50 protein-coding genes, 3 tRNA genes and 4 pseudogenes are annotated in these 44,569 nt (G+C 70.7%); 30 read left to right on the forward strand and 27 right to left on the reverse strand.

The genetic code is table 11. From position 1 onward, the window contains the following. From ACFVYA_RS33345 to ACFVYA_RS33360, 4 genes and pseudogenes are all read right to left on the reverse strand, one after another. A pseudogene (locus ACFVYA_RS33345) lies at positions 1-207 on the reverse strand (hypothetical protein); the annotation flags it as partial. 5 nt (positions 208-212) lie between these two features. Beyond that, positions 213-764, reverse strand: coding sequence for a SigE family RNA polymerase sigma factor (locus tag ACFVYA_RS33350; RefSeq protein WP_387050692.1), 552 nt, complete (start codon positions 762-764; stop codon positions 213-215). 4 nt (positions 765-768) lie between these two features. Further along, positions 769-1,083, reverse strand: coding sequence for a hypothetical protein (locus ACFVYA_RS33355; protein ID WP_387050694.1), 315 nt, complete (start codon positions 1,081-1,083; stop codon positions 769-771). A 185-nt stretch (positions 1,084-1,268) separates the two neighbouring features. Continuing rightward, positions 1,269-2,480, reverse strand: coding sequence for an Ig-like domain-containing protein (locus ACFVYA_RS33360; protein WP_387050696.1), 1,212 nt, complete (start codon positions 2,478-2,480; stop codon positions 1,269-1,271). A gap of 457 nt (positions 2,481-2,937) precedes the next feature. Between ACFVYA_RS33360 and ACFVYA_RS33365 the strand changes: the two genes are divergently transcribed. Then, complete coding sequence (locus ACFVYA_RS33365) at positions 2,938-3,141, forward strand: cold-shock protein (RefSeq protein ID WP_003097368.1); 204 nt, start codon at positions 2,938-2,940, stop codon at positions 3,139-3,141. A 110-nt stretch (positions 3,142-3,251) separates the two neighbouring features. Here ACFVYA_RS33365 and ACFVYA_RS33370 read toward each other — a convergent pair whose 3' ends face one another. Then, positions 3,252-3,695, reverse strand: a complete 444-nt coding sequence (locus tag ACFVYA_RS33370; protein WP_285987823.1) for a hypothetical protein — start codon at positions 3,693-3,695, stop codon at positions 3,252-3,254. A 650-nt stretch (positions 3,696-4,345) separates the two neighbouring features. Here ACFVYA_RS33370 and ACFVYA_RS33375 point away from each other — a divergent pair. The 5 genes from ACFVYA_RS33375 (at position 4,346) to ACFVYA_RS33395 (ending at position 5,942) form a co-directional block, all read left to right on the forward strand. After that, entirely contained in the window at positions 4,346-4,600 is a 255-nt protein-coding gene (locus tag ACFVYA_RS33375) for a hypothetical protein (protein ID WP_387050698.1), read from the forward strand. 159 nt (positions 4,601-4,759) lie between these two features. Beyond that, positions 4,760-5,536, forward strand: coding sequence for a hypothetical protein (locus tag ACFVYA_RS33380; RefSeq protein WP_387050700.1), 777 nt, complete (start codon positions 4,760-4,762; stop codon positions 5,534-5,536). Positions 5,537-5,653: 117 nt separating this feature from the next. Continuing rightward, a tRNA-Glu gene (locus ACFVYA_RS33385) sits at positions 5,654-5,726 on the forward strand. A 37-nt stretch (positions 5,727-5,763) separates the two neighbouring features. Next, a tRNA-Asp gene (locus tag ACFVYA_RS33390) sits at positions 5,764-5,837 on the forward strand. A 31-nt stretch (positions 5,838-5,868) separates the two neighbouring features. After that, positions 5,869-5,942, forward strand: a tRNA-Phe gene (locus ACFVYA_RS33395). 75 nt (positions 5,943-6,017) lie between these two features. On the opposite strand, the pseudogene ACFVYA_RS33400 reads toward ACFVYA_RS33395, so the two are convergent. Beyond that, positions 6,018-6,513, reverse strand: a pseudogene (locus ACFVYA_RS33400) (tyrosine-type recombinase/integrase); the annotation flags it as partial. Positions 6,514-6,586: 73 nt separating this feature from the next. Between ACFVYA_RS33400 and ACFVYA_RS33405 the strand changes: the two are divergent. Beyond that, complete coding sequence (locus ACFVYA_RS33405) at positions 6,587-6,772, forward strand: hypothetical protein (RefSeq protein ID WP_387050701.1); 186 nt, start codon at positions 6,587-6,589, stop codon at positions 6,770-6,772. A gap of 77 nt (positions 6,773-6,849) precedes the next feature. On the opposite strand, the gene ACFVYA_RS33410 is transcribed toward ACFVYA_RS33405, so the two are convergent. Then, positions 6,850-6,993 (reverse strand): hypothetical protein, encoded by a 144-nt coding sequence (locus ACFVYA_RS33410; protein WP_387050702.1) that lies wholly within the window; start codon positions 6,991-6,993, stop codon positions 6,850-6,852. A 140-nt stretch (positions 6,994-7,133) separates the two neighbouring features. Between ACFVYA_RS33410 and ACFVYA_RS33415 the strand changes: the two genes are divergently transcribed. From ACFVYA_RS33415 to ACFVYA_RS33430, 4 genes and pseudogenes are all read left to right on the forward strand, one after another. Next, a complete protein-coding gene (locus tag ACFVYA_RS33415; protein WP_387050757.1) occupies positions 7,134-7,469 on the forward strand; it encodes a PASTA domain-containing protein in 336 nt (111 codons plus the stop codon). Positions 7,470-8,471: 1,002 nt separating this feature from the next. Beyond that, positions 8,472-9,050: a class I SAM-dependent methyltransferase gene (locus ACFVYA_RS33420; protein WP_387050704.1), complete on the forward strand. Its 579-nt coding sequence runs from the start codon at positions 8,472-8,474 to the stop codon at positions 9,048-9,050. Positions 9,051-9,178: 128 nt separating this feature from the next. Continuing rightward, positions 9,179-9,529, forward strand: a complete 351-nt coding sequence (locus ACFVYA_RS33425; protein WP_387050706.1) for a YciI family protein — start codon at positions 9,179-9,181, stop codon at positions 9,527-9,529. A 33-nt stretch (positions 9,530-9,562) separates the two neighbouring features. Continuing rightward, positions 9,563-10,345: pseudogene (locus ACFVYA_RS33430) on the forward strand (arylamine N-acetyltransferase); the annotation flags it as partial. Here the strand turns inward: ACFVYA_RS33430 and ACFVYA_RS33435 are convergent. Beyond that, positions 10,345-12,669 carry an EAL domain-containing protein gene (locus tag ACFVYA_RS33435; protein WP_387050708.1) on the reverse strand — a complete coding sequence of 775 codons (2,325 nt, stop codon included), beginning with the start codon at positions 12,667-12,669 and terminating at the stop codon, positions 10,345-10,347. The pseudogene ACFVYA_RS33430 and the gene ACFVYA_RS33435 sit on opposite strands and share 1 nt — an antisense overlap. A 65-nt stretch (positions 12,670-12,734) precedes the next feature. After that, a complete protein-coding gene (locus tag ACFVYA_RS33440; RefSeq protein WP_387050710.1) occupies positions 12,735-13,463 on the reverse strand; it encodes a rhomboid-like protein in 729 nt (242 codons plus the stop codon). Positions 13,464-13,632: 169 nt separating this feature from the next. Between ACFVYA_RS33440 and ACFVYA_RS33445 the strand changes: the two genes are divergently transcribed. Beyond that, positions 13,633-14,187 (forward strand): hypothetical protein, encoded by a 555-nt coding sequence (locus ACFVYA_RS33445; protein ID WP_387050711.1) that lies wholly within the window; start codon positions 13,633-13,635, stop codon positions 14,185-14,187. Here the strand turns inward: ACFVYA_RS33445 and ACFVYA_RS33450 are convergent, their stop codons facing one another. Continuing rightward, on the reverse strand, positions 14,188-14,634 hold the full coding sequence (locus ACFVYA_RS33450; RefSeq protein WP_387050713.1) for a pyridoxamine 5'-phosphate oxidase family protein: 447 nt from the start codon (positions 14,632-14,634) through the stop codon (positions 14,188-14,190). Between the two features lie 86 nt (positions 14,635-14,720). On the opposite strand from ACFVYA_RS33450, the gene ACFVYA_RS33455 reads away from it, so the two are divergent. After that, positions 14,721-15,296 (forward strand): TetR/AcrR family transcriptional regulator, encoded by a 576-nt coding sequence (locus ACFVYA_RS33455; RefSeq protein ID WP_285987833.1) that lies wholly within the window; start codon positions 14,721-14,723, stop codon positions 15,294-15,296. Here ACFVYA_RS33455 and ACFVYA_RS33460 read toward each other — a convergent pair. Beyond that, positions 15,247-16,578, reverse strand: coding sequence for a nucleobase:cation symporter-2 family protein (locus tag ACFVYA_RS33460; RefSeq protein WP_387050715.1), 1,332 nt, complete (start codon positions 16,576-16,578; stop codon positions 15,247-15,249). The genes ACFVYA_RS33455 and ACFVYA_RS33460 overlap by 50 nt on opposite strands. A gap of 129 nt (positions 16,579-16,707) precedes the next feature. Here ACFVYA_RS33460 and ACFVYA_RS33465 point away from each other — a divergent pair, with 129 nt between their 5' ends. Continuing rightward, positions 16,708-17,847 (forward strand): 5-methyltetrahydropteroyltriglutamate--homocysteine S-methyltransferase, encoded by a 1,140-nt coding sequence (locus tag ACFVYA_RS33465; protein ID WP_285987835.1) that lies wholly within the window; start codon positions 16,708-16,710, stop codon positions 17,845-17,847. Continuing rightward, positions 17,847-18,164 carry an NIPSNAP family protein gene (locus ACFVYA_RS33470; protein WP_285987836.1) on the forward strand — a complete coding sequence of 106 codons (318 nt, stop codon included), beginning with the start codon at positions 17,847-17,849 and terminating at the stop codon, positions 18,162-18,164. The genes ACFVYA_RS33465 and ACFVYA_RS33470 overlap by 1 nt, the downstream gene beginning before the upstream one ends. Positions 18,165-18,206: 42 nt before the next feature. Here ACFVYA_RS33470 and ACFVYA_RS33475 read toward each other — a convergent pair whose 3' ends face one another. Next, complete coding sequence (locus tag ACFVYA_RS33475; RefSeq protein ID WP_387050718.1) at positions 18,207-18,656, reverse strand: hypothetical protein; 450 nt, start codon at positions 18,654-18,656, stop codon at positions 18,207-18,209. A 114-nt stretch (positions 18,657-18,770) separates the two neighbouring features. Here ACFVYA_RS33475 and ACFVYA_RS33480 point away from each other — a divergent pair, with 114 nt between their 5' ends. Genes ACFVYA_RS33480 through ACFVYA_RS33495 form a run of 4 tightly spaced genes read left to right on the forward strand, consistent with a single transcriptional unit; the run spans position 18,771 to position 22,792 of the window. Further along, the gene (locus ACFVYA_RS33480) at positions 18,771-19,562 is read left to right on the forward strand and encodes an IclR family transcriptional regulator (RefSeq protein ID WP_285987838.1); all 792 of its coding nucleotides are present in this window, start codon (positions 18,771-18,773) and stop codon (positions 19,560-19,562) included. Between the two features lie 53 nt (positions 19,563-19,615). Next, positions 19,616-20,830 (forward strand): NAD(P)/FAD-dependent oxidoreductase, encoded by a 1,215-nt coding sequence (locus tag ACFVYA_RS33485; RefSeq protein WP_387050720.1) that lies wholly within the window; start codon positions 19,616-19,618, stop codon positions 20,828-20,830. Continuing rightward, complete coding sequence (locus tag ACFVYA_RS33490; protein ID WP_387050722.1) at positions 20,830-22,002, forward strand: 4-hydroxybenzoate 3-monooxygenase; 1,173 nt, start codon at positions 20,830-20,832, stop codon at positions 22,000-22,002. The genes ACFVYA_RS33485 and ACFVYA_RS33490 overlap by 1 nt, the downstream gene beginning before the upstream one ends. 52 nt (positions 22,003-22,054) lie before the next feature. Then, a complete protein-coding gene (locus ACFVYA_RS33495; RefSeq protein ID WP_387050724.1) occupies positions 22,055-22,792 on the forward strand; it encodes a Clp protease N-terminal domain-containing protein in 738 nt (245 codons plus the stop codon). 121 nt (positions 22,793-22,913) lie between these two features. On the opposite strand, the gene gndA is transcribed toward ACFVYA_RS33495, so the two are convergent. Beyond that, positions 22,914-24,353, reverse strand: a complete 1,440-nt coding sequence (gndA, locus tag ACFVYA_RS33500; RefSeq protein ID WP_285987842.1) for an NADP-dependent phosphogluconate dehydrogenase — start codon at positions 24,351-24,353, stop codon at positions 22,914-22,916. Positions 24,354-24,438: 85 nt separating this feature from the next. Continuing rightward, positions 24,439-25,359 (reverse strand): MBL fold metallo-hydrolase, encoded by a 921-nt coding sequence (locus ACFVYA_RS33505; protein ID WP_387050727.1) that lies wholly within the window; start codon positions 25,357-25,359, stop codon positions 24,439-24,441. Between the two features lie 234 nt (positions 25,360-25,593). Between ACFVYA_RS33505 and ACFVYA_RS33510 the strand changes: the two genes are divergently transcribed. From ACFVYA_RS33510 to ACFVYA_RS33525, 4 genes are all read left to right on the forward strand, one after another. After that, positions 25,594-26,457 (forward strand): helix-turn-helix transcriptional regulator, encoded by an 864-nt coding sequence (locus tag ACFVYA_RS33510; RefSeq protein WP_013222333.1) that lies wholly within the window; start codon positions 25,594-25,596, stop codon positions 26,455-26,457. Positions 26,458-26,557: 100 nt separating this feature from the next. After that, a complete protein-coding gene (locus ACFVYA_RS33515; protein ID WP_387050729.1) occupies positions 26,558-27,409 on the forward strand; it encodes an SAM-dependent methyltransferase in 852 nt (283 codons plus the stop codon). Next, positions 27,381-28,229, forward strand: coding sequence for an SAM-dependent methyltransferase (locus tag ACFVYA_RS33520; RefSeq protein ID WP_387050731.1), 849 nt, complete (start codon positions 27,381-27,383; stop codon positions 28,227-28,229). The genes ACFVYA_RS33515 and ACFVYA_RS33520 overlap by 29 nt, the downstream gene beginning before the upstream one ends. Beyond that, the gene (locus ACFVYA_RS33525; protein ID WP_387050733.1) at positions 28,226-28,834 is read left to right on the forward strand and encodes a class I SAM-dependent methyltransferase; all 609 of its coding nucleotides are present in this window, start codon (positions 28,226-28,228) and stop codon (positions 28,832-28,834) included. The genes ACFVYA_RS33520 and ACFVYA_RS33525 overlap by 4 nt, the downstream gene beginning before the upstream one ends. A 64-nt stretch (positions 28,835-28,898) precedes the next feature. Here the strand turns inward: ACFVYA_RS33525 and ACFVYA_RS33530 are convergent, their stop codons facing one another. Both ACFVYA_RS33530 and ACFVYA_RS33535 read right to left on the reverse strand, forming a co-directional pair. Beyond that, the gene (locus ACFVYA_RS33530) at positions 28,899-29,153 is read right to left on the reverse strand and encodes a hypothetical protein (RefSeq protein ID WP_285987847.1); all 255 of its coding nucleotides are present in this window, start codon (positions 29,151-29,153) and stop codon (positions 28,899-28,901) included. Between the two features lie 4 nt (positions 29,154-29,157). Further along, entirely contained in the window at positions 29,158-29,322 is a 165-nt protein-coding gene (locus ACFVYA_RS33535; RefSeq protein WP_285987848.1) for a hypothetical protein, read from the reverse strand. A gap of 301 nt (positions 29,323-29,623) precedes the next feature. On the opposite strand from ACFVYA_RS33535, the gene ACFVYA_RS33540 reads away from it, so the two are divergent. After that, positions 29,624-29,878, forward strand: coding sequence for a DUF397 domain-containing protein (locus ACFVYA_RS33540; RefSeq protein WP_103341780.1), 255 nt, complete (start codon positions 29,624-29,626; stop codon positions 29,876-29,878). 111 nt (positions 29,879-29,989) lie between these two features. Here the strand turns inward: ACFVYA_RS33540 and ACFVYA_RS33545 are convergent, their stop codons facing one another. The 5 genes from ACFVYA_RS33545 to ACFVYA_RS33565 form a co-directional block, all read right to left on the reverse strand. Then, positions 29,990-30,535, reverse strand: coding sequence for a hypothetical protein (locus ACFVYA_RS33545; protein ID WP_285987849.1), 546 nt, complete (start codon positions 30,533-30,535; stop codon positions 29,990-29,992). After that, entirely contained in the window at positions 30,528-31,670 is a 1,143-nt protein-coding gene (locus tag ACFVYA_RS33550) for a hypothetical protein (protein ID WP_285987850.1), read from the reverse strand. The genes ACFVYA_RS33545 and ACFVYA_RS33550 overlap by 8 nt, the downstream gene beginning before the upstream one ends. 11 nt (positions 31,671-31,681) lie before the next feature. Next, positions 31,682-32,074 carry a FixH family protein gene (locus tag ACFVYA_RS33555; protein ID WP_285987851.1) on the reverse strand — a complete coding sequence of 131 codons (393 nt, stop codon included), beginning with the start codon at positions 32,072-32,074 and terminating at the stop codon, positions 31,682-31,684. Continuing rightward, positions 32,071-33,468, reverse strand: coding sequence for a hypothetical protein (locus ACFVYA_RS33560; protein ID WP_387050737.1), 1,398 nt, complete (start codon positions 33,466-33,468; stop codon positions 32,071-32,073). Before ACFVYA_RS33560 ends, ACFVYA_RS33555 begins: the two co-directional genes overlap by 4 nt. A 95-nt stretch (positions 33,469-33,563) precedes the next feature. Continuing rightward, entirely contained in the window at positions 33,564-34,397 is an 834-nt protein-coding gene (locus tag ACFVYA_RS33565) for an alpha/beta fold hydrolase (RefSeq protein WP_387050739.1), read from the reverse strand. 72 nt (positions 34,398-34,469) lie between these two features. On the opposite strand from ACFVYA_RS33565, the gene ACFVYA_RS33570 reads away from it, so the two are divergent. Continuing rightward, a complete protein-coding gene (locus tag ACFVYA_RS33570; RefSeq protein ID WP_387050758.1) occupies positions 34,470-35,021 on the forward strand; it encodes a CGNR zinc finger domain-containing protein in 552 nt (183 codons plus the stop codon). Positions 35,022-35,275: 254 nt separating this feature from the next. Here the strand turns inward: ACFVYA_RS33570 and ACFVYA_RS33575 are convergent, their stop codons facing one another. From ACFVYA_RS33575 to ACFVYA_RS33585, 3 genes are read right to left on the reverse strand one after another with little or no spacing between them, the layout of a single operon-like run. Further along, positions 35,276-36,142: an oxygenase MpaB family protein gene (locus tag ACFVYA_RS33575; RefSeq protein ID WP_387050741.1), complete on the reverse strand. Its 867-nt coding sequence runs from the start codon at positions 36,140-36,142 to the stop codon at positions 35,276-35,278. Beyond that, complete coding sequence (locus tag ACFVYA_RS33580; protein WP_387050743.1) at positions 36,142-36,717, reverse strand: TetR/AcrR family transcriptional regulator; 576 nt, start codon at positions 36,715-36,717, stop codon at positions 36,142-36,144. The genes ACFVYA_RS33575 and ACFVYA_RS33580 overlap by 1 nt, the downstream gene beginning before the upstream one ends. Beyond that, positions 36,684-38,060, reverse strand: coding sequence for an amidase (locus ACFVYA_RS33585; protein ID WP_387050745.1), 1,377 nt, complete (start codon positions 38,058-38,060; stop codon positions 36,684-36,686). Before ACFVYA_RS33585 ends, ACFVYA_RS33580 begins: the two co-directional genes overlap by 34 nt. A gap of 126 nt (positions 38,061-38,186) precedes the next feature. On the opposite strand from ACFVYA_RS33585, the gene ACFVYA_RS33590 reads away from it, so the two are divergent. Together ACFVYA_RS33590 and ACFVYA_RS33595 are read left to right on the forward strand one after the other, a co-directional pair. Further along, a complete protein-coding gene (locus ACFVYA_RS33590; protein ID WP_285987857.1) occupies positions 38,187-38,744 on the forward strand; it encodes a dihydrofolate reductase family protein in 558 nt (185 codons plus the stop codon). 27 nt (positions 38,745-38,771) lie between these two features. Beyond that, positions 38,772-39,800: a D-cysteine desulfhydrase family protein gene (locus ACFVYA_RS33595; RefSeq protein WP_387050747.1), complete on the forward strand. Its 1,029-nt coding sequence runs from the start codon at positions 38,772-38,774 to the stop codon at positions 39,798-39,800. A 78-nt stretch (positions 39,801-39,878) separates the two neighbouring features. Here the strand turns inward: ACFVYA_RS33595 and ACFVYA_RS33600 are convergent. Together ACFVYA_RS33600 and ACFVYA_RS33605 are read right to left on the reverse strand one after the other, a co-directional pair. Beyond that, positions 39,879-40,445 (reverse strand): annotated as a pseudogene (locus ACFVYA_RS33600) (DUF998 domain-containing protein); the annotation flags it as partial. 34 nt (positions 40,446-40,479) lie between these two features. After that, entirely contained in the window at positions 40,480-41,265 is a 786-nt protein-coding gene (locus tag ACFVYA_RS33605) for a protein phosphatase 2C domain-containing protein (protein ID WP_387050749.1), read from the reverse strand. A 91-nt stretch (positions 41,266-41,356) separates the two neighbouring features. On the opposite strand from ACFVYA_RS33605, the gene ACFVYA_RS33610 reads away from it, so the two are divergent. Beyond that, on the forward strand, positions 41,357-41,566 hold the full coding sequence (locus ACFVYA_RS33610; protein WP_004559389.1) for a sigma factor-like helix-turn-helix DNA-binding protein: 210 nt from the start codon (positions 41,357-41,359) through the stop codon (positions 41,564-41,566). Next, entirely contained in the window at positions 41,566-42,093 is a 528-nt protein-coding gene (locus tag ACFVYA_RS33615) for a Clp protease N-terminal domain-containing protein (RefSeq protein ID WP_387050751.1), read from the forward strand. Before ACFVYA_RS33610 ends, ACFVYA_RS33615 begins: the two co-directional genes overlap by 1 nt. Here the strand turns inward: ACFVYA_RS33615 and ACFVYA_RS33620 are convergent. Beyond that, positions 42,090-42,731 (reverse strand): YitT family protein, encoded by a 642-nt coding sequence (locus tag ACFVYA_RS33620; RefSeq protein WP_387050753.1) that lies wholly within the window; start codon positions 42,729-42,731, stop codon positions 42,090-42,092. The genes ACFVYA_RS33615 and ACFVYA_RS33620 overlap by 4 nt on opposite strands. 61 nt (positions 42,732-42,792) lie before the next feature. Between ACFVYA_RS33620 and ACFVYA_RS33625 the strand changes: the two genes are divergently transcribed. Further along, positions 42,793-44,241 carry a PLP-dependent aminotransferase family protein gene (locus tag ACFVYA_RS33625; RefSeq protein ID WP_387050755.1) on the forward strand — a complete coding sequence of 483 codons (1,449 nt, stop codon included), beginning with the start codon at positions 42,793-42,795 and terminating at the stop codon, positions 44,239-44,241. The last annotated feature ends 328 nt before the right edge of the window (positions 44,242-44,569 follow it).

The following is a 44,569-nucleotide window of genomic DNA, read 5'->3' on the forward strand; positions in this document are numbered from 1 at the left end:
CGGGCCGGCGCGGTGGCCGGCCAGGAAACCGGCCACCGCGAGGACGACCGCCGTCGCGGTCGAAGTGCCCGCGACGGCGAAACGCTTGCGTCGTCGCCGGACCCGGCCGCCGCGCTCGATCACGTCGGCGGCTTCGAGGCGCATCGGCGGCTGCGGGCCGCCGGCCGCGCCGGTCAGGATCGCGCGGACGTCGTCTTCCTGGTCCATGTTCGTCACCTCCTCTCCGTGGGTGCGCTGAAGGTCAGCGCACCGTAGTGCGGACCGAGCCGGTTCCGCAGCGTGGCCAGGCCGCGGGAAGCCTGGCTCTTCACCGTGCCAGTGCTGCAGCCGAGCGCCTGAGCCGTCTCTTCGACGCTCAGGTCTTCGAAGTACCGCAGCACCAGCACGGCGCGCTGCTTGGGGGCCAGGACGGCCAGTGCCTGCCGGACCAGCATGTCCTGGTCGCTCGCGGGTTCCGCCGGGAGTTCCGGCGGGGTGTCGGTGAGCCGCTCCCGTTTCCACCTGCTGCGCCGGTGCTCGGCGAGGAACGTGCGCAGGACGACCTTGCGCGCGTAGGCGTCCAGCGCGTCGTGCCGCGACAGCCTCGGCCAGGCGAGGTAGATCTTGAGCAGCGCGGCCTGCGTGAGGTCTTCGGCCTGGTGCCAGTCCCCGCAGAGCAGGAAGGCGGTCGATCGCAGGCTGTGCGCGCGCTCGCCGAAGTACCGGGCGAACTCGCCGTCCCACGGCGAGCCCGGCCCGGTCGACGGACGGGAGCGGGAGATCACCTGGTTACCGGGTCTCCCACACGGCCGGCAGGTGCAGGTCACCGGTCGGCCCGGCCGGGACGGCGCGGGGGACGCGCGGAGCCGGGCCCGTGCGGGCGGGGCGAGTCGTCTCGCGCGGCACCGGAACCGCGCTCGGCGCCAGGGGGCGGGGACGGCTGCTGGTCGGAGCCGGCGCCAAGGTCGGCTCACCCGGCCGGGTCACCTGGGTGGTCGTGGCCGGGGTCGGCGCCTGCGCCTCCGAAGCCAGCGCGATGCCACCGGTCAGGGCGCCACCGGCGAGCACGAGCGCGCCGAGGGTCAGGGCGATGCGGATACGCAAGACAGCTCCTCATTCTCGTGGCGCGGCAGGGGATCGCTGCGCCTCTGCCCTTAGTCATGCGGCGGGTGATCACCGGGGTTGCATCGGATTTCGGGGATTGTTCCGCGGAAAACACGAACGGCCGGGAAGCCCGCAGTGGACTTCCCGGCCGCCCGGCTGTTTCTCGGTGTCTCAGCCCCGGTGGCTCAGCGGGCCAGCGCCGACAGCTTCTGCCAGCTCGCCCAGTCGTAGGTCCAGTCGCTGTAGTCGCCGTCCTTCGCGCTCAGCGTCTGCGTGCTGCCGGTGATCTCGACCGGGTCGCCGGGGAGCACGCCGTCGTAGTACTCCTTGGCGCGCGCGGGCGACAGGTTCAGGCAGCCGTGCGAGACGTTCTTCTTGCCCTGCGCCCAGACCGACGCGGCCAGGCCGTGGATGAACTCGCCGTTGTTGGAGATCCGGACCGCCCACGGCACCACGACGTTCTCGTAGTGGTACTTCGGGTTGCTCATCGCGTACGTGGCCTGCTTGCCCATGACGACGTGCACGCCGCTGTGGGTGACGCGGCCGGGGTCGGAGTCGAGGCCGTAGCTCACCGGGTAGTCGGCGATCTGCTGGCCGTCGCGGATCACCTGCATGGTGTGCTGCGTGGTGTTGCCCTTGACGATCTGCGAGCGCCCGATGGCGAAGCTGGCCGAGACGTCCTGCTTGCCGTACACGCCGTCACCGATCTTGACGCCGTAGATCTTGGCGTTGACCTTCACCTGCGTGCCGGGCTTGAAGTACTCCTTCGGCCGCCAGTGCACCGAGGTGTCGCCTTCCATCCAGCCCCACGAGCCCTCGGTCTTCGGCGTGGTCTCGACCGACAGCGCCTTCTCGACGGAGGCCTTGTCGGTGACGCGGCTGGGGAAGGTCAGGGCGATCGGCATCGCGATGCCGTACGTCTGGCCGTCACCGACGTTCAGGCTGGCCGCCAGCTGGCGCTTCGGCTTGACCGTGGTGAACGCGCCGGCGATGGGCACGTTCTTGCCGTCGGCGCCCTGTGCCTGGCCGGACCAGGTGTAGGTCTTGCCGTAGCCGAGCTGTTCGGTGGTGGTCCAGCTCTTCTTGTCCGCCGACGCCTGCCCCTGGACCTGCTTGCCGTCCGGGTTGGTCAGCGTGACCGACGTGATCGTGCCGTCGGTGACCTGGACGACGACCGGTTCGCCGGGCGCGACGTCCTGGGCGCCGCCCGCCGGCGACACCGTCAGCTTCGCGGGCTGCGCGGTGGGTGCCGGCGAGCTCGTCGGGCCCCCGCCCGACGTCCCGCTCGCCGAGACCGTCGGTTCGCTGCTGCACGCCCCCAGCGTCAGCACGGCGACCAAGCCCAAGGCCACGGCAGCGCCGCGGCGCCGCGTGGAATTCCTCACCGTCACACCCATCCCCTTTTTGCCCCTTTGGTGCTTCCCCTCTTCGAGACGCCCCGCAGACCGTGTACGTTGAGCAACATTGATGTGACGAGCGTCACATTGGTCGGCGGAAGCTTTCACTGAGGGGGCACGGCCGACTCCGAGCCGTATTCGGTGATCACGGTGTCGCAGTGCGGCGCCAGACTAGCCGGTGGGTCCGACAGAACGGGGCGGGAGCCCTACGACGTTCCGGTGACCTTGGTGCGCACAGCCGGTTTTCGCCTCGATCACGGGGTTCAACTTTGGCCAGATCCCGGTAGTCTGCTCTCAGGCCGTCGTTTTGCGTGTTCGTGGCTTCACACTCGCGGAACTTCTGACGCGAGCCATGGAGCCGACCCGCTCTTGACTCGTCTCGTTGGAACCGCCCGGGACGGTCGGGGTGCCGCTTCGGTGGCATTCGAAGCGGATCTGTGTAACGAGGAGTACAGCGGTGGCGCAAGGCACTGTGAAGTGGTTCAACGCGGAGAAGGGCTTCGGCTTCATCGCGCAGGACGGCGGCGAAGGCGACGTGTTCGTTCACTACTCGGAGATCGAGGGCCGCGGCTTCCGCACCCTCGAGGAGAACCAGCGAGTGGAGTTCGAGGTCGGCCAGGGCCAGAAGGGTCCGCAGGCCCAGAAGGTCCGCGCGATCTGAAACTGAGGCGGAACAAGCCTCACAGGCCCTTTGCGCGTCTTAAGGCCTGAGTGAAGGGCCCCCGGCAGTTGTGTCGGGGGCCCTTTCTCATGAGGTCTGCGTGCGCCGGCTCAGTGCCGGGCGACGGCCGGCGCGTCGAAGGCGTCGGCGGGGAAGTGGAACTCGTCGGTGAGGTCGCTGACCTCGACAGCACCGGCCTGCTGCCGCTGGTCCTGCAGGGAAGAGGCCTGCCCCTCCCAGTTGAGCCGCTCCAGGATCCATTCCTGGGCGAGCGCCTGCGGCGAGATCTCCCGCTCGGCGGCGATGTCCTTGAGCTGCTGGTTGGCCACGAGGCTCATGCGCAGCTGGATGACCTGAGCTTCACCGAACCGCTTGCCGGACCCGGTGCTCTCCAGATCGTTCTCCGGAGCAAGCGCGGCGAGGTACGAGGTGAGCTCGGTGTCCTCGACGGCACCGTCGTCCGCAGGCTTCGCGGCACCACGATGACGCCCGGAAGACGCGGCGGCTTTCAGGTTCGTGCGGCTGCTCAAGCGGCCAAGGGAGGGAAGAGGCACAACGCCACGATAACGTTTGCATCTCGCCACACAAACCACTGTGAGCTACAACACGCCCCCAGTATTCCCCATTCAGCCCAATCCCCACCCATTCAGACCAACCCCCAACAACACAAAGCAACCCCCACCTAACCCTCCGAGTCGATCACGCACAGTCCCCAACCTTCCGCACAAACGGCGGCAGATCGCCAGGGCGCGCAGCGCCCGAGGCGCACAACGGACCACGCTGGAAGCCGAGCGCGAGGCACCGTGGGGGGTCCGGGGGGCTCGGCCCCCCGGGTCAGCACACCGAAATGTGGGCCCAGGCGAAGGGCGAAGCCCGAAGCGGGCCAGGAAATGGAGGACCCCCGCGCCAGGGGGAGGAACGCGGGGGTCGGAGGGGATCTCCACAGGCGCTGACCGGGGGTGTGTCAGCACTTCGATTGTTGCACGAGTTGGGTGGTTGGGCGAGTGGAGAGCGGGAAATTTCCCCGTGTGGTGTCACTTTGCTGCGGGGGTGACGTTCGTTCGGGTGGGGTTCTTCTTCGAGGTTGCCGATTGCGCTGCGTTGAGCGGAGTGTGGCCTCAGGTTCACTCTCCGGGGGGCTGTGTGTGGTGGCCGGCGCTGGTTAGCCTCGCGGCCAAGTTGTTGTGAGCCGTGTGGAGGGGCTATGAGCGGGTCTGTTGAAGTGCGGCAGTTCCTCCTTCGGTACGAAGGTGCCGATGGGGGGAGTGCGCCGTTTGCCGGGGCGTTGCCGGCGCAGCGGAGTGGGGCGGCGGATGCGCAGCGGGTGTCGGATGATCAGGTCCGGCGGGCTCGGCTGGCGGTGGCGCACGGTGCGCTGGGGGTCGAGGACTGTGGTCAGTTGCTGGAGATGCTGGGCTTGAACCTGGATGAGGACGGGCAGGCGCCGGTTCAGCGTTGAGGGTGTGGTGGCGGGTGGGTCCGGTGTGTTCCGCTGGGCCCGTCCGGTGATATCTCCGCTGGTTGTGCTGCTTTCCGGCAAGTGATTGCCCAGTTGTGGGCCGCTGTTTGACGCCCGTTTCGTAACAGTGTTACGGTTGCTGGGTCGAAAGGGGCGGACATGACGACGACCGAGGGTGCGGCGGGGTTGGCGAACCGGATCCGGCCGGTGGTGCAGGTGCTGGGCGGGAAGTTCATGACGTCGCCGGAGCTGGCCGCGGTCGAGGCGGAGGTGGGCCTGCCGCCGCGTTCGCTGTACGTCCGCGGACGGTCGGCGGTACTCGGCGACGTCCCGCCGAAGGTGGCCGCGGAGCTGTTCGGCATCTTCCCGCACTGGCTGTTCGAGTTCGTCCTGCCGCCGGCGACGGCGGCCCTCGATGCGCCCGCCGCGGTTCGCGCCTACGCGGAGTCATCGGCTCGGTGGTTACGCGTCAGCCTTTCGGCCGTACCGGAGCCCGGCCGCTTGGCGGAGCTCGTGTTCCGCGTCGTCGACGCCGCGGACGCAAGCGGGCTGGCGCTCTTCGCGGGGTGGAAGAACGCCGAGCGTCCCGAGGGTGACGTCGAGCGCCTCGGCTTCGCGCTGATGGTCTTCCGTGAGCTGCGTGGGGGTCTTCACTTCGCGGCCCTGCGCGCGTTGGGCCTGTCGGTCCCGCAAGCGGTGATCGCTGATCCTGAGGGCGGTCGCGAGCGCCTGCTGCGCACGGCGTGGCCCGAGGACGCGGCCGACGAGCTGGTCGCTTCGGCGGAGCGCAAGCCGGACCTGCGCGACCGCTGGCACCGGGCCGAGGCCCTGACCGACGACCGGATCGGCGAGCTGCTGGCGTCGGCGCTGTCCGAGCCCGAGCAGGCCGAGCTCGCTCGCCGCCTGGCGGAACTGGCGGAGTTTGCGCAGGTCTGAGCCTCGCTGGAGGCTTAAGGAACCCCCTGTGCAAAGGGGTGGCGGCGTGCCCTATGCTTGTAATCGCTCCCAGGGGAACCTGAGAGCGCGGTCGGTCGGTCACCCGAAACCGACCGGGCTCCCATCGTTCAGCGGCCTAGGACTCCGCCCTTTCAAGGCGGCAACGCGGGTTCGAATCCCGTTGGGAGTACGCAGTACTGTAGTAAAGCAAGACTGTAGTAGCGCAAGGCCCTGTGGCGCAGTTGGTTAGCGCGTCGCCCTGTCACGGCGAAGGTCGCGGGTTCGAGTCCCGTCAGGGTCGCAAGATCGTTCGGCTCCTTGCCGGCGTTCCCGGCCAGGTAGCTCAGTTGGTACGAGCGTCCGCCTGAAAAGCGGAAGGTCGCCGGTTCGACCCCGGCCCTGGCCACCGTTCTGATCAGCCCAAACAGCCCCCACCGAACCCGGCGGGGGCTGTTTCGCGTGCGCTCTCTCAGTCTCCGTCTCACTCGCCCTTCTTGCGCCCCTTCCGTCGCTTGCCCTTGCTCTTGCGTTCGGGCTTCCACAGGTACTCGTTCAGCTGGTCCGCGATGTCCCTGCGAAGGCCGCCGGTCATGTGCTGGTACCGCTTCGCCATGGGGCTGTTCGACCAGCCCATGAACTCCATCACGGCCCGCTCCGGCACCCCGAGCACGAGCAGCACTGTGGCCGCGGTGTGCCCGCGCGTCATGCAACCGGGCCTCCCGCCTCTTCGGGAGCGCCTTCCGCTCGTCCAGGTCCCGGCGCGGGTCGAGCGGCTTCCCGTTCGGCTGGGTGAACATCCACTCGCCCCCGTGCCACTCGGACCCGGCCGACGACTTCACGTCGACTTCGACCAGGCCGCCGCCGTGCCACTGCGGGCACCACCGGGCGTGGCTCACGCAGTCCGGCGGGCTCGGCTTCCGGTAGTGCCGTTTGCAGTTCTCGGGACAGGACTTCATCTTGTGGTACTTCGCGCCGCACTCGAAGACCTGGCCGGCTGTCGCTGTGGGACGAGGTCAAGAAGTTCGTGTATGAGACGGACAAGGGGAGGAGATGCTCGGGGCCGAGTGCGCGGAGCTTATGGCCAAGATATCCGGCCGCGAAGAATCTGGAGAACAAGGCGAACGCAGCTTCGTCGAGCTGACGATGGACGCTGCCACGGACTTCGGCGAGTTCCACTTTCCTGGCGATGCGAAGATCGAAAGGGTTTCGGGATGGCTGTGGCGCCAGGGCTACTAACCCCGGACGTCGACAGCTCGGATCTCCTCCAGTGGCGCCTGCGGCACGACGTAACGCCGTGCCGCAGGCGCCGGCTGCTAGCTGCGCGGGAGCCGGTGGTTGCTCACGGGGCGGAGCAGCCCGCCGAAGCGGCCTTCGAGCTGCCGGACGATGCCCTCCGGCGTGCTCTCCCGCAGCGGGATGACCCAGAGGATGTCCCAGGTCTTGCCCCGGTCGGGCAACTGGCATGTGCGTATCAAGCCCCGGGTTCATGAGTGCCTGCGGACGTGCAGGTCAGGGCCCTGCGGCCGAGGTGAAACGGATGAATTCCACCCTGCGCGAATCTGGCAACCTTCGACCGCGTCGGGGTTATCATGGGCGTATGGGGTCCCGGGGACGACGAGTCGGGCTGCGGCGGGGCGGAGCTGTCGAGCCTGAGGTTCGCGTGCCAGACATCGTGGGGATGTACCCGTGGGAAGCGCGTCGACTAGTCGCGATGGACAATCTGGGGTTGACGGGGCCCGGAGCTCATGCCGACGAAACCGGTGGGTGGCTCGGCAGGCGAATTGCCGGTCAGGCGCCTTCGGCGGGTGAATGGTTACCGCCCGGTGGGACCGTGACCGTGTGGTTTGATGATGGGCCGGGCAGCGCAGGAATACGTGAGCCCCGACGTCCGGTGCCTCCGGTTCGCAGCGACGACCCTGAACCTGGCCTCTAGATACGTGAGGGCTGGACAGAAACGCCAGCCCCACATATCTCGACGTCCAGTGCGAGCTGACCAGCCTAGTTGATGTATGGCACAATAACCACCGGAACAGTGTCGATCGCGCAGATCATGGACCGAACTGAAACGGTGCTACAGAAATCTGGCACCGTGTTCCAGTTCCATCCCGGTGGCAGGTTGATCGTTGCACCCAGTCGTACAATATATGAGCCGTTGCAGTTCCCGATACCTGCGCAGTAGTATGTATTAAATGTAGGCGAGTATCCGCATTGTGTGCCGATTCCATCCGGGGTGCCGCAAATGCCCTCTGTTCCATTTTGGACACTAACGTTCCGGAAGAGGAGGTCGGAACTCGTGCTGACATAGGATACGTCATAGCACTGCACGTACCCGTGCCAGTCCGCGTCTGACGCTTCTGTGAGAAGTGTTTCGTCGTGGTAGTACCACTCGACTTGCAGATCGAGGTCAATCCACTGCCCGGAGCACGACGGGTTGATGTCGGCCAGGGATGCCGTCTTGTGTCCGTTCGAGACTTGGGTCTTGTTCAGCTGCTCGATAATGCTGGGTCTGATGTGCGACTCCGCTGTTCTCTTGACCAGGTGTGGCTGCGCACTGCCGCTGCCCCCACGATTCGAAGCGAAGGAAGCATCGGCGAACAAAGTGAGTCCCATGACGCAGCTGGCCGCGACTGCGAGTCCCTTAAGTAGAAGGCCGGATGGCCGTGACATTCTGATGATACCTCCAGTGTTCACCAACGAAAATGTTCGGGTTAAGGTCGATGGTAAAGTGTGCTCGTTGTTCTCGAACGCGAGCGACGCCACATCGACGGCGTTGGCTGGCTCCGCGCCGGCGCCGGTTCGACCCCGGCCCTGGCCACCGTTCTGATCAGCCAAAAACAGCCCCCACCAAACTTGGCGGGGGCTGTTTTGTTGTCGGCCCGTCTCGCCGCGGCGTTGGTCCAGCGGAAATGTCGGTGCCGCCGGGCATCATGGCCCCATGGCGCAGAACGTCTGGGACGCCGAAGCGGCCACCTTCGACGAACAGCCCGACCACGGCCTGCGGGATCCCGTGGTCCGCGCCGCCTGGGCGGGGCTGCTCCTTCCGCTGCTGCCGCCGGCGCCCGCCGTTGTTGCCGATCTCGGGTGCGGGACCGGCAGTCTCACCCTGCTCCTCGCCGAGGCGGGGCACGACGTCTGTGGCGTGGACCTCTCCGAGCGGATGCTCGACGAGGCCAGAGCGAAGACCGCGGGTGTCCGGGTCGAGCTGCGGCAGGGTGATGCGGCCGATCCGCCCTGCGCGGACCACTCCTGCGACGTCGTCCTGGTGCGGCACGTGCTGTGGGCCATGGCGGACCCGGCCGCCGCCGTCGGGCGGTGGGTGCGGCTGCTGAAACCGGGTGGCCTGCTGCTCCTCGTCGAAGGCCGGTGGTCCACCGGCGCCGGGCTCACCGCGGCCGAGTGCCGGGAGCTGGTGCGCGCGCACCGGGAAGAAGCGGCCGTCCGGCAGCTGACTGATCCGGCGCTGTGGGGCGCCGAGATCGAGGACGAGCGGTACCTCGTCGTCAGCCGCAGCTGAGGGAAGCGACGAGTCGGTTGGGCCGAACGAGTGAACCGCTGAAGCCCGTGTCCGGACCGCGGCGACAGCCTCGACCGACCGGCGAAGGCAGCCCACCAGGGGCCGCCGCCCGACACGGGGAGCCGGACATGCGTTACCTCCTTACCCTCCACATGAACCCCGCCCTCTGGAGCACCCTCGGCGACGACCAGAAGAACGCCGTCTACGAAGGGCACGGGGCCTTCATCCAGCTCATCACCGAATCCGGGGAAATGGTCGAGACCAAGGCGCTCGCCGAACCCGGTGAGAGCAAGACCGTCCAGGTCAAAGGCGGCGTGGCGCACACCAAAACCGGTGGCTTCGTCGAGTCCGACACCTTCCTCTGCGGCTACTACGTCGTCGACGTGGCGAGCGAAGCGCGGGCCGTCGAGCTGGCGGCGAAGATCCCGGATGCCCAGTACACCGCCGTCGAGGTGCGGCCGGTCGTCCACGAAAGTTGACCTCCAGTGCGGTCGAGGGTTCACCATGAACCCATGACCACTGAAGGGGAATGGGGCATCGGCGCCGTCGATCTCGACGCCTACCTCGCGCGCGTCGGGCAACCGCGGCGGACGCCGTCCGAAGCCGCGCTCACCGAACTCATGCGGGCGCACGTCGGGGCCGTCCCGTTCGAGAACATCGACGTCGTTCTCGGGCAGCACCAAGGGATTTCGCTCGATGTCGTGAGCGCGAAGCTCGTCGGACGGCGGCGGGGCGGCTACTGCTACGAACAGAGCGGCCTCTTCGCCGCCGTCCTCGAGCGGCTCGGCTACACCGTGCACCGGCTTTCCGCGCGCGTGCAGCCGCGGCGGCCCGGGCCCTACACGCACATGACGCTCGTCGTCGACGTCGACGGCAAGCAGTTCCTCGCCGACGTCGGGTTCGGCGCCGGGATCCTCGATCCCATGCCGCTCGTCGACGGCCACGAGGTCGACCAAGCCGGGTGGCCGCACCGCATCACCGGAAACGACGGCTGGTGGACGCTGCAGAAGGGCGACGAGGACACCCTCGAATTCCGCCTCAACGAGATGCACCCCATCGACTACGAGGTCTACCACCACTACACGTCGACCCACCCGAAGTCGCCGTTCACCGGGCGCCTGGTGATCATGACGATCGAGCCGGGCGTCAGCCGCAAGCTCCTCGGCCGGGAACTCACCGTCGAAAAACCCGACGGCAGCAGCGAAACCACCACCGTCGCGCCCGACGAACTCGACGCCACGCTCAAGGAGCTCGGCATCGAGCTGACGGCGGACGAGCTCGAGCGCTTTACTAACTATACCGCACCTCCCCCCCGGGCGGCCGGGCCGGGCCGGCCGGGGTGTTCGCCCGGCCCGGGGCCGCAGCCCCCCGGGCGTCGCCCCCCCCGCGGCCCCCCCGACTCGACGCCCTCGGCGATCACCGTCAGGTCCACCGCGTGGGCCATCGCGATGATGCTCGTGACGATCGCCTCCGCGTCCCGCGACTCGGCGATCCCGGTGATGAACGAGCGGTCGATCTTGAGCGTGTCCAGCGTCAGCCGGCGCAGCTGCGCGAGCGACGAATAACCCGTGCCGAAGTCGTCGATCGCCAGCAGCACGCCCAGGGAACGCAGGGACGCCAGCACTTCCGCGGCCGCTTCCTGATCGCGCATCAACGCGCTTTCGGTGACCTCCAGGCACAGCGCGCCGGCCGGCAGCCCGGTGGCCGCCAGCGCGTCCTGGACCGCGGGCACCAGGTGCGGGTCGTCGAGCTGGCGGGCGGAGAGATTGACCTTCAGCGTCAGGTCCAGGCCCTGGCCGACCCGCCGCGCGGCGAGCTCGCGGGTCGTCGCGCGCAGCATCTCCTTGCCGATGACGTTGATCAGGTCGCTCTCTTCGGCGAGCGGGATGAATTCCGCCGGCGAAATCGCGCCGTGGCGGGGGTGCGTCCACCGCAGCAGCGCTTCCACCGCGACCATCTTGCCGGTCCGCAGGTCGACGACCGGCTGGTACGCGGGCCAGAGCTGACCGTCGTGGACCGCGTAGCGCAGGTCCTGCTCCATCCGCAGCCGCCGCTGCATCCGCTCGCGCAGGCCGACGTCGAAGAAGTGGTGCCGCCCCCGGCCGAGCGCTTTCGCCTGGTACATCGCGACATCCGCGTCGCGCAGCAGGTCCTCGGCACTGCGGCGGTCGTCGCGGCCGACGAGCACGACACCGATGCTCGCGTCGAGGTGCAGCTGCCTGCCGAGGACGCCGATCGGCTCGGCCAGCGTGGCCCGCAGGTGTTCGGCCAGCGCGTGGACCTCGCCCGCGTCGGTGACCTCGGCGGTGACGACGACGAACTCGTCGCCGCCCAGCCTGCCGACCAGGTCTTCGCGACCCGAGCTGCGACGCAGGCGTTCGCCGACGATCCGCAGCACCTGGTCACCGACCGAGTGCCCGAGCGAGTCGTTGATGACCTTGAACTTGTCCAGGTCGAGGAACAGCACGGTGACCGTGCCGCGCTCGCGGGCGTCGAGCCTGCCGAGCACCAGGGTCCGGTTCGCCAGCCGGGTCAGGGGGTCGTGGGTGGCGTCGTAGGCGAGCTGCGCGCTGATCGCGCGGGTCTCGGTGATGTCGGTGAACGACGTGACCACGGTCATCGCCGCCGGGTCGTCCGGGTCGAGCAGCCGGGAGGTCAGCGACACCCAGACGTCGCGGCCGTCCGGCCGGCGCAGGCGGACGACCAGGCCGTTGTGCGTGACCCCGGTCCGCCGCGTCAGCACCGACGGCATCTCGTCCGGCGGGATCCACTGCCCGGCTTCGGTGAACAGCGTCAGCGTGTGGCACGGCACGCCGATCAGGTCGGCTTCGGCGACGCCGAGGATGCGGCAGGCCGCCGGGTTCGCCGCTTCGATGAGCCCGCCGGGACCCATCACGAGCACGCCTTCGTCGAGCGACGCGACGACCGTGCGGTAGTTCTGCTCGGCCCGCCGCCGCGCGGTTTCGTCGGCGCAGACGAGCACGTAGCCGTCGTTCATCTCGGCTGCCGAGACGCGGACCGCCAGGGGAGCGCCGTCCCGCCGCCGGTGCACCGCTTCCGCGACGCCGCCGCCGCGCCGGATGGCCGGCAGGTCGAGCGGTGCGCCGACGAGCTCGCTCGCGCGGCGCCCGACGGCTTCGGCCGCCGTCCAGCCGTAGACCGCCTCGGCGGCCGGGTTCCAGCTGGTCACGACGCCCTCGCCGGTGGTCGCGATCAGCGCGTCGCTGACGTGCGACACCAGTGCGGCCTGGTAGCGGAGGGCGTCGGCGGCCGCCTTCTTCGCCGTGATGTCGCGCATGACGACCTGGTACGTGGCCTCCCCGAGGCGCACCAGCACCGTCTCGACGGCGAACTTGCTGCCGTCCAGCCGGGACATCAGCGCCTCGACGGGCTCACCGGCCTGCCCCGGCTTCGTCAGCCGGGCGAGCTCCTCTTGCAGGACGGCTCGCGCCTCCTCGGCGACGAAGTCGGTGAACCGGCGGCCGACGACCTCGTCGGCGGAACGCGCGGCGAAGGTTTCGAGGGCCGCGCGGTTGGCGTAGGTGAGCACGCCGTGCTCGTGGACGCAGATCGCGTCCGGACTCAGCTCGACCAGTTCGGCGAGCGAGTCGGCCTGCATGTGCGTCCGTCCCCCGTGAAGTCGGCGTGTGGCTCGTCGATTACACCACCGACTCCGGCCCCTGCCTACCCGGCGGAATCCGGGCTCGGCCTGCGGATGCGCTCCCGCAGCCACGGTCCGCAGACCAGCAGCCCGAAGTGCGCGGCGAACGCGTGGCCGAGCAGCGTGACGACCGAGTCGAGGGCCGTCGGGTCGTCGCTCAGCCAGATCGCCGCGATGAACGCCTCCATCGCGGCCAGCGCCAGCAGGCGCGCGCGGCCGGGCAGGGGGAACACCAAGGCGCCGGCGGTGGTGAAGAAGCCGTAGCTGACGCCGATGTCGAGCCAGTGCCCGGCCGAGTTCGGCAGCACGTGCGCGCTGATCAGGGCCATCACCGGCAGTTCGGTGACGAGGGTGGCCACGATGTGGCCGGAGAAGAACACCAGCGCCGTGCGGCGGGCACCGAACCGGCGTTCCAGCGGCGCGACGGCGATCGCGAAGATCAGGGCGTAGACGAGCCAGTTTTCGCCGGGCAGCCAGATCGCGCTGCTCAGCAGGGAGGTCAGCGGGCGCCGCCACAGGTTGTGGGCGTCGGTGCTGGACAGCTGGAGCAGCCGGGCCGTCACCGCCGGGTCGGCGAACTCGAGCAGCAGGGTCGTGGCCAGCAGGACGATCAGGTAGCCGCAGGTGAACGGCGTCGTCTTCGGGTTGGGGACGTACCGGAGCAACGCCCACGGATTGCGCCGGCGCGCGACGGCGATCGAAGGGATCGGCCGTTCGGCTCTCAGCACCATGGACTGAGCTTCGGTGGTCATGCTGGGAGTATCACGAGCGGCAGCTTAGAAAACGCTGTGGATGTCACTCACTGTCAGACTTTGCGTTACGTGACGAATTTTTGCCGGACCTTCACCCGTTCGGGGGCCTTTTACGGTAAGAATACGGCCACGATGACGGCCGAAAGGCCCCTCGGGAAGGTCAGTCGGGGTGAACGACGAGGTATCGGTCGCCGAGCTGCTCGTGCGCGAGGGCTGGGGCGACCGTCCGGGACCGGGCCAGTCACGCTGGCGCGTGGTCGCGGTGATGCTCGCCGTCATCGTGGGCTGCGGCGCCGCCGCGGCGCTGGTCGCCTTCGGCGGCAAAGAGCGCGAGGACGCCTCCCCGGTCGACCAGATCCAGGTCATCCCCTTCCCGCAGCGCACCACCGGGCTGGGCGGTGCCGACCAGGCCACCGACTCCCCGCCGGACGGCGGGATCGGTGGCGGTACCGGCGGCGACGTCGTCACGGCGTCGAACGAGCACCGCGGCACCGTCACCGAGGTGCCGGGCCGCAACCCGGCCACCGAAACCGCCGGAATCGGTGCCGGAACCGGGTCCGCGACGCCGACCCCCACGCCGTCCGGCACCGCACCCGCGACCACCGGTGGCGCCTCGACGACACCGCCGCCGACCGGGAACCCGACGTCGCCCGCCGGGCGCCCGCCGACGCCGACCCCGACACCACCCCGACCGACGACATGCTTCCTGGTCATCTGCTGGTGATCAGGCCAGCTGTTCCGCGAGGTCGCTGAAGTCCGAGGTGTTCCAGCGCTCCGGGCGCATCACGATCGCGATGTTGCTCCCGTGGGCCTCGTCGGTCGCGTCGGTGTAGGCCTCGCTCACCCCCGGCGGCAGGTAGCGGGCCGCCATCTCGTGCCGCTCCGCCTTCGTCATCGGCCACGACTTCACGACCGGGCCCTCGACCGAGACGTACTTGTAGACGCCGTCCTGCTGCTGGACGCACAGCGCGAACCGGCCGGTCGCCTCGATCAGCCGGGCTTTCCGCAGGCCGGGTGAGGTCATCACGACGACATCGCCACCCGGCTCGTAGCGGTACCAGATCGGCGTGGTGAGCGGCGCCCGCCCGGGCTCGGCCGCGACGCTCAGCACGCCGACCTGCGGCTCGGCGAGGAACGCTTCGCGCTCGTCCTTGGTCATCTTGCGGGCCATGGAGACTCCTTAAGGCAAATGGATTTGACTTAAGGCTAGCCATAGAGCGACCTCTAAAGCAAGAGTCTTTGCTTTAGGATGGACTCATGACCCGACCCGGCGGCCGCAGCGCCCGTGTTCGCGACGCGGTGCACGACGCCGTCGTCGAGCTGCTCGCCGCCGGCGAGATCGACGCGGCGATCCCGAAGATCGCCGAGCGGGCGGGGGTGAACCCGACCAGCATCTACCGCCGCTGGGGCAGCCGCGACGCGCTGCTGCTCGACGCGGCGGTGACGCGCCTGCGCTCGACGTCCCCGATTCCGGACACCGGTTCGCTGCGCGGCGACCTGCTCGGCTGGGCCGAGGGCGTCGAACGCGCGATGCGCGACCGGCACGGCCAGATCCTGCTCCGAGCGCTCGTCGCCACCCTGCGGCCGGACGAGAAGCCGATCGAGTACCTCCAGGCCCGCGGTGACGACCTGCAGGCCGCCCTCGACAAGGCCGCGGCGCGGGGTGAGCCGGTGCCGTCGGTCGACGAGGTGCTCGACTTCGTCCTGGCCCCGCTCTACCTGCGCGTGCTGTTCCGGCGTCCGGTCGAGCCGGGCACCGGTACCGTGCTCGTCGACCGGCTGCTCAACGCGCGTCGAGCAGGTCCGGCTCCGAGCGCCGGCCGAGGTGGTTGAACAGCAGGTTCAGCACGAAGGCGAGCACCGCCGCCACCGTGATCGAGCTGCCGCAGATCGTCTGCAGCCAGGCCGGGAAGTGCTTGAAGATGTCCGGCGCGAACGCCGGCAGCAGGCCCACGCCGAGGGCCACCGCGACGACGAAGGTGTTGTGGTTGCCGGAGAACTCCACCGTCCGGAGGTTCTGGGCGCCGACCGCGGCGACCATCGCGAACATCACGACGGCGACCCCGCCGACCACCGGTTCCGGGATGGCCGCGATGAACGCGCCGACCTTCGGCACCAGGCCCATCAGCACCAGGATCCCGCCGGTCACCGCGACGACCCAGCGGCTGCGCACGCCGGTCATCCGCACCAGGCCGACGTTCTGCGCGAACGCCGTGTCGGGGAAGGAGTTCATCACCCCGCCGAGCACGGCCGAGACGCCGTCGGTGGCCAGGCCGCGCGCGAGGTCGGCGTCGGTCGGCGGGCGCCCGGTGATCTCGCCGACGGCGATCATGTCGGCGGTCGACTCGGTGAATGTCACCAGCATGACCACGCACATCGACAGGATCGCCGCGACCGGGAACGTCGGCGCGCCGAAGTGGAACGGCGACGCGAGCCCGAACCAGCCGGCCGCGTGCAGGCCGTCCCAGTGCACCAGTCCCATCGGGATCGCCACGACCAGCCCGATGGCCAGCGCGAGCAGCGGCCCGATCTGGTTGGCGAACCCGCGCAGCACCCGGGTGAAGAGCACGAGCAGCGCGAGCACGCCGAACGCCAGCCCGAGGTGCGACGGCGCCGCGTAGTCCGGTGCCGTCGTGTCGTGGCCGGCGATCATCGCCGCGCCCGGGCCGAGCAGCGAGACACCGATGACCAGCAGCAGGGTCCCGGTGACCAGCGGCGGGAAGAACCGGATCAGCTTCGCGAACGGCCTCGCGATGAGCAGCCCGAACACACCGGACGCGATCATCGCGCCGTAGACCGCGGGCAGGCCGTACTGGGCCGCGATGAGAATCATCGGGTTGACGACGGTGAACGTCGCCCCCGCCACCACCGGCAGCCGGATGCCCAGCAGTTTCCCGATGCCGACGGCCTGTATGAGCGTCGCGATGCCCGCGACCAGCAGATCGGCGTTGACCAGCAGCCCGATCGTCGCCGGGTCGAGCTTCAGCGCGCTGCCGACGATCAGCGGCACCGCGACCGAACCGGCGTACATGATCGACATGTGCTGGAGGCCGAGCAGGGCCAGCCGGCCGGCGGGCAGCCCCTGGTCGACCGGGTGGACCGCGGATTCCGTCATGAGCGCCCCCTGTACAGCAGCCTGTCGATGTCACAGCCAACGCGGTGCCGGTGACGGTTGCAAGTCCCGGCCGTGATGATCATGTTTCGGGGGGCGGCGCGAAGGCCGGGAATGTGTGACCATCGGTGCATGACTTCGGGTGGCATTTCCCAGGTGGGCCCGCCGTTTCGCGCCGATCACGTGGGGAGCCTGCTGCGGCCCCCGGTGTTGCGCGACGCACGACGGCGGCACGAAAGCGGCGAGATCGGCGCGGAGCAGCTCCGCGCGGTCGAGGACGACGCGATCCGCGACGTCATCAAGATGCAGAAGGCCGCCGGGCTGAGTTCGGCGACCGACGGCGAGTTCCGGCGCGCTTCCTGGCACATGGACTTCATCTACGCGCTCGGCGGCATCTCGAAGAGCGACCAGCGGCTGCACGTCAAGTTCCACAACCTGGCGGGCGACCTCGAGTTCAGCCCGCCCGGGCTGCAGGTCGACGGCAAGGTGCGGCTCGACGAACCGATCTTCGCCGACCACTTCCGGTTCCTGCAGTCCCATGTGGACCCGGGTGTGACGCCGAAGCTGACCATCCCGTCGCCGAGCATGGTCTACTACCGCGGCGGCCGGGCCGCGGTCAGCGAGACCGTCTACCCGGACCTCGAGGAGTTCTTCGCCGACCTGAGCTCGGCGTACTCGGCGCAGGTCGCGGCGATGAGCGGCCTCGGCTGCCGGTACCTGCAGCTCGACGACACGAGCCTCGCGTACCTGAACGACCCGGCGCAGCGGGAGCTCGTCGCGCGGATGGGCGGCGACCCGGACACCCAGCACCTGCGCAACATCGCGACGATGAACGCGGCGCTCGAAGGCCGTCCCGAGGGCCTGACCGTGACGACCCACCTGTGCCGCGGCAACTTCCGCTCGTCGTGGGCCGCGGAGGGCAGCTACGAGTTCGTCGCCGAGGCGCTGTTCGGCGAGCTCGCCGTCGACGGGTTCTTCCTCGAGTACGACGACGAACGCTCCGGCGGGTTCGAGCCGCTGCGGTTCGTGCCGAAGGACAAGAAGGTGGTGCTCGGCCTGGTCACGACCAAGCGGCCGGAGCTGGAGGACCCGGACGTCCTGGTGCGGCGGATCGAGGAGGCGGCGCGGTACGTCGACATCGACCGGCTGTGCCTGTCACCGCAGTGCGGCTTCTCCTCGACCGAGGAGGGCAACGACCTGACGCCGGACGACCAGCTGCGCAAACTGGAGCTGATCGTGTCGACGGCCGACCGCGTCTGGGGCGGCCACTGATGATCACCTGCGTCGTCGACTACGTCATCGACCCCGCGAAGCTGCCCGACTTCGAACGCTTCGCCGCGGCATGGATGCGTCTCGTGCAACGGGAGGGCGGGATCCACCACGGGTATTTCCTGCCGTCGGAGGGCGCGAGCGACGAAGCCCGGGCGCTGTTCAGCTTCGAAAGCCTGGCCGCGTACGAGCGTTACCGGACGCTGTTCGGCGTCGACCCGGACTTCATCGAGGCCGACAAGATCCGCGAAGAGAGCGGCTGCGTGGTCCGGTACCGGCGCTCGTTCATGCGCCCGCTGCTGCCGGACGACGACCTCTGAGAGCGAGGCGCCCCGGGTGCGGACCCGGGGCGCCTCGTCAGGTCAGTCGCAGTTTCCCCAGGCGTAGCGCCCGCCGGACGCCAGGCCCGAACCGTGTGCGACGAAGCCGTCGTACTGAACGCACTGGTTGTTCGCCGACACCTTGACGGCCGCGTAGTACGCGAACTGGCCGTCGTCGTCCTGCCACGTCCCGCCTTTCACCAGGATTCCGGCATCGACGTACGTCTTCGTGCCGACGTCGACCGACTTGATGGTGGCGACGCAGTTGGCGTGCGCGGAGTTGTACATCAGGTGGACCTCGCCCCACTTGGCCGTGCCGTACATCACGTCGCGCTCGCCGTCTTTCGCGGGAGACCACGAGCCGCCGAAGTCGTGGGAGCAGGCCTCCGCCGCCGTGTACGGGTTGGTCGCGGCCGAAGCCACGGGTCCGGTGATCGCGGCCGCGCTCAGCGCCGCGGCGGCGACAATCCCGGTTTTCGCCCAGGCCTTCACGTGTTCTCCCCTCGTAATGCGCCTCGGGCGAGGCGCACCATCCCACACGCCCTGGCACGACCCGCGGTTTAGCTGCGGGTTGCGGCTCGTCCCGCCGGTGCGAAAACTGGCCCCATGCGACACAGCGCGCAGCGGCCGCCGTCGGTGGTGGATCGCGTCCTCGACCTCCTGGGCGCCTTCACCGCCGACCGGCCGCGGCTCACGCTGTCCGAGCTCAGCCGGCGGGCCGGGCTGCCGCTGTCGACCACGCACCGGCTCGCCGGCGAGCTCACCCGGCGCGGTGCCCTCCTGCGCGACGAAACCGGTGCCTACCGCGTCGGGCTGTGGCTCTGGGAAGTCGCCTCGCTCGCCCCGCACGGCGCGGAGCTGCGGGAGAGCGCGATGCCGTTCCTGGAAGACCTCTACGAAGCCACGCACCAGAACGTGCAGCTCGCCGTGCTCGACGGGCCCGAGGTCGTCTACGTCGAGCGCATCTCCGGCCGCGGTGCCGTCAACGTCCTGACCCGCGTCGGCGGGCGGCTGCCCGCGCACGCCACCGGTGTCGGCCAGGTCCTCCTCGCGCACGCTCCGCCCGAGGCCCAAGAGGAAGTCCTGGCCGGTCCGCTCAAGACGTTCACGCCCAAGACGATCGCTTCGCCGGCGCTGCTGAGGCGGGTTCTGGCCGACGTCCGTCGCGACGGCTACGTGATCAGCGACGGCCAGGTCGAGCTGGTCGCGCTGTCGGTGGCGGCGCCGGTCCGCGACGCCGCGGACGAGGTCGTGGCCGCGATCTCGGTGGTCGTCCCGGCGGAGGGGACGGACCCGCGGACGCTGGTCCCGGCGGTCCGGGCCGCGGCGCGCGGGATTTCGCGGGTGCTGGGGGCGCCCCGCGCGGTGCGCTCGGCCGGTGGTTCCTCGACGGCTTGAGCTGGTTGTGGTCGGATGAGGTAGAGGGCTGCCGGATGGGGTGAGGAGAAGGAATGACCACCGTGCTCGTCGTCGGTGCTGGTCAGAGCGGGTTCCAGGCCGTGGCTTCGCTGCGGGACCGGGGTTTCGACGGCCGGGTCGTGCTGGTCGGGGACGAGCCGGGCGTGCCGTACCAGCGGCCGCCGCTGTCGAAGGCCTACCTGGCCGGGACCGCCGGGCTCGAACAGCTGCACCTGCGTGGTGCGGACTTCTTCGCCGAGAAGGACATCGAGCTGGTCGCCGGCCGGGTCGGGCGGGTCGACCGGGCGGCGCGGAAGGCCGAGCTCGAAGACGGCCGCGAACTGGACTACGACTACCTCGTCCTGGCCACCGGCGCCCGCAACCGGACGCTCCCCGTGCCCGGCGCGGACCTCCCGGGCGTGCTGACCCTGCGCACCCGCGACGACGCCGACCGGCTCCGGGCGTCTCTCGAGCGGGCCGGGAACGTCGTCGTCGCCGGTGGTGGGTTCATCGGGCTGGAGTTCGCCTCGCACGCCGGGCGCCCGGTGACGATCGTCGAGGCGCAGGACCGTCTGCTCAACCGCGTCGCGACGCCGGAGATCTCCGCGTACTTCGCCGACCTGCACCGCAACGCCGGGCACACGGTGCTGCTCGGCCAGGGCGTCGCGGCGCTGCACGGCGACGAGCGCGTCCGCGAAGCCGAGCTGGCCGACGGCACCCGGCTGCCCGCCGACCTGGTCGTCGTCGCCGTCGGGGTGGTGCCCGAGACCACGCTCGCCGAGACCGCCGGGCTGCCGGTGCGCAACGGTGTCGTCGTCGACGCGCACCTGCGGACGGCGGACGAGCGGATCTTCGCCATCGGCGACTGCGCCAACTTCCCGTGCGTGCAGGCCGGCGCCGAGACCCGGCTGGAGTCGGTGCAGAACGCCGTCGACCAGGCCCGTTGCGTGGCCGCGGCGATCACCGGCACGCCGGCGCCATACGCCAGCTTGCCCTGGTTCTGGACCGACCAGGCGGGCGCCAAGCTGCAGATCGCCGGCATCCTCTCGGGCGCCGACCGGACGGTGGTCGCGGGCGACCGGACCGAAGGCAAGTTCTCCGTGCTGTCCTTCCGCGACGACGTCCTCATCGCCGTCGAGTCGGTGAACCGGCCCGCCGACCACATCGCCGCGCGCCGCTTGTTCACCGCCGAGCCGAAGCCCGCGTACGCCGATCTCGAGGCCAGCGCCTTCGACCTCAAGGCGCACCTGAAGTCGCGAGCGGCGTGATGCGCACGCAGGTGGCGGTGATCGGCGCCGGCCCGGCCGGGCTGCTGCTGTCGTTCCTGCTGCACGAAGCCGGGATCGACTGCGTGGTCCTGGAAGCCCGCGACCGCGAGTACGTCCGGCAGCGGGTGCGGGCGGGGGTCTGCGAGCAGCCGACCGTCGAGCTGCTGACGTCGCTGGGCCTCGGCGATCGGCTGGCGGCCGAGGGCATGCCGCACGAAGGGCTGTCACTGCGGTTCGACCGCGCCGACCACCGGATCGCCCTCACCGAGCTGACCGGGAAGGCGATCACCGTCTACGGGCAGCAGGAGATCGTCAAGGACCTCATCGACGCCCACGACGCCCGTGGATATCCGATTTCCTTCGAGGTCTCGGCCGTCGAACTGTCCGATGTGGACACGGTGCGGCCGCGGGTCCGTTACCGTGACCGCGAAGGCAGTGCGCAGGTCATCGAGTGTGCCGCCGTGGCGGGCTGCGACGGCTTCCACGGTGTCTGCCGTCCATCCATTCCGGACAGTGCGCTGACGGTGTACGAACGCGAGTACCCGTTCGCCTGGCTGGGTGTCCTGGCCCGGACCCCGCCGTCCCACCACGAGCTCATCTACACCCACCACGAACGCGGGTTCGCACTGCACAGCATGCGGACGCCGGAGATCACCCGGCTCTACCTCCAGGTCGATCCCGCCGAGTCCCTCGAAGCCTGGTCCGACGACCGGATCTGGGCCGAGCTGACCGCGCGGCTCGAGGTCGAGGGCGACTTCACGCTCCGGGAAGGCCCGATCCTCGACAAGGGCATCACGCCGATGCGCAGCTTCGTCGCCGAGCCGCTGCGGCACGGGCGCCTGTTCCTGGCCGGCGACGCCGCGCACATCGTGCCGCCGACCGGCGCGAAGGGCATGAACCTGGCGATCGCCGACGTCCGGGTGCTGGCCCGCGCCCTGGAGGCGTTGCTGCGCGGTGACGAGACGCCCGCCGCGGCCTACTCGGACGCCTGCCTGCGCCGGGTCTGGCGGGCGGAGCACTTCTCCTGGTTCATGACGACGATGCTGCACACCGACCCGCACGCGGACGGCTTCGCGCGGCAACTGCAGCTGTCGCAGTTGCGCTACACGACGTCGTCACGCGCGGCGGCGACGAGTCTGGCGGAGAACTACGTCGGGCTGCCGTTCGCCTGAGATCGTCAACTCGCGGTTGACGATGGACGGTCGTCAACCTACAGTTGACGGCATGACCTTGCCGACCAACATCAAGCTCGACGACCTCATCAACGCCATCAAGAGCAACAACGACCATGACGCCCTCGCCCAGCTGACCGACGCGGTGTACGTGGGTCAGCACCTCGGCGAAGTGGCCGACCACCTGATCGGCCACTTCGTCGACCAGGCCCGGCGGTCGGGGGCGTCCTGGACCGAGATCGGCGCCAGCATGGGCGTCACCAAGCAGGCCGCCCAGAAGCGGTTCGTGCCGAAGGTCGACCCCGGCGGCGACCCCAGTGGTTCGATCGAACGCGTCTACGGCCGCTACACCGACCGGGCGCGGCACGTCGTCGTCGAGGCGCAGAAGGCGGCCGTCGACCACGCCAGCCCGTACATCGACACCGTGCACATCGTCCTGGGCCTGCTCACCGAGCCGGCCGCGCTGGCGGCCGGGGCGATCCTGGCCCAGGGCGTGCAGCTGGACGCCGTCCGCGAAGCCGCCGAAGCGCGGCTGCCCGAGCCGGTCGACCCGGTGCCGAACGTGGTGCCGTTCTCCGGGGCCGCCAAGAAGACCCTCGAGCTGACCATGCGCGAGGGCTTGCGGCTGGGGCACAACTACATCGGCACCGAGCACCTGCTGCTGGCGCTGCTGGAACAGGGCGAAGGCAGTGGCTTCGAGGTCCTCGACGGCCTGGGCGTCAAGAAGGACAAGGCCGAGGCGAAGATCCTGGAGGTGCTGGCGGAGATCCTCGCCGCCCGGGGGCAGTGAGACCGCTCTGGTGGGCCGTCGTGCTCGCGGTGGTTCTCGTGACGCTGCTCTGATCGGGAAGGACCAGGGGGTCTTCCCGGCCGCGCGGGCCCTCACCGAGGGGGAGGGCCCGCGCGTCGCGTCAGGCGTCGGACTCCGGGCGGCCGTCGGCGGCCCAGGCCGTGTGGAACGAGCCTTCGCGGTCCACCCGCCGGTAGGTGTGGGCACCGAAGAAGTCCCGCTGGCCCTGCACCAGCGCGGCCGGCAGCCGGTCCGCGCGGAGGCCGTCGTAGTAGGCCAGCGCCGTCGAGAAGCCCGGCGTCGGGATGCCGAGCTTGACCGCCGTCGAGATCACCGAGCGCCACGAGTCCTGCGCGTCCTCGACCGCCTTGCGGAAGCCGCCCGAGGTGAGCAGCGTCGGCAGCTCCGGCTCGTCGGCGTAGGCCGCGGTGATGTCGTTGAGGAACTTCGCGCGGATGATGCAGCCGCCGCGCCAGATCGAGGCGACCTTGCCCAGGTCGATGTCCCAGCCGTACTCGGTCGCGCCGGCCTGGATCTGGTTGAAGCCCTGCGCGTACGCGACGACCTTCGACGCGTACAGCGCCTGCTCGACGTCATCGGCGAAGCGCTCCAGCGAGGCGCCCGACAGCGGCGCGGCCGAAGGACCGCCGAGACCGCGGGCCGCCGCGCGCAGCGACGTGGACCCGGACAGCGAACGCGCGAAGACGGCTTCGGCGATGCCCGAGATCGGGACGCCCAGGTCGAGGCCGATCTGCACGGTCCAGCGGCCGGTGCCCTTCTGCTCGGCGGCGTCCTCGACGACGTCGACGAACGGCTTGCCGGACGCCTTGTCGACGTGCGCGAGCACCTCGGCGGTGATCTCGATCAGGTAGGAGTCGAGCCGCCCGGTGTTCCAGGTGCGGAACACGTCGGCGATCTCGGCGGGTGCGTAGCCGCCCGCGTGCCGGAGCAGGTCGAACGACTCCGCGATCAGCTGCATGTCGGCGTACTCGATGCCGTTGTGCACCATCTTGACGAAGTGGCCCGCGCCGTCCGCGCCGATGTGCGTGCAGCACGGCTCGCCGTCGACCTTCGCCGAGATGTCCTCGAACAGCGGGCCGAGCGACTCGTACGACTCCTTCGAGCCGCCGGGCATGATGCTCGGCCCGTGCAGCGCGCCTTCCTCGCCGCCGGAGACGCCGCTGCCGACGAAGTGCAGGCCGCGCTCGCGCAGCGCCTTCTCGCGGCGGCGCGTGTCGGCGAAGTGCGCGTTGCCGGCGTCGATGATGACGTCGCCCTCTTCGAGCAGCGGCGCGAACTCCTCGATGACGGCGTCCGTCGGGCCGCCCGCCTTGACCATGATCACGACCTGCCGGGGCCGCTCCAGCGCGTTCACGAACTCCTGCGCGGAGTACGCCGGGATGAAGTCGCCCTCGTCGCCGAACTGCTCCACCAGCGCGCGGGTCCGTTCCTCGGACCGGTTGTGCAGGGCCACCGTGTGGCCGTGCCGGGCCAGGTTCCGGGCCAGGTTGCGGCCCATGACCGCCAGGCCGGTGACCCCGATGCTCGCCTTCTTGCTCATCCGCATCCTTCCAACGACTCTCTCGATTCAGACCCTAGTCCGATCGACGCCTCAAGGGAGGCCACGGAGGAGCAGCTCACCTAGTTCAGGAGAAGCAGCGGATCGGGCCCTTGTTGTAGGCGAGCATGTCCGTGATCGCCGCCACCAGGTCGATCTCCGCGCCCCACTCGGCGCCGTCCAGCTCGGCGTACGCGCGGTGCAAGTTCCCCGGCAGCCGCTCTTGCTCGCTCAGCTCCGCGAACTCGCCCAGGTCCGTCTCCTTCGCCAGCTCCAGCGGGGACAGCCCGGCGGCCTTCCCGCGCTCGGCCGTCTTCTGGAGGAAGGCCAGGTACGCGTCCACTTTGTCCACGACGTCCAGTCCGCACGGGCCGCCGTGCCCGGGCAGGATCACGTCCGGCTCCAGCTCCCGGATCACGTCCAGGCCCTTGCGCCACCCCGCGACCGAGCCCATCAGCGCGAACGGGCTGCCGCCGTGGAACACCAGGTCACCGGCGTAGAGCACGCGCTGCTCGGGCAGCCAGACGAGCACGTCGTTGGTCGTGTGGGCGGCGTGACCGGGGTGGATCAGCCGGATCTCGACGTCCCCGGCGTAGAGGGTGAGCCGGTCGTCGAACACGACCTCCGGCGGCCGCGACTCGAGCTCGCCCCAGTCGTTGCCGACGAAGATGCCGTCGAACGTCTGGATGCCCTCGGCGACCATCAGCTCGCGCGTCTTGCGGTGGCCGATGATCGTGGCGCCCGCGACCAGGTAGTTGCCGTTGGTGTGGTCGCCGTGGTGGTGGGTGTTGACCAGGGTCGTCACCGGGCTGCCGGTCGCGGCCGCGACCGTCTCCAGCAGCGCACGCGTGCGGCGCTCGGTCGAGCAGGTGTCGATCAGCACGGTGTGGTCGCCGGCGTCGACGAACCCGCAGTTGTTGATGTACCAGGAGCCGTCCGGCTGGACGTAGCCGTGGACCCGGTCGGCCAGCGGGGTGACGGCGGCGGCGGAGGGCGAACGATCGGTCACCGGCTCACTATGCCCGAGAGCGCGCTCCGCCGGTTGGCGGAAAAATTACGAATTCACTGGTCCAGGCGAGTGAAGACACAGGTGACTGGCATTCTGCGGCGTTTCCTGGAACGCTGCGCGATGTCATCATCGAGATCCGCAAGGTGAAGCACTAACCTGGGTGGGTTCGATAGTTCGCGTGCGACGGCGGCCGGTGGCCGTCGTCGCTTGGTAGTGGTCCGGGAGAGCAGGGCGATGGCCAGCACCGTCACCTCGCGCCGGAAGCAGCTCGGGAACGAGCTCCGGCATGCCCGCACCGCGGCGCGGATGACACAGCAGCAGGTCGCCGAGGTCCTCGGCTGCACCCAGGGCAAGGTCAACAAGATCGAGTCCGGTGCCGTCGGGGTGAAGCTCGGGGATGTGCGATCGATGCTGAACGCGTTCGGGATCAACGGCGAAGAGGCCGACACGCTGATGAACCTGGCGCGGGCCGCCGCCGGGCAGCGCGGCCACTGGTCCGGCTACCGCTCGGTGGTGCCGCACTGGTTCCGCACCTTCACCGACCTGGAGCCCGCGGCCGCGGAGATCCTCACCTGGCACGGTGAGCGCATCCCGGGCCCGCTGCAGTCCGAGCACTACATGCTCAAGCAGTTCACCGAGGCCGGCGCGACGGACGTGACGTCGCTGGTGCGCAACCGGCTCGACCGCAAGGCGGTGTTCGAGCAGCAGCAGCCGCCGTACTACCGGTTCATCATCAGCGAAGGCGCGCTGCGCCGGGCACCCGGCGGGTACGCGCCCGCGGTGATGCTCGACCAGGTCGAACACCTGCTCTCGCTCGAGAAGCACCCGCGGGTCTACGTACACGTACTGCCGTTCGGCGCCCGGCTGGCCGCGGTGCCCAACGACTTCACGATCATGCGGTTCCCGGACCGCACGCGGGACTTCGTCTACATCGAGCACTCCGCGGGCGGGCTGTACCTCGACGACGTCAAGGACTTCAACATCTTCGTCGACTCGTGGGACCGGCTGCGCGGAGCCGCGCTGGAGCGCCAGGAGACCCGGCAGTTCCTCAAGGAGCTTGCGGAGGGTTACCGCGCCCAGATGCAGCAGCTCCAATAGGGCGAACGGCCGCGTGAACAGTCCCGAACGGTGAACAACCGTCGGTAGAGTGTTCGGTTGCGCCCGAAACCACCCGGAAGTGCCGCCCGAAGGGGACATCGTGGACCCCGCCTTCCTCCCCGAGGCCGTCGACCTCGACCGGCCGAACATCGCGCGCATCTACGACTGGGCCCTCGGCGGCACCGCGAACTGGGCGATCGACCGGCAGTACGGCGAGCAGGCGGTGCAGGCGTTCCCGCTCGCGAAGGCGCTCGCGCGGGGCAACCGGGACTTCCTCGGCCGGGCCGTGCGCTACTGCCTCGCCCAGGGCATCACGCAGTTCCTCGACCTCGGCTCCGGCATCCCGACCGCGGGCAACGTGCACGAGGTCGCCGACGACTACGCCGACGACAGCCGGTGCGTCTACGTCGACCACGAGCCCGTGGCCGTCGCGCACGGGCGGATGCTGCTCGACGAAGCCGGCGATCCCGAGCGCCATGCTGTGCTGCACGCCGACCTGCGGGACGCCGAAGAGGTCTGGGAAGCCGCGCTCGCCACCGGCGTGCTCGACCCGGACCGGCCGATCTGCCTGCTGACCGTGGCGGTGCTGCACTTCCTGCCGGACGGCACCGGCGTCCGCGAAGCCATCCGCGACTACCGGACGCTCCTGGCGCCGGGATCGGCGTACGTGCTTTCGCACGCGACCGAATCCGGCGTCGAAGGCGATGAGCTGGAGCAGATCCGGAAACTCGTGAAGCTCTCCGAACGGTCGAGCTCGCCCGCGGTTTCCCGGTCTCTCGACGAGATCGCGGCGTTCTTCGGTACCTTCGACGTCGTCGAGCCCGGGATCGTGCCTGTGGGAGAGTGGCGCCCGGAGCCCGGCGCCGCCACGGTCCCCCTCGCGAGCGTGGTCGGCGGTGTCGGCCGCAAGCCTGGAGGACGCAATGACGACGCAGGACCCCGAAGCCCCTGAGGGCGTGGACCTCGACCGGCCGAACGCGGCCCGCATCTACGACTGGTTCCTCGGCGGCGACGCCAACTGGGCCATCGACCGCCAGTTCGGGGAGCAGGCGGTCAAGACGTTCCCGATGATCAAGACGGTCGCCCGTGCCGGGCGCGACTTCCTCGGCCGCGGGGTGCGGTACCTGGCGCGCAACGGCATCGACCAGTTCCTCGACCTCGGCTCCGGCGTCCCGACGGTCGGCAACGTCCACGAGGTCGCCACGGACGTGAACCCGGACGCCCGGTGCGTGTACGTCGACAACGAGCCGGTCGCGGTCGCCCACTCCCAGATCCTGCTGGAGCAGGAGGGTGTCGCGGGCCGGCACGCGGTGCTGCAGGGCGACCTGCGCGACCCGGCCGACATCTGGAAGCGCGCGCTCGACACCGGTGTCCTCGACCCGAACCGCCCGATCGGCCTGATCATGGTCGGCGTCCTGTACTTCCTCGGTGCCGACGAGCCGGTGGCCCAGACCATCCGGAAGTACCTGTCGCTGCTGCCGTCCGGCTCGTACTTCCTGTCCTCGCACCTGACGAGCGACGGCCTGCACGAGATGGCCGACGCGGACAGCCGCGAGACGATCATGAAGCAGTACAACCAGTCGAGCACGCCGCTCCACCTGCGCACCCGCGAAGAGTTCACGTCGTTCTTCGAGGGGCTGGAGCTGGTCGAGCCGGGCATCGTCTACCTGCCGGAGTGGCACCCGGAGGAGATCGAGTCCCGGGCGACCAGGAAGCTCGCGAACGACCCGGCGTTCGTCGGTCACCTCTGCGGCCTCGGCCGCAAGCCGTGACGGCGGCCGCCTACGACGCGATCGCCGTCCAGTACGCGGAATTCGCCGCCGGGGCCTGGGACAAGCACCCGCTGGAGCGGGCGGTGTGGACGGCGTTCGCGGATTCCGTCCGCGGCCGCGGCCCGGTCGCCGACCTGGGCTGCGGCCCCGGCCACCTCACGGCGCACCTGCGTTCGCTGGGGCTCGACGCGTTCGGCGTCGACCTGTCCCCGGCGATGATCTCGCTCGCCCGGGCCGCCCATCCGGACCTGCGGTTCGAGGTGGGCTCCATGGCGGCGCTCGAGCTGCCGGACGCGTCGCTCGCCGGGATCCTGTCGTGGTACTCGGTGATCCACACGCCGCCGGGGGAGGTCCCCCGGTACTTCGCCGAATTCGCCCGAACGTTGGCGTCCGGTGGTCACGTTCTGTTGGGGTGCTTCGAATCCCGGGGCGGCCCGCTGACGTCGTTCGACCACAAGGTGACGACGGCCTACTGCTGGCCGCTGGACGAACTGGCGGGGCTCGCGGCCGATGCGGGACTCGCCGAGGTGGGGCGCGTGTACCGCGAGCCGGGTCCGGACGAGCGGCCGCTGCGGCACGGCAGCCTGCTGCTCCGGAAACCGTAGTCACGAACGAAAAGAGCCCCGGTTCCGTCAGGGAGCCGGGGCTGTTTCGTGGTGGTGCGGCAGTTCAAGCGCGTGAACCGATGCGGCCGCGCATCAGCGGCGTGAGGTCGATCGCGGCTTCCAGCGGGCGGGTCGTGCGGACCCCGTCGGCGTGGCGCCGCAGCGGAAGGTCCTGGTCCGTCGCCCAAGTCGTGGTCTTGCGCAGCGGGGCCTGGATCAGGCTGAAGCCGAAGCGGTTCCGCAGTTCGTTCCCGATGCCCCGGCGGCCACGGTGTTCTTCGTCCTCGCGGCAGAAGAGCGAATTCACCCGGACGGCCATTCGTCTACACCCCCAGCTCTCGTCGCGGTGCTTCGGCGTCCTGGTGGGAAAACGCTTCCGCACCTCTGGTCCGGACCAGCTCGGTCGCGGCCGTGGTGGCTGCCCGTCCGGAGACGGCGAGCCTGGTCACGGCGAGCGCGCCGGGTGGCGCACTGTCCTCGACGATCACGCTGTTCCTCCCCCATGAGGTCCTGCGGTGGCTTGGTTTGGTTGGTTCCGGCGCTGGTCGTTCGAACACTTCGGCCCGCCTCGACGACCGCCCGCCGCGAGCAGGCAGTCATTCACCGACACCAGCGCCCCGGCCGATGCGATTAATCCTACTCCTGGAATAATCTTCATGTCGAGGCCGTACCCAGTTGATCACCCGCTTGGCCCTGTGGCTTGCTCCATTGAGACACTGAGTAGCCGGGAGCGGGTGCCTTCGACCAGGTCACGACCGCGCCCCCCATCGATCCTCGGAGGTACGACCCATGGCGGATTATCCGTCGTTCGCGGATTACGATCCGAACACGGCCGTGACCCTGTTCGAAGAGGCCGCCTGGGAGAAGTCGTTCGCCAGCGAGCCCAACGGCGGCAGCTGCGTCGAGGTCAACCTGGGCTCCGAAGGCCTGATCGGCGTCCGGGACACCAAGCTCGCGACCAGCCCCGTCTTCGTGTTCGACACCGCCGAGTGGGAAGCGTTCCTGATCGCCGTCAAGGCCGGCCAGTTCGACCTGCCCGCCTGACCGCGCATACCGCGGAAGACAAATGGTGAAGGCCTCCTTCCCCGCTCTCTACGGTGAAGGAGGCCTTCGCGACCGTCCGAATACGTCCGGAAGCTCGATGTGAGCGGAATCTCACCCGATTGCCGGAAGCTCCCCGCCGCGCAACCGGCCGCGGGTCCGGCGCCAGGCCACCACGACGAGCACCACGAGCCCGATCAGCGGCAGCGTGCTGATCGCCCAGCTCACGCCCATCGGCGGCCCCGGCTGTTCCAGCACCGGCAGGGCGCGCAGCTCGCCGGTGCCGGAGCCGGCGGGGCCGTTGACCGCGAAGCGGAACGTCCAGTCACCCGGCCGCGGCATCGAGCGGACGTCGAGGCCCCAGACGTCGCGTTTGCGCGGGTGCCGGACCAGCGGCTGCTTCCGGTTCTGCCCGCCTTCCGGGTTGACCATGGTGAGCGTGCCGGACTTGCCCTCGATCCCGCCGTCGGGGATGAAGGTGAAGTCCAGCGACTGCATGGCTTTCAGCGGCCAGGTGCTGAACCCGATGGTCAGCCCGTACGGCCCGGCCTGCACCCGTTCGGTGTGCACGATGTTGACCGGCTCGTAGGCGTTCGCCGTCCCCTCGGTGGTGAACAGCAGCCCGGCGACCGCGGCCAGGGCGAGCAACTTCTTAAGCATCAGCGGTTTCCCCCTTCTTCGCGGGCGCCAGCAGGCAGAGCATCCCGCCGAACCGCCACCCGGCGAACCCGCCGAGCAGCCCCAGCGCCGCGCTGAGCACGGCGGTCGTCGTCAGGTACCAGGCCGGCGGCAGGTGCGCGCCGGTGTAGAGCAGGAAGCGCTGGACCGGCAGGCTCAGGCCGAGCAGCAGCCCGGCGATCCCGCCGGCGACCACGGACACCCGGCCCGGGCGCCACCCCCGGCGCCGGCCGGCGAGGTACACCAGCTCCATCAGCGCGGCCACCGGCAGCAGCGCCATCGGTGTCAGGGACGGCATCGCCGGCACGCCGGAAACCGCGTCCCGCAGCGGCAGGCCGACCATGTCGGCGTACGCCTGTGCCGCCCACGGCGAGAACCACCAGAAAACGGCCTGCACGACCGCGACCAGCGCCGCGGTGCCCACCGCCCCGCCCGGACGGCGGAAGAACCCGGCGCCCACGGCGACCAGCAGCACCGCCATCATCGACGTCCCGATGGCGACGGCGTCGGCGTAGTCGTCCGGCACCTGCTGCAACCCGAGCGCCAGCACCGGCCCGAAGGTGAGCAGCACGGTCAGTGACGCCAGCGTGCCGAGCCGGCCCCAGCGGTGTTCACGCGCCGCGGCGAACACCGCGGTCGTGCCGATCAGCGAGACCGTGATCGACAGCAGCAGCCCGATGTGCGGCGGCGAGTCGATGACCGCGTCGAAGCCGTAGAGCCCGTGCCACCACTGGTCCCACAGGCCGTACAGCAGGAACGTCGCCGCGCCGACCCCGGAGACCAGGTAGCCCAGCGGGGCCGCGAACGTCCGGCCGAACACGTTGACCACGCGCCCGCCGATCCGCGGGTCGACCGGCCGTCCCGCGCGCCGCGCCGCCGTCGTCAGCAGCACGACGGCGAGGCTCGCCAGGCCGACGACCGCGCTGCCCGCGTACAGGAACAGGTGCGGCAGCGTGAAGAACGTGTCCGGCCCGACGTCGTCGTGCCACTGGATGTCCCAGGTGAGCCCGACCAGCGACAGCAGGGATCCGCCGAGCACGACGTTCGCCGGCAGCAGCCCCGTTCGCGCTTGTTGCGTCACCGACGTGCTGCGCACGCCGGATGCGGTGAGATCCATTCCCCCTCCTTCTATTTGACCAACACGGGAAAGACGACCTGCGCGGGCCCGCCGGGGCCGCGCAGCGAAACGGTGATCTCCCACTGCCCGGCCATCGGCAGCCCGACGTCCGCGGCGCGGAAGTGGCCGGGCCCGTCCGGCCCGGCGGGCACCGGCGCGAGCGCGTGCCCCATCTGCGCCATGACCGGCGCGACCGTGACGGCTTCGGGCGCCGGCCCGGTCACCGCCACCGCGAACGTGTTGCCGCCGATTCGCGGCTGCTCCGCGGAGAACTGGACGGTGTACGGTCCCGAAACCGCTTGCTGGGTGGCGGATTTCGCGCCCGTGCCGCCCCACAGCAGCCAGGCGGCACCGGCCGCGGCGACCAGGGCGACGACGGCGATCAGCAACGTCGGGCGTTTCATCGGGCGGCTCCTGTCGTCGGGACGTCGACCACGGCGGGGACGGTGAGCACCCGGTAGCCGCGTTCGGCCTGCAGCCAGATCCGGTACCGGCCGGGCTCGGCGAAGGTGTAGGTGAAGCTGACGTCCGGGCCGTAGGCGGCGACTGTCTCATCAGGACGGTCGAGCTGCCCCGCGACCGGCGGCACCATCGCGTGGACGTGCGCCCACGTCGGGGCCTTGGCGGCGCCTTCGCCGGCGGGACCGGTGAACGGCCCGGTGACGATCAGGTGGCCGAGCATGCCCAGCCAGGGCTGGAGGTCCTGGCCGGGGAAGTGCGCGGTGATGGTGGTCGGCGTCCCCGGGCTGATCGTGAGGTCGACCGGGGTGCCGTCGATCGTCCGCGGTCCGGGGCCGGGTGGTTCGGGTGCGGGGGCCGCGGTGCCCCTGACGTCCACAGTGGACCGGGCGAGCTGGACCCCGCCGCCGCGCCGGGCCAGTTCCGCGGCGACGGCGTAGGTGCCCGCTTCCGGATCGTCGAGGCGGACGCGGTAGTCGCCGGGGCCGACGCGCACCGGGTGCAGGTGGCTCAGCCGGCCGGACGGCGAGACCAGCACCAGGTGCACGAGGGCGTTGTCGTGGACGAGCAGGTCGTCGGCCGGGCGGCCGGTGGCGCCGTCGGTGAGCCGCAGCTCGAGTTCATTGCCTTCGTCCTGGACGGCGAGGTTCACCGGCGGCCGTGAGTAATCCACTGTGGACAGCCGGGCGTTCGCGTACGGGTCGGTGACGTTGTCGTACGTGGGGTCCAGCTGGCTGCCGGGTGCGGGCGGCGGGGGAGTGCTCGCCGACAGCAGCGCGCCGGTGACGGCGACGGCGAGCGCGGCGACCACGCCACCCGCGGGGATCAGCGCGAACGCCGTCCGTTTCGCTCGCACCCCCACGACCAGGGCCAGCAGCAGGAAAACGCCCGCGGCGACGAAGCCGCCGTAGGTCGCCTTCTCCCACGGCGGCACCACCCGGGCGGGCACGATGAACGGGATCGTCGCCGGCGGCCCGGTGCCGTCGCTCAGCGAGAGTTCCCACGGCCCCGGTTTGTCGACTTGGAGATTTCCCGCGTAGACACCCGGTGTGGCGCCGAGGACCACGTCCGCGCGCGAACTCGGGACGCCGCCGGCCGCGACGGCCAGGTGCAGCGTGCCGGGCGCGGTGCCCTGGTGCGTCACGACGTCGACCCGCAGCGGCGACGGTGTCGTGTCGACGCGGCGGATGATCACGGTCAGCTCGCGGGCGCCGAGCGTCTGGGCGACCTGGATGTCGGCGCCGGCCGGTGCGCCGTCGGCGTGCGCTGTCCCCCCGCCGGCCGCGATGCCCAGTACGGCCAGCAGTAACAGCAGTGCGGCTTTCGATTTGCTCCCCATCGTGGTTCGAACCTAACCGGCGCGACCGGTGGCGGGCGTCACGGCGGCGAGGGAACTCCGGTCCCCGGTTCGGGGGATTCCCGGCCCCGGTGGTCTCAGGGGTCGAGGAATTTTCGCAGGTGGGTGACCACTTCGCCGGGTTGTTCCTCGGCGAGGAAGTGGCCGCATTCGGCGAGGGCTTCGCCGGTGACGTCGTCCGCGTACTCCCGCCAGATCTCGAGTGCCGGGAGCGTGTCGAGCAGGCCGTTGGCGCCCCAAAGGGCGAGGACTGGCTGGGTGACGCGCTTTCCGGCTTCGAAGTCGGCGTCGTCGAGTTCGGCGTCGTCGGGGAAGGAGGCGCGGTAGTCGTCGAAGCCCGCCCGGAGCGCGCCGGGCTGGGAGAAGGCGCGGACGTACTCGGCCTGCGCCTCGGCGTCGAGGGCGTGGCGCTGGTAGGCCCACCGTTCGAAGAAGTAGCCGAGGTAGGCGGCGATGTTCTGGCCGGCCAGAAGCTCCGGCAGGTCGGGCTGGAGGTGGAAGAGCCAGTGCCAGGACGGCTTCGCGATGACGTCGAGCCGCTGCCACATCGCGCGGGTGGGCACGATGTCGAACACGGCGAGGCGGCCGACCTGGTCCGGGCGGTCCAGGGCCCAGCGGTGGGCGACGCGGCCGCCGCGGTCGTGGCCGGCGACGGCGGTCTTCGCGAAGCCCAGGTGGTCGGCGAGGGCGGCGACGTCGGCGGCCATCGTGCGCTTGTCGTAGCCGGACTTCGGTTTGTCGCTGCGGCCGTAGCCGCGCAGGTCGGGGGCGATCACGGTGTGCGTTTCGGCGAGCGGCGCCAGGACTTTGCGCCAGCAGTGCGACGTCTGCGGCCAGCCGTGCAGCAGGAACAGCGGCGGGCCGTCGCCGGCGCGGAGGTAGTGCAGGCGGGTGCCGTTCACGGTGGCCATGTTCTCTAACCGATTCATAGGGTTAGACGGTAGCGCTGCTTCTAACTATCTTCAAGGGTTAGAGTGATGGACATGGAATGGGTCTTCGACGGCGGACGGCCGTGCCTCGACCTCGTCAACACGATGCGCAGCCGGCACGAGGCGGGGGTGGAGCTGCTGACCGGCCCGGACGCGCTGGCCGAGTGGCTTTCGCTGGCGGGGCTGACGACGGGCCCGGTGCCGGTGACGGCGGGCAACGTGCTGGCGGCGAAGGCGCTGCGGGAGGCGATCGACCGGGTGCTGTTCCCGCCCGAGGTGCCGGACAAGATGGACATCGAGCTGGTCAACAACGCGGCGGCCTCGGCCCCGGCGCCCCCACCGCGCCTGGCACTGGTGGGTGGCGTGCTGCGCCGGGAGGTCCCGGCCCCGAAGGACCCGGTGGCGGCGGCGTTCGCGGCGTTGGCGGCGGACGCGATCGACCTGGCCACGAGCGACGCGGAGGTCCGCATCTGCGCGGCCGACGACTGCGGCCAGCGGTTCTGCGACGCCTCACCGCGCCGCAACCGCCAGTGGTGCTCGATGGCCCGGTGCGGAAACCGGGCAAAGGCCCGCGCGCACTACGCCCGAACAGTCACCCGCAACTGACCAACCCGGTAACCCCCGCCCAAGCGTGTCGTCCACCCAGGCACGCGTGTCGTCCGTCCAGGTACGCGTGTCGTCCCTCCAGTCACGTGAGTTGACCCCTCAATCACGTGAGTTGACCCCTCAATCACGTGAGTTACGCCTCCAGTCACGCGAGATCGCTCCCCAATCACGCGAGTTACGCCTCGAATCACGCGAGTTGCGCTCCTGGTCACGCGAGATGCGCCTTCAACCACGCGTGTCACCCTCAGTCGTGGTCAGAGGTCAGGCCGCGCACCCGGCCCGTCGCCGCGGACCAACGCCCGATACACCTTCGGGTGCGCGCGCAGCCACACGTTGAGCTTCCCGACCCACCGCATGGGTGCCGTCTGCGCCCACGCCGGGATCGGCCTGCTCGCGATCCGGACACCCGCCGCGAACCGCGTGAAACGTCGCTGGTCCACGTCCGTCCACTGCAGACCGAGCGTCTCGCGCAACGAAGGCGGCAAAGTGGCCCGTACCAGGAACAGCTGCTCCCGCTGCAAGCGTCGCCACCACGAATCCGGCAGCCCCTTCACCGGCTTCGGCGCCGTCCGGATCGTCTCGAAGAGCTGGTCGATGGCCGGGTTCACCCCGAAACCCGCCACCATCGCGTCGTAGTACCGCTCGAACGCCGCCCAATCCCGCGGCAGATCCCGCTCCCGGACGCCGAGCACCAGCCCGATGTCGCGCATCTGCGCGTAATACTCCGAAAGCTCCGATGTGGACAGTGGTCGCCCGAAGAACCGTTGTGCGTCAACCGGTGCCTTCACCAGCGTCGCGTGCACCCACGCATACGCCGCGGGATCGAGCGCGCTGTAGCGCCGCCCGTCCGCAACGCCCGTGAACGTCCGGTGCAACGCGCGCAACCGCGCGGCTTCCACCCGCGCACCGGCCGCACCGCCGTAGACGTAGATCGACAGCGACGCGACCGTCCGCATCAGCCGCGTCCACGGATCCGATGTGTAGTCCGAATGATCCCGCACGCCCGCCGCGACGACCGGGTGCGCCACCTGCAGCACCAGGACCTGCTCCGCCAGCAGCCCGTCGCGGAAGTCGCCGAAGTACTTCCACGCCGCCGTCCCGCGGACGATCGGCCGAGCCATCAAGCTCCGCGGAGCAGCATCATCAGGGGCTCGGCCACCGGCGTGTCCGTCTCTCCGGTCGCCAGCCGCCGCAGCTGCAACCCCGCGATCAGCGCCACCACCGGACCGGCCAGCCGCTGCGGCTCCGGCACGCCCAGCGCTTCCAAGATCGTCACGGCCAGCTCGTCGTACGCCGCGAAGCAGCGCGAAGAAGCTTCGTGCAGCTCGGGATCGCGGGCGGACTGGAGGTACAGCTCGTGCGCCCCGAGCTCGTCGGCGCCGAACGGCAGCTGCGCGATGACGTGCTCGACGACCGAGGCCGCCTGCTCGACACTGAGCCCCTTCTCCCGGTAGTCGTCGACGATCGCGCCGAGCTTCGCCGTCTCCTCCTCGGCGAACAGCAGCATCGCCTCGCGCAGCAGCGCCGTCTGGCTCGCGAAGTGGTAGGTCAGCGTGCCGAGCGAGACGCCGGCGGCGGCGACGATCCGGCGGTTCGTCAGCCCGCCGACCCCGTGTTCGCCGACGACGGTCAGCGCGCCGCGCAGGATGGCGTCCCGGGTGCTCACCAGCTTGTCGCGGGATGCCGCTCCGGCCACCGTTCGACCTCTTCCAGTTGCGCGGCAAGCGAAATCAGCCGCTCCTCGGCGTGCGACGGGCCGAGCAGCTGCGCCCCGAGCGGGAGCCCGTCGGCCGTGAGCCCGGCCGGGACGTTGACCCCCGGCCAGCCCAGCACGTTCCACGGCCAAGCGTACGGGCAGGCGGCGATCATGGCCTGGTCGGTCTCCCACCCCGACAGCCCGTCGAACGTGCCGACCGGCGGCGGCGGGGTCGCGGTGGTCGGCGTCAGCAGCACGTCGACGCGGCCGAACACCGAGCCGATCCGCCGGTGCAGGCCCGGCTCGAGGGCGCGGGCGAGCCGCAGCGCGGGCCCGGCCAGGAGACGGCCGTGGCCGGCGTTGCTGCGCGTGCGCGGGTCGAGCCCGGTGCGGTCGGGCACCCGCAGCGTCCAGTCGCGGACGCCGGTGAGCGAACGCGGCAGGAACGTCAGCCCGATCAGGCCGTAGTCCGGCTCGACCTCGACGATCTCGTGGCCCAGCCCGGCGAGGGACTCGGCGAGCCGCCGGACGTTCGCTTCGACGACCGGGTCGAGCCGGGTCTTGGTGGCGGTGAACGGGATCCGCGTCGACAGCCCGATCCGCAGCTTGCCGGGCTCGCGCACGGCGGCCGCGCGGAACACCCCGGGTGTCCCCGCCGCGGCGTCGAGCAGCAGGGCGGCGTCTTCGGTCGTGCGGGCCAGCGGGCCGAGCACGGTGAGGCCGTGGAACAGCTCGCCGCCGGTGGGGATCCGGCCGCGCTGGGTCTTGATGCCGACGAGCCCGGTCCACGCGGCCGGGATGCGCACCGAGCCGGCGCCGTCGGACCCGAGCGCGGCCGCGATGACCCCCGACGCCACCGCGGCCGCGCTCCCGCCCGAAGAACCCCCGGGGGTGTGGCCGGGGTGCCACGGGTTGCGCGTCACGCCGAAGGCCGGGCCCTCGGTGAACGGCCACTGGCCCAGCTCGGGGGTGTTCGTCTTGCCGATGATCACAGCTCCGGCTTCGCGCAGCAGCGCGACGGCGGGCGCGTCGGCCGTCGCGCACGGGAATTCGCCGGCGCAGCCGAACGCGGTGGGCAGGCCGGTGAGGTCGACGTCGTCCTTGATCGCGAGCGGCACGCCGAGCAGGGGAGCGCGGTCGCCGGCCGCCAAGCGCCGATCCGCGTCCGCGGCTTCGGCGAGGGCTTCGTCGTCGCGCAGGTACCGGAACGCGTTGAGCGTGGCCTGGCTCGCGTGCGCGCGCCCGAGCGCGGCCGCGGTGAGCTCGGCGGAGGTGATCTCCCCCGCGGCGAGTTGCGCGGCCTGGGCGGCGAGGCCGGTGAAATCAAGGCTCGTAGCGGTCATGACGGCCCCCGGAGGTTCTCGTTCGTTCGAACGAACGTTACCGGATACCGACGGTCTTCGGCTACCTCCGATGAGCTTTCCCCCGGCCGGACGTCTACCCGTCCAACGACTACATGAGGAGAACCCATGGCCACGGTGCACGCGGGCATGAGCATGTCGCTGGACGGTTTCGTCGCCGACCGCCACGGCGGCACGGCCCCGCTGTCCGACCCCGCCGCGTCCGGCGGCAGCGAGTGGATGACCGACCTGATCCGGGAGACGGGCGCGGTCGTCCTCGGGCGCCGGTCGTACGCGATGGCCGAAGACCCGGACTGGTACGTCGGCAACTACGAGTTCCAGGTCCCGATCTTCGTCGTCACCCACACCCCGCCGGCCGTGCTGCCCGCCCAGGACGAGAACCTCACCTTCACCTTCGTGACCGACGGGGTCGCTTCGGCGGTCGAGCAGGCCAAGGCGGCCGCGGGGGACCGGGCCGTCAAGGTGATCGGCGCGAGCGTGGTCCGGCAGGCCGTGCACGCCCGGGTGGCCGACGAGCTGCACGTCTTGATCGCCCCGGTGCTGCTGGGTGCCGGACTGCCGTTGTTCGGCGACCCCGATCTCGACGGCGTCGCGCTGCGCCGCATCGGCGTGCGCGAGGTCGGGCCGGTCACCGAACTCCGCTTCGCGGTGCTTAACTCCCTATAGTGGTTAGAAGCCGAGCCTGGAGGGCCGATGACGTTCGACTTCGCCGGATTCCCCGACGCCGCGCTGGCCGCGATCCCCCGCGTCGACCTGGGCGGCTGGCCGACCCCGCTGCACGAGGCGCCTCGGCTCGGCGAAGCCCTCGGCCTGCCGAACCTCCTGCTCAAGCGCGACGACGTGCACCCCCTCGGCGCCGGGGGCAACAAGCTCCGCAAGCTCGAATACCACCTGGGTGCGGCCCGGGAAGCCGGCGCGGACACCGTGATCACCTTCGGCGCGCTCCAGACCAACCACGGCCGCCAGACCGCCGCCGCGTGCGCGAAGCTCGGCCTGCGCTGCGAACTCGTGCTCACCGCCAAGGTCCCGCGCGACGGCGAGGCGTACGAACGCGGCGGCAACCTCCCCCTCGACCGGCTCTTCGGCGCGACCGTCCACGTCTGCGCCGACGGCGAGGAGACCGGCCGCACCTACGACCGCCTGGTCGCCGAAGCCGCCGCCGACGGCCGGAAGGTCGCCACGATCCCGGTCGGCGGCTCCAACGACCTCGGCGCTCTCGGCTACGTCCGAGCCACCTACGAGCTCGCGAAGCAGCTGGAAGAACGCGGTATCGAGCGGGCCCACCTCGTCGTCCCGCACGCCAGCGGCGGCACGGCGGCGGGGGTGGCACTGGCGACCGCGCTGCTCAAGAACCTCGGCGTCGGCATCGCCTGCGTCAGCCACCCGCTCGGCGAGGCCACGGAGAACCTCCGCGACCTCGTCGACGGCGCGGCCAAGCTCCTCGGCGTCGAACCGCCGTCGCTCGCGCACACGAGGATGGGCGATTCCACGCTCGGCCCCGGCTACGGCATCCCGACCGACGCGGTCTGGAACGCCCTACGGCTTTTCGGCCGCACCGAAGGCGTGGTGCTCGATCCGGTCTACACCGGCAAAGTGGCCGCCGCGCTGATCGAATGGGCAGCCCACTTCGCCCCGGACGACCACGTGGTGTTCCTGCACACCGGCGGCATGCCCGGCCTGTACGGCTACGCGCCCGAATTCGCGGCGGCCGTCGAAGGCTGATTCCAGCCGGGTCGCCAGCCACAGCAGCGTGCCCAGCAGCACGACGTCGGCGAGCAGCAGCAGCCGCTGCATGACGCCGATGGGGAAGGCGTCGGAGATCCCGCGGAACGGCGTCACGCCGGCCTCGCTCAGCCGCACGAACACGAAACTCAGGGCGAAGAGCGTGAATGCCCCCGCGGTCAGCCGGATCGCCCGGACCAGCGCCACCCGCTCCGGCCGGTCCCGCAGCGGCTCCAGCAGCGAGATCGCCCCGCCGGGCAGGCTGCAGAACGCGACCAGGCACGCGTAGAGGTGGATCTCGCCGCTCACCGGGTCCGGCGCTTCGGGGTAGCTCGCCGGGAAGATCGCGGCCGCGGCCAGCCCGAGTGCCCACAACGCGAGCAGCAGCCGGGTCGTCCGCGACAGCGGCACGCCGGCGACCTGCAGGGCACCGAGCACCCCGAGCGACCCGACGGCCAGTGAAAACAGGCTCGCCGCGAGCATCCCTTCACCGCGATCGGTCACCGTGTAGCTCGACAACGTGTCGTACACCGGGTTGCGCGAGCTGACCACGTGCAGCACCACGGCCGTGAACAGGCCCCACCCGATCGCACCCAGCGCAACGAGCCGCCACGGTCTCGTGCGCTTCCCCGTTTCCGTCCCCATGCATCCAGGGTCTCGGGAAACGCGACCCCCGTGATCAGGGAAGACCCTGAATAACCCCCTGATTGAAATCCACCAGGACGAGCGCCTGGTCGTCGTGCCGCTTCGGCCGGGGCCAGCGTTCGCCGTCCGGATCCTGCTTCTCGGCGGTGCGGACGGCGTCCAGCACGGCGTCGGGCCCGTCGGCCCGGGTGACTGCCAGGACCTCGCGCCAGTCGAAGAGCTGGTACTGGTCGACGCCGATGGACACCCCGTCGCTGGCGAGCAGCACCGCGTCGACGTCGGCCCGCGGCCAGCTGCGCCGGACCGAGTGCGCCGCGGCGCCCGGGTCGGCTTCGGCCACCCAAAAGCCGTCGTGGGCGTTGCGCCGGCGCCGGACGTCCGCGCCGGTCTGGAGCATCCCGCGCCGCCGCAGCCGGGCGAGCCGGTCGTCCGAGACGACGTCGATCCCGAAGCCGCCGAAGCCGACCACCGGGCTGTCGGCCAGCACGAGCGCGTCGACGCGGTCTTCGAGCCAGCGCACGGCCGCGACCGTGCTCGACGGCGAGCACTGCGGCCGCAGCCGGTGTTCCGCCGTGACCGCGGCGATCGCGCTGGTCAGGACCTCGGTCAGGTCGGCTTCCGGGGCCGCGCGGAGGTCGTCGGCGAGGCGCCGGGCCAGCCGTTCGGCGTACCAGCCGCCCGGGGGTTGCGCGGGGTCCGACGAGGTGGCGCCGTCGAGGACCAGGACCGCGTTGTCCAGCACGACGACGTGGTCCTCGGTGGGGCGTGGGTGGCCGTCGGCGCCCACCCCGGCCCGCTCGGCGATCGCGATCTCGGGCATCACCCGACTGTACGTCGCCCCTCCCGGGGCTTCGCGCTGAAGGTGTCAACTTCGGTTGACAGGCGCGAGATGTCAACGTAGGTTGACGACCATGACGGAAGCGACGGATTTGGCCGCCCGGGCGGGTGATCGCGATCCCCGGGTGGGGCTGCGCGCGGTCGCCGCGCTCCGGCGGCTGCTGGAACAACTGGAGGCCGTGCAGGTCCGCAGCGCGCGGGTGCACGGCTGGTCGTGGCAGGAAATCGCCGCCGAGCTGGGGGTCAGCCGGCAGGCCGTGCACAAGAAGTACGGGAGGCACTGATGTTCGAGAGGTTCACGGCCGACGCGCGGATGGCGGTGGTCGAGGCGCAGATCGTGGCGCGCGAGTCCGGCTCGGTGGAGATCGGCCCGGCTCACCTGCTCGCCGGGCTGGTGAAGACCGGCGTCCAGGTGCTCGCGGAGCTGGGCGTGTCCACCGACGACATCGCGGCCGAACTGGCTCGCACCCGCCGCCGCGGCGGGGTGAGCGACGCCGACGCCGAGGCGCTCACCGAGTTCGGCATCGACGTCGAGCAGATCGTCGAACGCGTCGAGCAGACCCACGGCGAAGGCGCCCTGTCCGGACGGCTCGGCCCGGCCAAGCGCGGGCACATCCCCTTCACCGCACAATCGAAGAAGACGCTGGAGCTGAGCCTCAAGGAAGCCGTCCGGCTGGGCGACAAGCACCTCGGCCAGGAACACATCCTGCTCGCGCTGGCTCAGCAGCGCGGCACCGACGACGTGCTCGCCCGGCGCGGCGCGGACTACCAGACGCTGCGCCGGGCCGTGCAGCAGCGCAAGGCGGGTTAGTGACCCTGCTGGCGCTCCTGCTGTTCCCGCCAGGTGGTCCAAGGCAGCAGCGCCTGGGTGAGCGGGCCGATGGCGAGGGCGTAGAGCACGGTGCCGATCCCGACGGTCCCGCCGAGCAGGAAACCGGCCGCGACCACGGTGACCTCGATGCCGGTGCGCACCAGGCGGACCGACCAGCCGGTGCGCCCGGCGAGCCCGGTCATCAGGCCGTCGCGGGGGCCGGGGCCCAGCCGGGCGCCGACGTAGGTGGCGGTCGCGACGCCGTTGAGCGCCACCCCGCCGGCCAGCAGCACGATCTGCCACACCAGGTCGTGCTGGTCCGGGAGCACCGCGCGGACGACGTCGACCATGACCGAAATGATCACGACGTTCGCGATGGTGCCGATGCCGGGCCGCTGGCGCAGCGGGATCCACAGCAGCAGCACGGCCACCGAGATCAGGCCGGTGACCGTGCCGAACGTCAGGCCGGTGTGCTTCAGGACGCCTTCGGCCAGCACGCTCCACGGCTCGAGGCCGAGGCCGGCGCGGGTGACGAGGGCGACGCTGGTGCCGTAGAGGGCGAGGCCCGCGAGCAGCTGGACGCTGCGGCGGGCGGGGTCACGGGAGATCCGGACGGGCCGGAGGTCGGTCTGAGCCACGTCTCCACTATCGCGGGGAAGTGGCCTTGTAAACCATAGCCAATTCCAGGATATTGGCCTTATGGAAGCCGTGCTCCCGGTAGGTGGACGTATTTCCGGGCCCCGATTGGCCGTCATGCTGGGCTCGTGGCGGCAAGGCGGCTCCCGGCAGGGAGCGGCCGACCTGGCCGCGGCCCTCGAGCTGCAGGTGCTGGACGGCCAGCTCCCGCTCGGCACCCGGCTGCCCGCCGAGCGTGAGCTGGCCGACGCGCTCGGCGCCAGCCGGACGCTGATCGGCGCGGCGCTGGACCGGTTGCGGGAGAACGGGTTCGTCGCGAGCCGCCGCGGCGCGGGGTCGTGGATCGCCGCGCCCGGACGGCGCCGCCGCGGTCCGCTGGCGCCGGCGGGTGCCGGCTCGATCGACTTCACCCACGCGTCCTCGCCGGCCATCCCGGGCACGGCCGCGGCGGTCGACGCGGCCCGCGTCCGGCTCGCCGACCACCTGGGCGACCACGGCTACCAGGAGCGCGGCCTGCCCGGCCTCCGGGAGCGGATCGCGCGGCGCTACACCGAGCGCGGGTTGCCGACGACGCCGGCGCAGGTGATGGTCACCAACGGCGCGCACCACGCGTTCGTCCTGGTCCTGCGGATGCTCGCCGGCCCCGGCGACCGCGTGCTGGTGGAGCAGCCGACGTACCCCAACGCCCTGGAGGCGATCCGCGCCGCGCACGCGATCCCGGTGCCGGTGGCGCTCGACCCGAGCGGCGCGCGCGGGTGGGACATCGCCGGTGTCGACGCGGCGCTGCGCCAGGCGTCCCCGCGGTTCGCCTACCTCGTCGTCGACTTCCAGAACCCGACCGGCCTGCGGCTGGACGCCGAAGGCCGCTCCCGGCTCGGGACCGTGCTGGGCCGCGCCCGGACGCCGGTCGTGGTGGACGAGACGCTCGTCGAGCTGGACCTGGAGGGCGATCCCCTGCACGGGCCGCCGCCGCTGGCCGCGTTCGCAGGCGACTTGGCCATCTGCGTCGGCTCGGCGTCGAAAACGCACTGGGGCGGCCTGCGGCTCGGCTGGATCCGCGCGTCGGAGGACCTGCTCGGCCGGCTGGTTTCGGCGCGCTACGCGGTCGACCTCGGGTCGCCGGTGTTCGAGCAGCTCGTGCTGACCGAGCTGATGGCCGACGAAACCTTGCTGGGCCGCCGGCGCGAGGAGCTGCGCGGCTACCGCGACGCGCTGGCCGCCGCCGTGCACCGGCACCTCCCGGACTGGACGTTCACGCTGCCGGACGGCGGCCTCTCGCTGTGGTGCCGCATGCCGGAGCCGGTGAGCTCGCGCCTGGCGGTGGCGGCGGCGAGCCACGGCGTCCAGGTGGCGCCGGGCTCGCGCTTCGGCGTCCACGGCGGGCTGGAGCGCTGGATCCGGCTGCCGTTCTCGCTGCCACCGGACCGGATCGACGAAGCGGTCCGGCGGCTGAGCGCGGCCGAAGCGTCGGTCCGCGGCACCCCGGCTTCCCTGGACGCGCCCATCGCATGAACGAACCGGTGCGCTGGATGCGAGCCCGCTCCCAGGGATGGGCGGCGTTCATGTGCATCCAGCGCACCGGTTCGTGTTCCACACACCCGCTCACGGACGTGACCCCGTTCGCGGGTACCGCTGGCTTCCCGGCACAGCCCCTCGACGTGCCGGGAAGCCGGCGGCTCAGGTGCGCTCGCGGTACTGCGAGTCCTCGCTCGGCGCGGTGAGCAAGGGCTCCCGGAGCGCACCCGGTGTGGGTCCCGGGGGCCCCGGGGGGCCGCGGCGCCCGGGCCCGGGGACGACCCCGCCCGGCGCCGGCGGGCGGGCGGGAAGTATGTGGTGTGTG

Origin of the sequence: Amycolatopsis sp. NPDC058278, from assembly GCF_042881395.1 — a bacterium.
Classification (GTDB): Bacteria; Actinomycetota; Actinomycetes; order Mycobacteriales; family Pseudonocardiaceae; genus Amycolatopsis.

Coding starts and splice junctions, on each gene's coding strand:
- ACFVYA_RS33360 (WP_387050696.1), bottom strand. CDS start 2,480: ATGGGTGTGACGGTGAGGAATTCCACGCGGCGCCGCGGCGCTGCCGTG.
- ACFVYA_RS33375 (WP_387050698.1), top strand. CDS start 4,346: ATGAGCGGGTCTGTTGAAGTGCGGCAGTTCCTCCTTCGGTACGAAGGT.
- ACFVYA_RS33380 (WP_387050700.1), top strand. CDS start 4,760: ATGACGACGACCGAGGGTGCGGCGGGGTTGGCGAACCGGATCCGGCCG.
- ACFVYA_RS33405 (WP_387050701.1), top strand. CDS start 6,587: ATGCTCGGGGCCGAGTGCGCGGAGCTTATGGCCAAGATATCCGGCCGC.
- ACFVYA_RS33415 (WP_387050757.1), top strand. CDS start 7,134: ATGGGGTCCCGGGGACGACGAGTCGGGCTGCGGCGGGGCGGAGCTGTC.
- ACFVYA_RS33420 (WP_387050704.1), top strand. CDS start 8,472: ATGGCGCAGAACGTCTGGGACGCCGAAGCGGCCACCTTCGACGAACAG.
- ACFVYA_RS33425 (WP_387050706.1), top strand. CDS start 9,179: ATGCGTTACCTCCTTACCCTCCACATGAACCCCGCCCTCTGGAGCACC.
- ACFVYA_RS33435 (WP_387050708.1), bottom strand. CDS start 12,669: ATGCAGGCCGACTCGCTCGCCGAACTGGTCGAGCTGAGTCCGGACGCG.
- ACFVYA_RS33440 (WP_387050710.1), bottom strand. CDS start 13,463: ATGACCACCGAAGCTCAGTCCATGGTGCTGAGAGCCGAACGGCCGATC.
- ACFVYA_RS33450 (WP_387050713.1), bottom strand. CDS start 14,634: ATGGCCCGCAAGATGACCAAGGACGAGCGCGAAGCGTTCCTCGCCGAG.
- ACFVYA_RS33455 (WP_285987833.1), top strand. CDS start 14,721: ATGACCCGACCCGGCGGCCGCAGCGCCCGTGTTCGCGACGCGGTGCAC.
- ACFVYA_RS33460 (WP_387050715.1), bottom strand. CDS start 16,578: ATGACGGAATCCGCGGTCCACCCGGTCGACCAGGGGCTGCCCGCCGGC.
- ACFVYA_RS33465 (WP_285987835.1), top strand. CDS start 16,708: ATGACTTCGGGTGGCATTTCCCAGGTGGGCCCGCCGTTTCGCGCCGAT.
- ACFVYA_RS33470 (WP_285987836.1), top strand. CDS start 17,847: ATGATCACCTGCGTCGTCGACTACGTCATCGACCCCGCGAAGCTGCCC.
- ACFVYA_RS33480 (WP_285987838.1), top strand. CDS start 18,771: ATGCGACACAGCGCGCAGCGGCCGCCGTCGGTGGTGGATCGCGTCCTC.
- ACFVYA_RS33485 (WP_387050720.1), top strand. CDS start 19,616: ATGACCACCGTGCTCGTCGTCGGTGCTGGTCAGAGCGGGTTCCAGGCC.
- ACFVYA_RS33490 (WP_387050722.1), top strand. CDS start 20,830: ATGCGCACGCAGGTGGCGGTGATCGGCGCCGGCCCGGCCGGGCTGCTG.
- ACFVYA_RS33495 (WP_387050724.1), top strand. CDS start 22,055: ATGACCTTGCCGACCAACATCAAGCTCGACGACCTCATCAACGCCATC.
- gndA (WP_285987842.1), bottom strand. CDS start 24,353: ATGAGCAAGAAGGCGAGCATCGGGGTCACCGGCCTGGCGGTCATGGGC.
- ACFVYA_RS33510 (WP_013222333.1), top strand. CDS start 25,594: ATGGCCAGCACCGTCACCTCGCGCCGGAAGCAGCTCGGGAACGAGCTC.
- ACFVYA_RS33520 (WP_387050731.1), top strand. CDS start 27,381: ATGACGACGCAGGACCCCGAAGCCCCTGAGGGCGTGGACCTCGACCGG.
- ACFVYA_RS33530 (WP_285987847.1), bottom strand. CDS start 29,153: ATGGCCGTCCGGGTGAATTCGCTCTTCTGCCGCGAGGACGAAGAACAC.
- ACFVYA_RS33540 (WP_103341780.1), top strand. CDS start 29,624: ATGGCGGATTATCCGTCGTTCGCGGATTACGATCCGAACACGGCCGTG.
- ACFVYA_RS33545 (WP_285987849.1), bottom strand. CDS start 30,535: ATGCTTAAGAAGTTGCTCGCCCTGGCCGCGGTCGCCGGGCTGCTGTTC.
- ACFVYA_RS33550 (WP_285987850.1), bottom strand. CDS start 31,670: ATGGATCTCACCGCATCCGGCGTGCGCAGCACGTCGGTGACGCAACAA.
- ACFVYA_RS33555 (WP_285987851.1), bottom strand. CDS start 32,074: ATGAAACGCCCGACGTTGCTGATCGCCGTCGTCGCCCTGGTCGCCGCG.
- ACFVYA_RS33560 (WP_387050737.1), bottom strand. CDS start 33,468: ATGGGGAGCAAATCGAAAGCCGCACTGCTGTTACTGCTGGCCGTACTG.
- ACFVYA_RS33565 (WP_387050739.1), bottom strand. CDS start 34,397: ATGGCCACCGTGAACGGCACCCGCCTGCACTACCTCCGCGCCGGCGAC.
- ACFVYA_RS33570 (WP_387050758.1), top strand. CDS start 34,470: ATGGAATGGGTCTTCGACGGCGGACGGCCGTGCCTCGACCTCGTCAAC.
- ACFVYA_RS33575 (WP_387050741.1), bottom strand. CDS start 36,142: ATGGCTCGGCCGATCGTCCGCGGGACGGCGGCGTGGAAGTACTTCGGC.
- ACFVYA_RS33585 (WP_387050745.1), bottom strand. CDS start 38,060: ATGACCGCTACGAGCCTTGATTTCACCGGCCTCGCCGCCCAGGCCGCG.
- ACFVYA_RS33590 (WP_285987857.1), top strand. CDS start 38,187: ATGGCCACGGTGCACGCGGGCATGAGCATGTCGCTGGACGGTTTCGTC.
- ACFVYA_RS33595 (WP_387050747.1), top strand. CDS start 38,772: ATGACGTTCGACTTCGCCGGATTCCCCGACGCCGCGCTGGCCGCGATC.
- ACFVYA_RS33605 (WP_387050749.1), bottom strand. CDS start 41,265: ATGCCCGAGATCGCGATCGCCGAGCGGGCCGGGGTGGGCGCCGACGGC.
- ACFVYA_RS33610 (WP_004559389.1), top strand. CDS start 41,357: ATGACGGAAGCGACGGATTTGGCCGCCCGGGCGGGTGATCGCGATCCC.
- ACFVYA_RS33615 (WP_387050751.1), top strand. CDS start 41,566: ATGTTCGAGAGGTTCACGGCCGACGCGCGGATGGCGGTGGTCGAGGCG.
- ACFVYA_RS33625 (WP_387050755.1), top strand. CDS start 42,793: ATGGAAGCCGTGCTCCCGGTAGGTGGACGTATTTCCGGGCCCCGATTG.